Origin of the sequence: Halocynthiibacter styelae, assembly GCF_016123485.1 — a bacterium.
In the GTDB taxonomy this organism is placed as follows: Bacteria; Pseudomonadota; Alphaproteobacteria; order Rhodobacterales; family Rhodobacteraceae; genus Halocynthiibacter; species Halocynthiibacter styelae.
Window position 1 is genome coordinate 1 of the sequence record NZ_JADCKQ010000017.1, and the last position, 55084, is coordinate 55084.

The window sequence follows — 55084 nt, forward strand, 5'->3', positions numbered from 1 at the left end:
CCCACTGGTCAGCGCGATACGCACCGCATCTTGGCGGAATTCGTCCGTCCGTTTCAGTCCCATAGTCAGTCTCCTTTGTTGCAGTAAATGCTATCAAAGGAGCGGCATCAAACCGCGACAGGTCCAGCATGCCTCAATAGTCAGGCACAGATCCGGCAGATCCGGTTTGTCCCACACGGCCCCCGTGCGAAACTCTGCGATGTCGGCCCCTCCGCAAAAAAGCGGCAGGGCCGAGCGCAGAACGATAGCCTGGATTTGGTCATCGGCATCCAACTCTTGAATGGCTGCCGATAGCGCCTTTCGCATTTTTAGGCCAAGGGCATTCACGGGCGGGGCGTTCAGCTCGATACAAGCGACGCCACCAATGCGTTCAATGGAAATCATGGTTGGAATCCTCAGTTAAGCTGTTGGGCAAGATCCTGTTCAATCTCAGCCCAATCATCAAAGTGGATCACGTTGCAGCGTGAATTTATGTTCTCAAGCCAGACAAAGACCGAAATAAATGGTTTTTCATAGACACGGGTGGCATGAGGTTCGCCCGCCGCATTCCAAATCAGCGAACCGGCCGGATAATCCTGCCAGTCTTGGGTCCCGAATCGCCAACCTGTTTTGTCCGATAGATTTAGATACAGCTCGGGTGCGTCATGGTTATGGTCCCGGTAAAGGGTGCGCGCGCCAAGCATGAAGATGCCTAAGTTAAAGTCCGGATGGTGATACCCACATGCATCAGGTCCGATGAGCAAACTGTGCAGGTTGCACTTTTTGTACCCGTCTCCCAGATCAGCGCCGGGGGGATAATATTGGGCATTGTCTTCGCGCCAGACCAGATCATCTTTGGCAGCCGTCAGGCAATTTGCAATTTCATGCAATTCGGATGCGGAAATCCCTGAAATGGCATCTGTTAGTGTCTTATCATGACGGGTTCCTTGGGGAGGCGTATCAATGAGTTGCTCGCCCGTCAGGTCCATGGTTGCCAGCTTTTCCAATGTCAGATCAACGCCGCGTACATCTTCGCGGTGCGCCTCTAAAAATTGGATGATCGATTGGATAAGTGCTTGAATGCGGGAATTTTTAACTGTCATGATAATTTGTCCGAACGTGTTGAAATGTCCTGTCGTATGAGCTTTTTGTCGAGCTTGCCGACGCTGGTTTTGGGAAGTTGGGCAACAAATATGATGTCGTCTGGAACCGCCCATTTTGACAGTTCACCTACTTCGACGCGCGACTGGATTTTGTCTTTGACGCTCCTGCGTACGAGATCCGGGTCGGTCTCTTTTACGATTTGAGCAACCAACACCGGTCTTTCACCCCACTTTGGATGCGGAAGCCCTATCGCGGCGACGTCCTCAATACCTGCGCAAGATGATGCGATGTTTTCCAGAGCCAATGAGGATATCCATTCACCTCCGGTTTTGATCACATCCTTGAGACGATCTGTGATCTGTAGCGACCCGTTTTCGCGGATGAATCCAACATCGCCTGTGTGCAGATATCCACCTGCCCAAAGATCTTCAGAAGCTTGTTCGTCCCCCAGATAGCCCTGCGTCAACCAAGGCGCTCGGGCCACAACTTCGCCGGTTGTTTCACCGTCATGCGGGACGTCCTGCATATCCGGCGTCACAACCCGAAGGTCGACAAGCGGACCGGGAAAACCGGTTTGGGCCTGGACTTTGGGATCATCACTGGTCAGGTCTGCCACAGTCAAAAACGGACAGGTTTCGGACATCCCATAGGCGGCATGCAAGGATATCCCCTCCGTCGCCGCGCGATCCTGCAGACCGCGCGGCAAGGCCGCTCCACCAATGATGACTTTCCATTGGCGCAGATCTGTTTTTACGCACAGAGGATCATCGAGCACCATTGACAATATGGTTGGAACGCAATGGGAAAATGTGACGCCTTCGGAGGCAATCAACTGCAAAATTGTGTCAGGCGTGTAGCGCCCCGGATAAACCTGACGTAGCCCCAGCATCGTTGCCGCATATGGAAACCCCCATCCATGAACATGGAACAGGGGCGTCAGGGGCATGTAAACGTCGCCGCGATGAAACCCGGCATTCCCTGAGAATGAGCCAAACCCAGAGGTCAGACCCAGTGTATGAAGCACCAGTTGACGGTGTGTGTAACTTACGCCCTTGGGATTGCCCGTGGTTCCGGTTGTATAGAACAGTGTTGCGGTTTGGTTTTCGTCAAAATCCGGGAAGTCAAAGCTGGTTGAGGCGCCCCCAATCCAATTTTCATATTCCTCACCATCTCCCATCGGAACAATGGTGATGTCGCGGTCAAAGCCTGACCTGATTTCATCAATTAGTGGCATGAAATCCTGATGCACCATAATCAGGTCCGGCTGGCCGTGATTGATCGTATAAAGGACCTGCGCAGGTGATAAACGGACGTTGATGGTGTGCAAGACGGCGCCCATCATTGGCACTGCAAAGAAGCACTCAAGATAACGGTGTGTGTCCCAATCCATAACTCCGACACGCATTCCCGCACTGACGCCACTGGCCGTTAGGGTGTTGGCAAGCTGTGCGATACGCTTGTTGAGTTGCGCATAACTCAGTCGTGTATCGGTTCCGCTAACAATTTCCTGGGTAGCAGATACCAGCTTTGATCGGGTCAAAAGCTGTTTGATCAATAGCGGGTAATCAGACCCTTTTGGTGTCGGTGATGTGGGAAGCATACAGGCGAAATCCTAACGTTCATTCGCCTACCAAATTGACATTGTTCGGTGGGTAGAAGAACTGAAAGAAATTTTCGGTCGTCAAGGATTTCTAACCAATCAAAGCGCGCTGAAAATTGCAATTTTTTCAGCCGAACGATATATGAGGCGGTGAAAAATCCTGACAGAGTTTCGCCCTACGTCAGCAAACCCCGCTAAGCGATGAACGTATTGGCCCAATGAAAAGGATCATTGCTATTGCCCCATATCCCCACATTGGTTTCGCTCCGCGCCTTTGAGGCCGTCGCGCGACACAAGAGCTTTCGCAAAGCCGCTGACGAGATATGTGTGACGCACGCGGCGGTCAGCCACCAGATTAAGGCGCTGGAGAAATCAATTGGTGTTCAACTCCTGGAACGCACAAGCCGTTCGGTTGAGCTGACCCCGGCAGGTGAACAGTACTATCCGCCGATCCGCGAACATATACGTGGAATAATCAAGGCTACACAGCGGCTTCAGGCACCAGAAGAACCAGACGTTTTGCTCGTTCAGTCATATGCCAGTTTCAATACGATGTGGTTGCAGCCCAGGCTGGCGGATTTCCTCCAAGACAATCCGAACACACGTGTCCGCATTATCTCAACCTTTGAAGACGGGGACTATGATATGCACCGGTTTGATGTTGGCGTGTTCAATGCGCCACCATTTGACAAGAGGTTTGACTACAGCCCTCTGTTTGAAACTGACATTTACCCAGTTTGTGCACCCGAAGCTTTGTCCTCATCAAGCACTGGACTATCGCTGGAAGAGTTAAAGAACTTCCTGTTGTTGAGTGTCCCGAGCACATGGAACGAACCAGATGACTGGGACCGCTGGCTGGATGCGGCAGGTCTCAGTCGTGAATCCATGAAATTTGGATCGATCTTTGACAATTATCCGTTGGTTCGAGAGGCCGTTCTGAACAATCATGGGATCAGTGTTGCGCGGGCGCCTTTTTGCGCGCGCGACCTTGAAAGAGGGCGTTTGATAAAGCCGTTCGATTTATCAGTGCCGGAGCCGGGGCAGTGGTATCTTGCGACCCCAAAAGAAAGAGCGCGGAACCCAAAGCACGAGACCTTCGTCGACTGGTTGTTCGAACAAATTGAAGCCGACCCAACCATGCGGTTCTTCCGCGGTTGATTGGATCGGTGCAACGTTAACGAATGTCGCCTGAGCGCGAAGCGTTTGCATGGGCCGGAACGAGAGCCTTGACCAGTTCCTTCATGTCCAGAAAACCGACAGGGACGCCTTCAGCACACACACGATAGTTCTTTTGTGTGTCACCTCCCGATAGTTCGATAACGCTTTCGAGAGTCGCATTTTGATCGACTTCACCTGCGATGTGATCGCCATCTTCGCCAGGATGCATGATGGAACGAACACGTAATACTCTTGCCCGGTTGATGTCTCCGACAAAGTCCTCGATGTAGGGATCAGCTGGATTAAGCAGGATCTCTTGCGGCTCGCCCTGCTGCACCACGGCACCATCTTTCAGGATGACAAGATGATCCGCCAGCTTCAACGCTTCGTCGAGATCATGGGTGATGAACACGATGGTCTTGTGGAGCTCCGTCTGCAGTTCGAGCAGCAGGTTCTGCATGTCTGTACGAATAAGAGGATCAAGCGCCGAAAAAGCTTCGTCCATGAGCATAATGTCAGAATTGGATGCCAGCGCCCGTGCAATCCCCACACGTTGCTGCATCCCACCTGATAGCTGATGGGGATAGTGTCCTTCAAAACCCGCCAGCCCGACACGATCCAGCCATTTTACCGCTTCTGCTTCACGCTCGGAGGTGCTTTCGCCGCGCACCTCAAGCGCCATGGCAGCGTTTTGCAGAACCGTTCTGTGGGGGAACAGCGCAAATTTCTGAAAGACCATCGACATTTTGGTTTGGCGAAACCGCAACAACTCAGCCGCGGACAAGGTCAGGATATTCTGGCCGTCGATTTCGATTTCACCCGCCGTAGGTTCGATCAACCTGTTCACGTGCCGGATCAGGGTCGATTTTCCTGAACCAGACAGCCCCATCACCACTGTTATTTCTCCGGCTTTCATATCCACGTTGATGTTCTGCAATCCAAGAACATGACCATGCTTTTGAAGCAGCTCAGCCTTTCCCATTCCTGCCAGAACATGCGGCAAAACCGTCTGAGGTCTTGCGCCGAATATCTTATAAAGACCACGGATGCTAAGTTGTGTTTTGCGCGTCATATTTAGATCTCTCACCCGTTTTCATGTGTGACGTTGATACGGGCAAGCGCCGCTTTGGTTGTGCGGTCAAGAACGACCGCAAGCAGGACAATCCCAAGACCGGCAATCAGGCCCACGCCCAATTCCAGATTGCGAATACCGCGCAAAACAAGAACCCCAAGGCCTGGTGCGGAAACGAGAGAGGCAATAACAACCATCGCAAGGCTCATCATGATGGTTTGGTTTACACCCGCCATAATATTGGGCAGAGCCAGCGGAATTTCGACACCCAAAAGCTTTTGTCGTGCATTCATCCCATAGGCATTTGCGGCCTCGATGACGTCCTTATCAACAAGGCGAATGCCCAAATCGGTCAATCGAATGACCGGAACAATGGCGTAAACAATGATCGCAATGCCGTAGAGTTTGCTTTCGGTCACCGAAAACAGGAAAATCAGAGGAATGAGATACACAAAGCTGGGCAAGGTCTGAAGCAGGTCAAGCAACGGAAGCATGACTCGCTGAAGGGTGTTTGACTTTGCCATAAGAATGCCGATCGGAACCCCCAGAATGACACATAGCCCGGTACAAACGAAGATGATCGACAATGTCTGAATGGCAGCATCCAAGTGGTCTATGACCCCCAGAAACAGAAAGGCGCAAGCAACAAAAATTGTGACACCGACCGAGCGCGAGACGTACCAAGTCAACCAAAAAAGTGCCGGGAGCAAGACCCACCAGGGAACCGCAAGAAAGGCCCAAAGAGCACCATCCAAGGCCCAAGATAATGGCTGTGTCACCGGATCCAAAACGACTTTCATCGCATCTTTTGCCGAAAGGAATACGTCCTCCAAACCTGATGTCATGTCACGGGTCTGCGGAATTGCGGAACAGGATTCATGAAGATTGTCGAGGGATGGAAAGGGAATGCCGCTGTTTGCCTCGGCGTTTGCATCGCCTCTGCTTTTTGCCAGCAGTTGCGCCATGCTCATCGGGCCATCGTTGCCCTCGCCACACCACGTAGTGAGGCCAAGCACGTCGAAGATCTTATCATAGAACGCCATCGGTCCCGCTTTCTTTTATCAGGCTGGGGCATCAGGGGCGCCGCAAAGACGCCCCTGACATTAGGTCATTGCAACAGTGGAGACAGTTTCTCGCGTGCAGCATCGTTCAGCCATGCGCCCCAGACATCATTGTAGGTCGTCAGGAAATGTACAGCACCTTCCTCGTAAGAGGCTTGGTTGTCTTCAACCCAAGCCAAAGTTTCTCCCATCTGCGCATTGGTGAACGACAGATTGGTCATCAGATCCGAAATTTCTGTATTTTCGGCCATGAAATCCTTGGAAAGGACTGTGGTTACAACGCTTTGCGGGTAGTTACTCAATGCAGGTGTTTCACATTCCGCCGTAATGTTGCAGGTGTGTTTTTCTGGATCATGTGGGCCCAATTCCACCAGTGTCATCGGGTATTTTCCAAGAATGGAAGACGGCGCCCAGTAGAACCCAAACCAGGGTTCCTTATCTTCAAAGGCAGTGGCGATTGAGGCAGCAAGCGTTTCACCCGACCCATGAACAAAATTGTCCAAACCCGCATCGATAAGCCCACTTGCCTTCAGTAGGTTGGTATTCGCGTTGATAGAGACCCAACCTTCGGGGCTGTTGTGAAATCGGTTCCCAACCAGCTCTGGATTTGCAACGATACCTTCGATAGTTGCCAGTTCAGGATGTTCCTCAACCAGATAATTGGGAACAAAGAACCCTTCGACCCCACCATCTGAAAGAACTTCGTTGACCGGAATGATCTTGCCGGAATCGACCAGCCCCTGATATGCAGGCGCTCCGTTGGTCCAAATCTCGGTCAAAATATCTGGCTTTCCAGTTTCAGCCACCGACGCCAGCGCAGGGATGCTACTTAGCGGGATAGTGGTGACGTCACACCCGTATCCTTCCTCCATCAAAAATTTCGACACGGCTGTCACGATTTGGGCCGATCCCCAGTCGCCTTGCATAATGGACACTTCACCGCATTCATTTGCTTGGGCCGCCGAGGCGGTGATTGCCGCTGCAAACACACACCCAAGACCCGCTGATACTTTGAACATTTCTTTCCTCCCTGTAATCGACGAAACGTGGACGGGGAAACGATCCAAGCCAAAATTCGCCTTGATTATAGCGATGATTAGTATCGACAAGCATGGGAGTGAAGAACTGAAAAGATTTTTGGATCATGTACAAATGATTACCAGTCGGGCGTAGAGGACAGAGGCGAGTTTTGTGATTTTTGTTCCCACAAAGGCTTCCCAAATGTGAATTCTCAGCTGGAAGTACCGATGAATATTCGCCTCAATCCAACAATGGCAGGAGGTATCATAGTACACGAGGAGGTCCGGTTTGTGATTAACGCGAGCCTTCCACCGTACTGCAACACAAGCTAATTGGGACTCAAACGGCCCTCTAATGCAACGCAGCATCTTGTGCTATGATGGACATTCGAAGGTCTGCATAGCCTCATCCATCCAAGAAGTTCGCACTTGCGGCGAACTTCCGCTTTCCACCCAACTTCAAAACGATGTTGAGCTTCCGAACAGTTTTGGCGAGTTGTCAGTTCTGGTGGTCACCATCATCTTCCACAAGAAGGCTCTTCTTATCATCGAGGGGATCAAGAACTTGGTCGAGCTTCTCGAAAGGCGCGGTCTCATGAAACCGTTCCACAAGTTTGGGATCATCAACGGAATCCCGGCCGCGCGTCCAAACCAGCCAGGTGAAGTAGGCCACTGTCACTGCTGTCATCAAAATGCAAACGATCAAGAAGGCGGTTTCAAACAAAGTCACTTTGATTTCTCAGCAACAGGCGTGACCAATAAGTCGTCGAGCCCTTTTACAAGATCCGATAGAGCGACAAGTAACCCACGAGTTGCCTTCCCATCTTGAAAGGCGCCGACAGTTTTAATGCCCTTTTCGTCTAATTTCTTAACCAACGATCGGGATGTGGTGTCGAGCTGTTTGGCCAGAGATGACACTTGGACGTGTGTTGCTTGAAATGCAGCAAGTGCTTCAGGGGTGATAATTCTCGACAGACCTCGGGAATGGCTACCGAGGTCATGCTCTATCAAACCAGCGTCACACCAATGTGCAATACATTGCTCTTTCCAGCCTGTGATCGGGGCAACTTCTTGGACCGTCTACCCTCTAATTCAATGATTTCACCAACGCATTGCACGTTCTCGAAGGTCATAGGGGCAACCTCTCGAGCGAAATATGACGATTTTCTTGAGCAGATATAAGGGTTTTCACCCCAAGGCGGCTTTCATGAAGTTCGGCATGTAAGACGCCTTGCGCTATCGCAGCAAGGATGAGATTTTGTGGAATCTGTTGGTTCGTGGTCAGCTCACCAATGGTTGCAGCCATCCCAGCTGCAGAAGCAACCATTCGCTGTTCAGCGCTGGAAAATTGGCAACTCTGATAGGGATGCAACAATCTGATGTTCTGACAAAAAACCTCTGGGAAGAAGGTTTCGTCGACCAGGACAAGCCGCAATCCATAGTTTTTCAAGATTGAGGGATATTCCAGCGCGTCAGGTGATCTTTCAATCAGCCGAGAATGCTTGGTCTCGATGAATACTATTCCTGTTTCGAGGGTGACCTCAAAATCTGGTGTGTAAGGGCGCGATTTGTACTCCAACCCCTCGAAAGAACGGTGAAGGTGAGCTTTGGTTGCGAAAACTCGTCCGGTACCCATTTCGATCGTCATGGGTTGAGGCCGAAAAGTCATCACTCTCGGATCAAGGGACAGAGATATTGCCATGCTGGTTTCAAGGCGAGTTTCCAGTTTGATGATGCCTGGGCTCTTTTTCAGCGAAATATTGTGGGCCTTTTTCATTTGTCCACGTTTGTGAATAGTCCGCGCCACTGGGTCGGCTTGCTTGTCCACTCGCATATTTTTCCCTTTCCTGATTCGGTTAGTAATACTAACATCAACATCAGAGATTTCGAAAATTTCGAAACAAACCGGTTTGAGAGCCCAAAATGACTGTGCAACAACCCCTCAAAGACATTGCCTCTGAAACGAACTGGATCACGTTCGCCAAGAAGCTTCGCACCGCTGTGAAAATTCGGGAGGATTACGGCTTCAAAGATCTCGATGACATTCTCGACAGGGTTGCAGAGCTTCGTGGTCAGGACCGTGCCAGCCTAAGAAATCCGGTCTACGCTGAAAAATGGCTCGAGAAGAACGCACCTGATGTCCATGCAGCAGAACCGGAACACATCGCCATGACATCCGTTCTTAAACTGATCCTACTTGAGCGTATGTCGGAAGTTGCAGTTTTAGAGTTCGCTCCAAAGGTATTTGATGGCACCGCAACCCGCTTAGAACTCAACCAAAAGATCGAACAAGCAAAGCGAAAAACTGATCAATCAGTGGGCGTTGGGCACGACCGGTGGCACAGAAAACGGGAGTATGAGGATTCTATCAAACGGTATCTTGAAAACAATACTGGAATCTTGGGCAAAGGTGGGAAGACCGTGCTGCGCCCTCGGAATAGATCGAAGCCAGTTCCCTGCGACTTTGAACTGCTGCGAAGCGGAATGCCAATTGCAGCAATAGAAATAAAAAGTCACCGGCAGAAAATCACGCGCAAGTTCCAAGTAGAGACTTTGGCTGTGGCATCCCTTTTGCTCCGAGAGTTTCCAGAGACCTACATAATTGCACCGACAAGCTGGGAACGCTCAATGCCATCGTTGATAGATTTGCGCGAACAGCTCAGCTTGCAGAACGTCAAGTTCGCAATCTTTGACGCAGAAATTGCCAATGATCATCCTGAGAAGGCCCTACAAATACGATAGAGGCACCGAACTGCATGGCCCGAGACTTATTTTGAAAACCTCGCACATCCGAGCGGACAACATGCACGGTGAGAACGATGGACAAAGATGAACTCAACGAGATTGCCAAAATGTTGGGAGAGCCTGGCCCCAACGAAGAGCTATTCTTTGCGCGACGTCGCGCGCTTGGCCTTGGAGCTGGTCTCGATGAAAACGGCGAGATAGTTAGTGTAGGAGGGCCGGTCTTTATCGATTTTGAGGCATCCTCCTTGAGCCAAGATAGCTGGCCAATTGAAGTCGGGGTGGCATGGCTTAACGAGACGAAAGTTGTCATTGAAAGCAAGCTCATTCAGCCAAGGCCAGATTGGTTGGAAAGTGACTGGAACGCGGAAAGTCAGAACGTTCACGGCATTCAGAGATCTGAGCTTGATGATGCATCACCGCCGGACGACGTGGCCAAATGGCTGTTGGAAACAGTTGGAGGCAGGCCATTGTTTTCAGACGCGCCTAAATTCGATCAGCGCTGGCTGAATCGTCTACTCAACCAACCTAGCCCAGAGATCTCTGACTTCGAAGGAGCGGTACCAGAAGGAATTTCTAAACCTTCAAACGCAATAGATTTAGAGCGAGGCATAAAGGAAATGCTATCGCAGGAACATCAAGAGCGATTTGACGTCATCGTTCTTGATGTCGAAGCACCCAATAAAACTAAGAAATCAGGCGAACAGCAGCCGTAGTGAATTCCCGCTTTCCGCCCAAACGGCAGAATGGACGGTCAGGAATTTTCATCTATCTGACATTCGGTGCAATCTGCAGAAAACCGCTTCAGGCAGCTCGGTTCAAATGAATGAAACAAGCTGCCCGAGTGCAAATTTATACTCTAAGTGCAAAGTTATGCCCGAACCTACAGAAAATCAGAAGTCGAGGTTTTCCACGCTCAGCGCGTTGCTTTGAATAAAGTCGCGGCGGGGTTCAACCACATCCCCCATCAGCTTGGTAAAGATGTCATCAGCTTCTGCCAGATCATCAATTTTCACCTGCAGCAATGTACGTGCATCCGGGTCAAGCGTGGTTTCCCAAAGCTGATCCGGGTTCATTTCACCCAGGCCTTTATACCGCTGCAGGGACAGGCCCTTTTCGCCTTCCGCCAGGATCGCTTTCAACAGTTCTGTCGGGCCATGGACCTCGACCACTTTATCCTTGCGGATCAGCTTTGCAGGTTGGCCATAGGTTTCTTTCAGACTGTCCGTATAGCTGCCCAGCTTGCGGGCCTCGCCGGAACGCAGCACATGACCATCCAGCGTGCGCACTTCTTCCACACCGCGCAACAAACGCGCAAGACGAATGCCTTTGTCCTGTGTCGGGCGGCCTTGCCAACCGCGTTCATATTCCAGCGCAATCGCGTCCAGACGCGCGGCAATCGCATCCGCAACGCCTTGCAGATTCTGATCAACAGCACCGGGCACAAAGGCGGCGGCAATCGCGGCCTGTTCCAGGATGTGTTGCGGGTGATGGGTGGCGAAAGCCTGCAGAGTGCGACGCACCAGGCGGGCTTCTTCAACGACGCGCTTCAGATCTGCACCGGTGATTTCCTCGCCAGAGGCCAGACGCAGAACTGCGCCATCAATGCCCTGTTCAATCAGGTAATCATCAAGTGCAGCCTGATCCTTCAGGTAAACTTCTGACTTACCGCGAGCAACCTTATAAAGCGGTGGCTGCGCGATATAGAGATACCCACCTTCAATCAGTTCCGGCATCTGACGGAAGAAGAAGGTCAGCAGAAGCGTCCGGATGTGCGCACCGTCGACATCCGCATCGGTCATGATAACGATCTTGTGGTAGCGCAGCTTTTCGATGTTGAATTCATCGCGGCCAATACCAGTGCCAAGCGCCATCACCAGGTTACCGATTTCCTGGCTCGCCAGCATGCGATCAAAACGGGCGCGTTCCACGTTCAGGATCTTACCACGCAGGGGCAGGATCGCCTGAGTCATCCGGTCACGACCCGTCTGCGCAGAGCCACCCGCAGAGTCACCCTCCACCAGGAAGACTTCGGTTTTGGACGGATCTTTTTCAGAACAATCCTTCAGTTTCCCGGCCAGGAAGTTCACATCCATCGCCGTCTTACGGCGGGTCAGATCGCGGGCTTTGCGCGCGGCTTCGCGGGCATGAGCTGCTTCAACGATCTTGGAAACGATCATTTTGGCTTCGGTTGGGTTTTCTTCAAACCATTCTGTCAGCTTTTCGTTCATCAGACCTTCAACGGCCGGGCGAACTTCGGAACTGACAAGCTTGTCTTTGGTTTGGGACGAGAATTTCGGATCAGGTACTTTGACGGACAGCACACAGGTCAGACCTTCGCGCGCGTCATCGCCGGTAAAGTTGATCTTTTCCTTCTTCGCAATGCCAGAGGACTGCGCATAGGCGTTGATTGTCCGGGTCAAAGCACCCCGGAAACCGGCCATATGCGTGCCGCCATCGCGCTGCGGGATGTTGTTGGTAAACGGCAGCACATTTTCATGATAGCTGTCGTTCCACCACATCGCGACTTCAACGCCGATGTCATCTTTTTCACCGCGCACAAAGATCGGTTCTGGCATCATTGGTGTCTTGGAACGGTCGAGATATTTCACGAATTCCTTAACACCGCCGTCATAAAACAGCTCACTTTTCAGGGGCTCTGCAGGGCGTTCATCCTGTACAAGGATGCGCACGCCAGAATTCAGGAACGCCAGTTCGCGCAGGCGTTTTTCCAGTGTCTCAAAGGAATATTCGAGGTTTGAGAAGGTATCGGTCGAAGCAAGGAAGCGCACTTCGGTGCCCTTTTTGCCATTTGCATCGCCAACAACACGCAAGTGTTCCACGGTTTCGCCGTGAGAAAACTTTGCGTAATGTTCTTTGCCGTCGCGCCAGACACGTAGTTCCAGCCAGACAGACAGAGCGTTCACAACGGACACACCCACGCCGTGCAGACCGCCGGATACCTTGTAGGAATTGCTGTCGAACTTACCGCCGGCGTGCAGCTGGGTCATGATAACTTCGGCTGCGGACACGCCTTCTTCTTCGTGCATGCCAACGGGAATACCGCGCCCGTTGTCATAAACAGATACGCTGGAATCCGCGTGAATTGTTACGCTGACGTGGTCCGCATGATTGGCAAGTGCTTCGTCAATGCCGTTGTCCACAACTTCATACACCATATGGTGCAGACCAGAGCCATCATCTGTGTCCCCGATATACATGCCAGGGCGCTTGCGAACCGCCTCTAAGCCCTTGAGAACCTTAATAGAATCTGCGCCATATTCTTCTGGCTGCTGATTGTCGTCAGACATACTGCACTTCCTCGTAATTTAGCGATTTTTATAGCCGATTTCATCAAGGGTGTCACGCGGATCGCAACAGATTTATGTCAGGTGAAAGGGATCACCAGACCAACCCCGATCAGAAGCCAGCCCGCGATGATATTCATGCGCCTGATTGCCCCTGGCGTGGTCACCAGACGACGCATCCGATCGACAAAAAGCGCAAAGAACGTGTTACCCACCAGCGGCACCAGCATAGAGACCAGACAGATCGCAACGATGTCTGGTGTGGTGATTTGTGTCAGATCAAAAAAGCCTGGCAGAATGCCCATATAAAACAGGATCGCCTTGGGGTTTGCCATAATCACAATGACACCTGCAACAAACCCCGCCCAGACACCAGGAGCCGTCAGGCGGCTGTTCTGGTCGATTTCACGGTCAGCATTCCGGATCAACATCACGCCCATCCAGACAAAAAACGCCACTGCAACCCAGCGCAGGATCAGCATAAAGCCGGAAATTTCCTGTACCAGCCAACTGACACCAAGCACCGCCAGAAAAGGCCAGATCGCATCGCCGATGACAACACCAAAGGCCAGCGGCCAGGCCGACCGGAACCCACCCGACATGCCCCGCGCAATGATCGCAACCCAGACAGGGCCAGGCGTCAGAAAAAGCACGCCCACCGCACAGGCATAGAGAAACAGTTCCCAGACGGTCAGAGTCATCTGAACGCCTCCTGCGTCCATTTCATATGCAGGTGGTCAGCCTGCTGCCACAGGGCATCGCAGGATTTGTCACTGCGGGTTGCGGCCAGCCAATCACGCGCCAACGCTTCTTCCTCTGCAACAAGTGTCACCAGGCTTTCAGCGACGGATGTAACAAAGGCCTTTTCACGCGCCTGTTTTTTCTGTTCTGTCAGTTCTGCAAGATCCTTTTGCACCCGTTCCGTGAGATCACACCCGGCAACCAGGACATCCATATTCATCGGCGCAACAGCCTTATCATGCAGGCGCATCCAACGCAAAGCCAGCGTCGGTCGCAAAATATAGAAATAGCGCTTCAGCCTGACTTCACCATCCGGCCCATACAAACGACTTTGCTGACGCTCCATCAAGGAAAGGTAGTGCCAGGTGACAGACCGGCGATCGAGGGCGACACGACAAAAATCCGTCAGATCCTGAACCGCCTCAGGCACAGCAGAATAAACAATCGGCGACTGCAACCATTCCGGCACAACGGCATTTGATCCCATAATCAACTGAAGCGTTTTGGAAAGTTCCCAACCTGAAATATCAAGCTCGTCATCTATAGGACGCTCAACCACATCGCGCTTCTTTTGCAGGGACAAGTGCCAGTCCAGCGGCCGCGCGTAAACAAAGCGCACGTCATAATCACTGTCCGGGCTGTGGAACCCCCAGGCGCGCGACCCGGATTCAATCGCGAACAAGACCCGGATATTTTCCTCAGCCTCGATATCTTTCATCCGGGCTTTAATCAGTTCCTGCATCTGCGGGGAAACAACATCAGGTAATATCGACATAACTCGTTCCATTCTCATCCCCAACACAAAGCCGCATGGCATCCGGTGTAAGGCTGTCAAAAAGTTCCGCACCGGTCCCGGTCATGAAGGCCTGGGCGCCAAGGGCGGTGATTTCGTGATAAAGGGCGGCCCGGCGGGCAGCGTCAAGATGTGCAGCGACTTCATCCAGCAGAAGAATGGGAGGCGCGCCAAAAGATTGGGCAAGTGCGCGACCATTGGCAAGGATAAGCGAGATCAGCAGGGCTTTCTGCTCACCGGTTGAGCATTCTTTGGCGGCCACGCCTTTTGCGGAAAAGATCGCAGACAGATCCGCACGATGCGGACCCACAAGGGTACGTCCGGCGGCAAGATCGCGCGGGCGAGAGGTAACGAAAACCTCTGCCAGCGCATCAACGCCCTCGGCCTGCTCCGCTCCTTCCGGCATGATGATGGCAAGTTCAGACCGCGGAAATTCCGTTTCTGCCCCCGCCTGCGCCAGGGCAATAGCTGCAATTGTATCTGCGCGCGCGGATTGGATCGCAGCCCCGGCCTCAGCCATCTGAACCTCAAGTGCACGATACCAGTGCGGATCACGGATCTGATCTTTCAGCAGGCGATTGCGTTCGCGCATGGCTTTTTCATAGGTCAGCGTGTTCTGTGCGTGCGCCGGATCAAAACTAAGCACCATTCGATCCAGAAACCGCCGCCGTCCATCTGCACCCTCAAGCCAGAGGCGATCCATTGAAGGCACCAGCCAGAGAACACGGGCGATTTTACCAAGCGCCACCTGTGAGGCCGCCTTGCCATCAATACGCACATTGCGCCCCTGCCCGCCCTCAAGCCAGGTTTCGATTTCGTGGACTTGTGAAAGGCTTTGCAATTCAGCCGCAATCTTCCAGCCAAGGCTTTCCGGTTTGCGGATCATATCATCGCTTGCCGCCCGGCGCAGGCCGCGACCGGGGGAAAGCATGGAAATCGCTTCGATGATATTGGTTTTCCCCGCACCATTGGGCCCATAGATCGCAACAGGCCCGGGCGCGCAGTCAATATTCAGTGCTTTGTGAGAGCGGAAATGCGAAAGCCTGAGCTTCCGCAGGGCAAGCCCCGACACAAATCACATCACACGCGCATAGGCATCACGACATAGATCGCAGAGGTGTCATTGCCTTCGCGCATCAAGGTCGGGTCACCAGCAGAGTTGAACAGGAACACCGCGTTTTCACGATCCACCTGGTTGGCAATTTCCAGCAGGTATTTCGCGTTAAAGCCAATTTCCAGGCGCTCGTCGCCATAAGCGACGGCCAGTTCTTCTTCCGCTGCGCCGCTGTCCGGCGCATTGACGGAAAGAACCAGGCGGTCTTCATCCAGCGCCAGTTTCACGGCCCGGGAACGTTCAGAAGACACAGTTGCCACTCGATCCACGGCCTTCGCGAAATCAGAAGCATCCACTTCCATCTTTCGGGTGTTGCCCTGTGGAATCACGCGGGTGTAATCCGGGAAGGTGCCGTCGATGACTTTGGATGTCAGGGTGATATCCGGGGTTGCGAAACGCACTTTGGTTTCAGACACGGACACAGCGATCTGCATATCATCATCATCCAGAAGTTTGCGCAGCTCACCCACGGTTTTGCGGGGCACAATCACACCAGGCATTTCCAGTGCATCTGCAGGCATTTCTGCATCAATACGCGCCAGACGGTGGCCATCGGTCGCAACACAACGCAAAACCTTGCCTTCTTCACCATCCGCGATGTGCATGTAGACACCGTTCAGGTAATAGCGGGTTTCCTCAGTGGAAATTGCGAATTTTGCTTTGTCGAACAGACGGCGCAAATCCGGTGCTTTGGCACTGAAGTTTGCAGAATACTCAGATGTTGCCATCACAGGAAAATCTTCGCGCGGCAGAGTTGCCAGAGAGAAATTCGAACGCCCCGCCTCAACCGTGATACGGCCCGCTGCAGGATCTTCAGTCAGGGTCACAAGCGCACCATCAGGAAGTTTGCGCACGATTTCATGCAGCGTGACCGCGGAAACTGTAGTCGCACCCGCACGTTCGACCTGGGCGACGGTTTTATCAACCACCTCGATATCAAGGTCAGTCGCGCGAAAACTGGCAATGTCGCCTTCGGCTTCGATCAGAACATTTGCAAGGATCGGAATAGTATTGCGGCGCTCAACAACTGATTGGGCCTGCGACACGGCTTTCAGAAGGGCTGCGCGCTCGATGCTGAGTTTCATTCCGGTGCTCCTTGTTAATCGGGTCAACCCGCCGGGACGCTGACTGTAGCGCATCCCCGCGACCCGTTAAATCGTTTTTTCGGAATGTCCAATGGAAAGGCCGGGGCGTCAAGACCCCGGCCCTTAATCCGTTGCAATTCTGTGGCAAAAATCAGGCTTCGAGCGCCCGACGCAACAGTTCCAGATCATCTTCGATCTGAGAATCCGAAATTCGCAGCTCTTCGATACGTTTTACACCATGCATAACCGTGGTGTGGTCGCGGCCACCAAAGCGACGCCCGATGTCCGGCAGAGAACGGGAAGTCAGCTGCTTGGCCAGATACATTGCGACCTGACGTGGGCGGGCGATTGTGCGCACACGGCGCGGGCCGATCATCTCGGACAGGCGAATGTTGTAGTGTTCCGCGACTTTACGCTGAATTTCGTCAACTGTGATCTTACGATCCGAGGTGCGCAAAACATCAGCCAGGCAATCCTGTGCCAGTTCAAGTGTGACTTCCCGGCCAACAAGCGACCCGAAAGCAAACAGACGGGTCAATGCGCCTTCAAGAACACGAACATTAGTGGAAATCCGGTGCGCGAGGAATTCAAGAACACCATCCGCGATGTGCAGGGATGGATCTTTCAGCATGTGCTGTTCGGTCTTATGCTGCAGAATGCCCAGGCGCAGTTCATAATCTGTCGGATGCAGATCCACGACCAGGCCGCTTTGCAGACGAGAGCGAATGCGATCTTCCAGTTCCTTGATCTCACCCGGGGCACGATCTGCGGAAATGATGATCTGCTTGTTCTGATCAACCAGTGCGTTGAAGGTATGGAAGAATTCTTCCTGTGTAGAACCTTTTCCGGCGATGAACTGAACGTCATCCACCATCAAAATATCCACAGCACGGAAGATCTGCTTGAAATCCATCATCTTCTTGTCGCGCAGAGCCTGCACGAACTTATACATGAACTGTTCTGCAGACAGGTACACAACATTCAGATCAGGGCGTTGCGTCCGCAGTTGATTTGCAATCGCGTGCATCAGGTGCGTTTTACCAAGACCAACACCGCCATAAAGGAACAGCGGATTGAAGGCCACTTCGCCACCTTCGGCAACACGGCGTGCCGCTGCATGGGCCAATTCGTTCGGCTTACCAACGACAAAACTGTCAAACGTAAATCGCGCATCAAGAGGCGCACCAGGAACCGTACCCGTAGAACGGGCAACTGCAGCCTTTTTACGCGGAGCAGAAGACACAGGTACTTCGGATATCTGTTCTGCCTTTGGCGCTGTCGCGCGCTTCGGTGAACGTGCAGCATTCACCGAAAATTCCAGACGGCTTACGGCCTGCCCGCTGCTTTTCAGCAGCTGAACAATGTCATCGCCAAAATTGCGAGACACCCAGTTCCCCATAAAATTCGTCGGCACACGGAAGACAGCCACACCATTGTCCAGACCGGAGAGCTCAAGCGGCTCAATCCAGTTGACATAGTTGTTCTTTCCAACGGTAGCTTCGAGGTCTTCTCTGATATCGACCCAGGATTGGTTTATCATTATTTTTATACCCGCTTCGTCAACGTCCAAATTTATGACTGACGCCACGCCAGTCCTCTCAACTTCCAGCCGTTAAGCTGGCCCCTCTGTCCCTCTGCGTTCAGATCACCTTCAAACCCTTCGGCTACATTGATGCATTGCACCGGCTTCCCACAGCCAGACAACAGATCAGCCACCGCTCGCGCGGCATGAAGTGAACGCACCCCGGATCGGCACAGGAAAAGCAGCTTGTCCGGGATTTCCCCGTTCAGTGCTTCCAGAACCTGTTCCCCGAAGTGCGGGTTTGCAGACATTGAAGGAAAACTGGCCCATTCGACGAAAATTGTCTCCTGGTTCAGATCCCTTAGATCAGGAACGCCAACGAACCCCCATTCGGCGCGTGTCCTGACATCAATAAACTTGCAGCTGGTTTCGTTTTTCAAAAGCTCCCAGGCATCCTGTGGAGAAATGTTAAGAATATCAGAAACCACCCGTGGGTTCATTGCTTGTCCCCTTAGGTAACGTGAATCGCAGGAGCAAGTTAGCAAGCTGTCAGCAGCCCACGCAACAGAACTTCACGCTTGACTCTCACTTTGCTGAAACGAATCCGAAGGGAGGAAAATTTCCTTATAAAACGAGGTATTTTTCTGCGTTTGCGATGCGGCAAATGCAAAAAAGGCGCACCCGGACGGATGCGCCTTTTAATAGAATCAGCAATCTTTTGCAGATCAGCCCAGAGCTTTTACACGAGCAGACAGACGAGAGATTTTGCGTGATGCAGTGTTCTTGTGAACAACGCCTTTTGTAACGCCGCGCATCAGTTCTGGCTGTGCGTCTTTCAGAGCCGCAGCAGCTGCAGTCTGGTCACCGGAAGCAATCGCTTCTTCAACTTTACGCAGATATGTACGGATGCGGGAACGACGTGCTTTGTTAACGGTAAAGCGGGTTTCGTTCTGACGGGCGCGTTTTTTTGCCTGAGGCGTATTAGCCATGTGTTCGGTTCCTTTTTGCCGGACAAGGCCGGACATTGAATTCTGTTCTGCGCTACAGGTCCGACCGGGTTTAAGAACCGATGATTCTGGCCAGAGCGGGCCTCACGCGCATGTATAGCGGCGGTAACTAAGGTATTTTCACAGAAATGAAAACCCCAAAATGCCTGAAAACCTGCCCCGGATTATAAACCAGGGCAGGTCCTTGATTATTTATCGCGGAATTGGGCCTGACGCTTATCAAGAAACGCCCCCATACCCTCTTTCTGATCCTCAGATGCAAAGAGAGAATGGAATGCGCGGCGTTCAAACAGCAGACCCTCAGACAGCGTGGTTTCCCAGGCGCGGTTCACTGTTTCCTTAACGACCATAGAGGTCAGCATGGATTTCTCAGCAATCTTCTGCGCGGCGCTCATGGCTTCTTCCATCAGCTTTTTCGCAGGCACTACGCGGGATACCAGCCCAGAGCGTTCTGCTTCTTCGGCATCCATAAAGCGGCCGGTCAGGTGCATATCCATAGATTTGGATTTACCAACATAACGTGACAGGCGTTGTGTCCCGCCAATACCCGCAACAACACCAAGGTTGATTTCCGGCTGGCCGAATTTCGCGGTGTCAGACGCAATGATGAAATCACACATCATCGCAAGTTCACACCCACCGCCCAGCGCATAGCCGGACACAGCCGCGATAATCGGTTTACGGGATTTCACCAGCTGATCGGTCTCGGGACCAAAAAGATCGTTCATATAAACATCAACGAAGCTCTTCTCAGACATCTCTTTGATATCCGCACCCGCAGCAAAAGCTTTGTCGGAACCGGTGATAATGACACAGCGCACTTTGTCATTTTCTTCTGCGGCTTTCACCGCATCCGCCAGTTCTGCCAGCAAGGTGCTGTTCAGGGCGTTCAGCGCATCCGGGCGGTTCAGCCGGATGGTTTTGACGTGGTCTTCGATCTCGACGATCAGCGTCTCATAGGCCATGGTTTTCTCATCTGTTGCCTCTGGTCAGGATGCAGCCTTACCAAAGCCTGCCCCCGGATCAAGCTATCTTTGGCATTGCGCACAGAAGAAAGTTGAGCGTCCGGATTGCGTGATTCGGCTGATTTCACCGCCGCAACCGGGCGTTTGGCACGCCTCTCCTTCGCGGCCATAAACCTTAAAAGAGTGTTGAAAATAACCAAGTTCCCCATCTGCCTGCCGGTAGTCCTTCAGGGATGATCCCCCGGCCTCAATCGCCTCTGACAGAACCTCTCTGATCGCGGGTACCAGGGTCGAAATTTCCGCTGCGTCAATTCCCCCAACCGGCCTTGTCGGCACGATGCCGACCCGGTTCAACACTTCACAAACGTAAATATTGCCGAGTCCCGCGACGATTTTCTGATCAAGCAGCGCCAATTTCACCGGCGTTTTGCGCCCGCTGAATTTCTCTTTCAGCAGATCTTCATGAAAGTCATTGCCCAAAGGTTCCGGCCCCAGGCCGGCCAGCATCTTATGTTCCTGAACCCTATCAGTCGTGGCGAGGTCCATCGCCCCGAAGCGTCGCGCATCATTAAAGGTCACCCGCCCGCCGCCAGACATGTGCAACACCACATGGTCATGCTTCTGCTGTTCCTGGTGATCATGAAAGAAATCACCAATCTTCACACCAGACACCTGCATGCGTCCGGACATGCCCAGATGAATGATCAGAGTTTCAGCCGTATCCAGATCTGCCAAAATATACTTCGATCGCCGCCGCAGGGCATTCACCCGCGCCCCTGTCAGTCGCGCGGTCATGTTTTCGGGAAACTTCCAGCGCAGCCCATCCCGACGCACCTCAGCCTGTTCAATCACTTCACCTTCCATCGCGGGCAACAGCCCCCGGCGCACGGTTTCCACTTCGGGTAATTCAGGCATATCTGCTCCTGTGTAAAAGCAGCGCATTGTATGCGCGGGTCATGCCTTATATGAGGGTGTGAACAGATGGACGACAAGCCCGGGACTGCACGCATGACTGACAAAACCACACATTTCGGATTTCAGACCGTAAACGAGACCGAAAAGGCCGGGATGGTGCATGGGGTGTTTACCAATGTCGCCTCGAAATACGATGTCATGAATGATGCGATGTCCATGGGCATTCACCGGGTCTGGAAAGATGCGATGATGGACTGGCTTGCGCCGCGCCCGGGGCAACGCCTGCTGGATGTTGCGGGCGGCACCGGTGATATTTCATTTCGCTTCCTGAAACGCGCCGGTTCTGGCCATGCGACTGTCTGCGATATGACCGAAAGCATGTTGGTTGAAGGCAGTCAGCGCGCAGAAGCAGGCACCATGGCGGACAGTCTTGACTGGGTTGTGGGCGATGCGATGGCTTTGCCTTTTGAAAGCAACACCTTTGACGTTTACACGATTTCATTTGGCATCCGGAACGTCACCCGCATTCCTGACGCCCTGCGCGAAGCTTACCGTGTGCTGCGCCCGGGCGGTCGCCTGATGGTTTTGGAATTCAGCCAGATCCCAAATGATATGATGCAGAAAGCCTATGATCTGTATTCCTTCAATGTCATCCCGAAGATGGGCCAAATGATTGCCGGGGATGCAGACAGCTATCAGTATCTTGTCGAATCCATCCGCAAGTTCCCGCAACAGGACGTCTTTGCCGATATGATCCGTGAGGCCGGATTTGATCAGGTGAAATACCGCAATCTGTCCATGGGCATCGCAGCCCTGCATTCCGGCTGGAAGATTTAAATGCGTGGTCCCCATAATATCTGGCGCCTGATCCGCACCGGCGCCACGCTTGAACGTACTGGCGCGATGAAAGTTGTGCTGGATGCGATGGACGCACCGGCGCCTTTGCGCATTGTTGCCCGCGCCTTTGCCTGGCCTGTGCAATGGCTGGGCGTCAAAGGTGATCCGGACATGCCACCAGTCACACGTGCCCTGACAGCGCTTGGTCCGGCTTACATCAAATTTGGTCAGGTTCTGTCGACCCGCCCGGATGTGGTCGGCGATGAACTGGCCACGCAATTGCGCGTTCTTCAGGACCAGCTGCCTGCATTTTCGTCTGAAGTCGCCCGGAAATGCATCGAAGATGAACTTGGCCGTCCGGTGGATGAGATGTTCTCGGAGCTCAGCGAACCCGTCGCGGCGGCATCCATTGCCCAGGTGCACAAAGCCCGGCTGCGTGAGACTGGCGAAGAGGTTGCAGTGAAAGTTCTGCGACCAGATGTTGAACGCGCCTTCCGCAAAGATATTGATGCGTTTTACTTTGCGGCATCCGTTGTTGAATTTCTGTCTCCGGCCTCACGCCGCCTGCACCCCCATGATGTGATCGCCCATTTTGAAGGCGTGGTGCTGGGTGAACTGGATCTGCGCCTTGAAAGCGCCTCTGCGTCAGAATTTTCCGCCAATACGATGAACGACGCCGGTTTTCAGGTGCCAGGCATTCGCTGGCATCTGTCTGGCCGTCGGGTGATGACCCTCGACTGGGCAGAAGGTTCTGGCATGGGCGACAACGACGCCCTGGACGCGGCCGGTCATAACCGTCCGGAGCTGGCCGCGCGCGTGCTGCAACTTTTCCTGTCTCATGCACTGCGTGATGGCTTCTTTCATGCGGATATGCACCAGGGCAACCTGAAGGTCGCAGCAAACGGGAATATCATTGCCTATGATTTCGGGATCATGGGGCAGATTGATGAATATACCCGCCGGGTTTATGCGGAAATTCTTTATGGGTTCATCAAGCGTGACTACAGGCGCGTTGCAGAAGTCCATTTTGAAGCCGGCTACGTGCCTGCCCATCAGGATGTCGATGAATTTGCCCGTGCGCTGCGCGCTGTTGGCGAACCCATTTTCGGCGTCGACGCCAGCGGTATCTCTATGGGGTCTCTGCTTAGCTATCTGTTTGAGGTCACTGAACGTTTCGGCATGGAAACCCGGACAGAGCTGATCCTTCTGCAACGCACCATGGTTGTCGTAGAAGGGGTTGCGCGTTCCCTGGATCCGCAGATGAACATCTGGGACGTCGCGAAACCAATTGTCGAAAGTTACATCAAAGACAGCATTGGGCCGCGGGCCGTAATTGGTGATCTGGTCCGCACTGTAAAGGTTTTAGGGCGCTTCGGCCCGCGCCTGCCGCAAATCGCAGAGGCTGCGTTAATCCAATACAGCCAATCCCCACCACCTGCGCCGGGGCCATCACCACTGCGCTGGATCGCATGGCTTTCTGGCGGCGCCCTGCTGCTGGCCGTCGGCTATGCAGCAGGAATGTATCTGGGTTAGCCAGGACTGCGGAGCGCCGAAACCGCGTCAATGCTCACCAGCGCTCCGCCCTTCAGCACGGCAACCGATTGCCCGTCAACACCGCGCACCTCAACCACTTCTGCGTATACTTCGGCAGGGGTTTCAATCAGGCTTTCTCCATTCAGAAAACTTTCAACCGAAAAGTTGTAAACCCCATTCGGCAAGGGTGTGCCATCGGTCCCAACACCGGCCCAGTCAAAGCTTTCCGTCGATTTTGGGATCTGTTCGCGATGCACGACATTGCCCTCTTCATCCCGGACAACCAATTCTACATTGTCGGCTCCGACGGCGGGATTGGGAGACACTTCAATAGGCGTTCCGTCGAACAGCACTGGCGCTGCAGCCCTTGCTTCCATTCCGATCCATCCCGCCATTTGTGATAGCCCCATAGATCCGAATTGTGTGCCAAGCGCCGTCAGAAGATCATTGGTCAGCACCTGCTGTTCCACACTGGAAAATGTTGCCAACTGAACCGCGTAATCTTCAGATTCAATCGGGTTCAATGGGTCCTGATTCTGAATTTGCGCCGTAAGCATCTTCAGAAATGTATCAAAGTCCGAACTGATTGCAGCATTCGAATTTGTCTGATTTTGGGACTGACCCGGCACATTATTGCCGGACGCCTGAGTAACCTGCATTTCACTATTCCTTTACAGTCTGAGATCAAGACCAGTTCTTGCCCCGGTCATCGCATTAATTCTGACAGGTGATTGTTTCTCGGTGTCAGCGACCGGCAACGCGTCACTCTGGTTGTCAGGGGTTTCACCACGCGCATCACTGAAGCCATCCTGCTGACCACCTGGATCCTGTTCCACAAATTCCAGGTTCACCCCCGAAAGTCCGACATCCTGAAAATCCTGCAGAAGAATATCAATATTCCTGCGGATCAACGCCAGAGTTTCACCACGTTCCGCAGTAACCGTTACAGTCAGTGCACCGTCCTGAAGGAGAAAGTTCATCCTGACCCGACCAAGTTCCTCTGGTGACAGCATCAGTTCAACCGGCCCGTCCGAATGGCGTACAGCCACTTCCATCAACTGCTGAGAGATCCGCGCAAATTGTGCCGTGCCATCTTGCTGAGGCAGGGTCGTGATGTTGGCGGGTGTCGTACCCCGAGAGGTTCCCACCTGTTCACCACCGGCAACCGCCATTTCATCAATCGCTGTGGTCATCTCAACAGATGCGAATTCGGGTTCCAGAACCAGGGCAGGCACCACAGGCTGACCCGTAATAACTGATTCTCGTTGGGGAACGGGGCCAGTCCGGGTGTTGGCAAACCTCTCTGTCCCCTCCACAACAAGCGACCATAATTTACCGGCGTCATTCGATGTTCCTGACCGTTTTTCAACTGGCCTTTTCTCCGACGCATCCGCAGCCATAGACGTGTGCAAACTTACACGTTCCGAAGCTGTCGTGCCCGGGTTTCCATTCGCAGCAATAGAAACAGATTCGGTCTTCTGTGCGGCCTGCCCTGAATCCAGTTCACGGACCGCCGGGCTGGAATGTGCTGTGGTGGTTTGTGTCAGACCTTCAGCACCACCTGTATCAGTTCTCACTATAGCCGACCTGACAGCAGTGTGTGCATCCGGGCCTTCGCGCGTTTCTCCTGCAACCTGCCTGGTGGTCAGAGGTATTGCGACCTCAGGTAACGAGTGCCGGACAGGAGGGGGATCCTTCAACGTATTTCTGCCCGACCATATAGCCGCGCTATGAGTTTCATGCGCACGGCCAGGCACTCCATTTTGCGCCGCATCTTCAACAGGCTGCCTGCGAATACCGGCTAATTGCATTGCCTCACTGAATGGCACACGTGGATCAGACGTTGTCTGTTGCGTGTCTCGGCCCTCATCGCCCCATCCAGGCGGGGACGTGGGCAATGCATCTGTTTTGCCCTCAGATCTGTTACCTTCTGGTATAACCGTCTGGGCCTTCTGCGCTGACATCGCTTCCGCGGGTATCAAGCTCTGCTTACCACGTTCTGTTCCAGGTGGCATCGCAGGCCCTCCTGGCACTTCCGGCACGTCAGACGAGAGCTGCGTTGTAACGCCGCCTCGGGGTTCCGCTTCCCGCAGATCAACAGTGACCGGCATCACCTCGACTTCAGACTGCAAACTGCTTCCAACCCGATCACTTTCCTGATCTGTCAACTTCTGCCCGCCCCCATTGACCGGTAAAGAAATCCGACTCTCCGACATTGCAATGGGTACTTTGTCTTCAGAAGGCAAAACCTGCATCAATGCAGTCTCAGGCACGTCTTCCGCACGAGTATCCAGGTCTTCACCAAGAAAGACGCCTTCAAATTCACCCGTCCCTTCGCTTTCTGCCTCAGCCTCAGCCTGCGAAACCGGAACAGCTGGATTACCTGTCGCAGCTTTCTGCGGCACGATCTTCAAAATTGTATCTGCGTTTATTGCATTCTGCATGGATCACCCGGATTGCTTCCGTTGCAGATTTATGCCCCGACAGGAGTTACCAGTTTCTTTACCAAACAGAGGTAAAACAGAAAAACTATCTTCAATTGGAAAGAAATTCTGATGACCGAAGTGAACATTTCACCACCCTCTAACCCATTGCAATCGCGTAGCTCTCCCCAGCCAACACCTGAGAATGATCCGCTTTGGGACGTTGCGCAGAAACTGGAAGCAAGCTTTCTTTCTGAAATGCTGAAGGCTGCCGGGCTGGGCGAAACCCGCGAAAGCTTTGGCGGCGGGATTGGCGAAGATCAGTTCAGTTCTTTTCTGCGCGATGCTCAGGCCAGTGAGATGGTCAGGCAAGGCGGGATCGGCCTTGCACAAAGCTTGTTTGAAGCCCTGAAGGAACAATAATATGTCGAAAAACTTGCATACAGCCTTGGAAAACACACGTGCCTCTCTGATCGCGGGCAACCTCAGCGACCTGCCATCTCTCGTGATACAGACAGAAGAACTGATCCAGAGATTGCCCGTTCAGAAAAATGATATGACAACCTTACGTGAACTGCGAAAGCAAGCGCGCCGGAACCTGCACTTGCTTGATGCTGCGCGCAGAGGTTTCAGAGACGCCAGGGAAAGGCGCGTACAAATCGAAGAAGTTGCGCAGGGGCTGAAAACCTACAACAGATCGGGAAGCTTTCGCCCGCGGACACAACCCGGCCGACTTGAACACAAGTCATAGAAAGTTTGGGCTGCTGCCGGACAACACACAACTGAGTGATCTGATCTGCCCTGCATTGAATGGGTAAAATGGGGCCGAAACGCAAACGGCGCGAGATATTCCCGCGCCGTCTGTTGTCTTATTTTCTTAGCGGCTTAACTGCGCACGATATGCACAGAAACCGTGGCATGGCGTGCAACGCGGGCAGCGTTGGGGCCAAGCAGATAGTCTTTGAAATCCGGCTTATGCGCCCCGATCACGATCAGCTCACTGCCGGCCGCGACGGAGGTTTTCAGAATTTCTTCATAGGCTGTACCAACGGCCACCAGGTGACGCACCTTGGCGTTTGCCTCCACCCCCAGCACATCCGTGCAAAGGGTGTTCAGCGCCGCTTTGGCTTCTTCCATGGCCTGGTCGGTATGGGTCTTGTCAAAGAAAGACCCTACCACGCTCATGCCGAAATCCGGAATGACGGTGATCACATCAAGTGTCGCGCCTTCCATTGCGGCAAGCTTTGCAGCCTTTTGCAGAACCACTGTATCCACAGCCGGCAAGCTGACGTCTACAGCACAGAGTACGGAACCACTCATGCCATTTCTCCTTCTTTGCGGGAACGTGCAAGCTGCAGCATCCCGATGAGGCCCAGGAAAATCAACGCAGGGATAAACACCAGTTCTTTTGGTGATTGTTCTGCAGTTGCTTTGGCGGATGCTACGGTCACAACTTCATCACCGTAGAAATCAAAACCACCCAGTTTGGTCGAGAACGTTGTTTGCGGGAAAGGTTCTTCCAGCTGCACAGCGTCGCCTTCAACCATGGTTGACAGGCCAAAGGCTGCAAGACGTTCTTCACCGGTTGGTTCGTCACCCACTGGCAGAACCAGGGTTACGTCCTTGCTTTCGAGGGTATCGAAATCAGGGCCGCGTACAACGATGCGAACTTCGTCACCCGGGTTTGCTTCCCCAAGAGCCTGCGCCAGATTTGCCGGTTCAACCGCGTTAAACGGGGGCTGAATGCGGTTCATCACATAGTCAGGACGGAAGAGAACAAATGCGATCGCCACAAGTGCAATGCTTTCGTAGATCTTCGATTTGGTCAGCCACCAGCCCATTGTGCCCGCAGTGAACACAAGGATCGCTATGGTCGAGACAATGGCAACGAGTATCCCCTGCGTCCAGGTCACATCAATCAACAACAGATCGGTGTTGAAGATGAACACAAACGGCAGAGCCACGGTGCGCAGTGAATAGAAGAACGCAACGAAACCGGTCTTGATCGCATCACCACCAGACACAGCCGCCGCCGCAAAGCTGGCAAGCCCCACAGGTGGCGTCACATCCGCCATGATCCCGAAGTAGAACACAAACAAGTGTACCGCGATCAATGGAACGATCAGGTCGTTTTGCGCGCCAAGTTCCACAACCACACCCGCCATGAGAGAGCTCACAACAATGTAGTTCGCAGTGGTCGGCAGGCCCATACCCAGGATCAAGGACAGGATGCCAACCAGCACCAGCATGGCAACCAGGTTACCACCGGACAGGAACTCAACCAAATCCGCCATCACCTGACCAATACCTGTCAGGGTCACGGTGCCCACGATCACGCCAGCCGTTGCTGTTGCCAGCGCGATACCGATCATGTTGCGGGCGCCGTCAATCAGACCCTGCATCAGGTCAACCAGGCCATCCTTGAACGCAATTGCGAACTGGTTCTGACCGCGGAACATTTCCTTCAGAGGACGCTGGGTGACCAGGATCACCAGCAGCAGCGCAGTCGCCCAAAACGCCGACAGGCCAGGGGAGCTTTGCTTGATCATCAGGAAGTAGACCAGCACCAGAATTGGCAGAAGGTAATACAGACCCGCTTTGTAGATTTCACCAATGATCGGAAGTTTAACTTCTTTTGCATTGGGGTCATCCGGTTCCAGATCCGGCACAGAAGCCGCAAGCTTCAGAAGCAGAACATAGATCCCCAGAACAACTGCCGTCAGGACAACACCTGCCGCAGATGGAACAAGGCTTGTCACCGCATCCACCGGATATTGCGTGCCGTAACACAGGCCTGCGAACACGATGAAAAAGCTGAACATACCAACGATGGTACGGGCCATTGTGATTTCGCGCTCTGCTGTCAGGGTTGGCATGTTTTTCTTAACCGCCTCAAGGTGCACAATGTACACAAGCGCGATGTAGGAAATAGCCGCTGGCAGGAAGGCGTGGGTGATCACCTGGATATACGGTGTTGATGTGTATTCCACCATCAGGAAGGCCGCAGCCCCCATAACAGGTGGCATGATCTGACCGTTCACAGAGGATGCAACTTCAACCGCACCGGCTTTCTCGGAAGAGAACCCAACACGTTTCATCAGAGGAATGGTAAACGTACCTGTTGTCACAACGTTGGCGATGGAGGAGCCGGAAATCAGACCGGTCGCCGCAGAACCCACAACAGCCGCTTTCGCCGGACCACCACGCAAGTGACCAAGGGCGCCAAAAGCCATCTTGATAAAGTAGTTGCCCGCCCCCGCCTTATCCAGCAATGCGCCGAACAAAACAAAGAGGAACACGAATTTGGTAGAAACACCCAACGCAATACCGAACACACCTTCAGAGGTGATCCACATATGCGACATGGCTTTCTTCAGGGATGCGCCTTTCCATTGGATCACTTCAGGCACCCAGTCAGCGGAACCGAAGAAGACATACATCAGAAAGATAGAGGCAAGCGTTGCCATAGCCGGGCCAAGTGCGCGCCATGCGCCCATGAACAGGATGATCAGGCCGCTAAGCGCGAACCATTTGTCCATATTGTCCGCGAGGCCACCGGCATCCACGATCTTCTGGTAGAAGAAGTAGCCGTAAAGCGCGATCAGACCACCGGCAACTGCCAGGATCCAGTCGTAAAACGGAATGTAGTCACGCGGGCTTTTCTTGGTCAGCGGATAGGCCAGGAACACCAGGAACAGCGCAAAGCTGAGGTGAAACAGGCGAGAGTTGTTAATGATAGAACCAGGCAGAATGTAAGGTGCCCATGGTGACGCCAGCAGGATCTGGAACAGGGACCAGACAATAGCGACAACCGCCATCATCGTGCCCACAGCGCCTGCCGGGCTACGCGCGCCAGCGTCAGAAGAGGCAACCAGTTCCTGGAGCTCTTCCTCGCTTAATGCGCCGGAATTCTCGGTGTTTTGTGACATATGTCCCTCCCGGACATGCCGCGATGTCAGATGCGGCCGGAGATTGTAATTGGGGTACACCACCTGAGCGCCCGTCTTATATGCGGACTGTCATCGTCAGGTGTAGAAAAGGGGCGGCACAAGAAACGCCGCCCCCCAATACTCAGATCAGGTGCAATCGATTACTCGATCCAGCCCTGCTCACGGTAGTATTTCGCAGCGCCATCATGCAGAGGAGCGGACAGACCAGCGGTCGCCATTTCTTCTGGTGTCAGGTTTGCAAATGCAGGGTGCAGGCCTTTGAAGTCATCAAAGTTTTCGAAGATGGAAGATACGAGCGCGTATACAACGTCTTCAGAAACATTGGTGGAAGATACAAAGGTTGCGCCAACACCAAAGGTGCCTACGTCAGCATCGTTACCACGGTACATGCCACCAGGAACGGTTGCTGTACGGTAGTAAGCGTTGTCGTTGATCAGACCATCAACAGCTTCGCCGGAAACTTCAACAATCACGGAATCACATGCTGTGGTTGCTTCCTGAATGGTGCCGGAAGGGTGGCCAACAGTGAATACCATTGCGTCGATCTGGTTGTCGCAAAGCGCTGCGGACTGCTCAGCAGGCTTCAGCTCAGTTGCCAGAGCGAAATCGTCAGTGGTCATGCCGGAAGCTTCCATCAGAACTTCCATGGTGCCACGTGCGCCGGAACCTGGGTTACCGATGTTTACGCGCTTGCCAGCAAGGTCAGCGAAAGTTGAGATGCCGGAATCAGCACGTGCAACAACTGTGAAGGGCTCTGGGTGTACAGAGAATACTGCACGCAGCTCTTCGAATGCACCAGCTTCTTCAAACTTGGAAGTGCCGTGGAATGCGTGGTGCTGCCAGTCAGACTGTGCAACGCCGAATTCCAGCTCGCCTTCGCGGATGGTGTTGATGTTGTAAACAGAACCACCAGTGGATTCTACGGAACAACGTACACCGTGGTCACGACGGCCTTTGTTTACCAGACGGCAGATTGCGCCACCGGTTGGGTAATAAACGCCAGTAACACCGCCGGTGCCGATTGTGATGAACTGCTGGTCCTGGGCCATAGCGCCACCGGTTGCCAGTGTCGCAGCGGTCGCCAGACCGAACATAAATTTCATCGATGTCATATGATAACTCCCTATACATATTAATAGCTGTAGGAAGGGTCTTTGCCCCCTGAAGCTTTGCATAAGGTGTCCGACAGTCACGGGATTGTCATGCAAAAACTAATGTTTTTTTTGTTTTGTCCAATAGGCATCGATATCGCTTCGTAATTCTTCATACGATGCGATGCGTTTTTCCGCCTCTTCCCCGCCGCGTTTCACAAGCAGCGCCAGGATATTTTCAATCACAGCCATTGCCCCGGCATAACAACCAAAGAAATGTGTGGTCACGATAGATACAACCAGGACTTCGTCCGGCACCAAATCCGACGCGATCACATCGGAATCCGAAATAACGATCAGTTTTAAACCTCTGGATTGTGCGAACTGACACGCCCGGATCGTTTCATTCGAATAGGGCGTGAATGTAACAACAATCAGAAGATCGTTTTCATCCGCATAATTCAGTTCGTCTATTGAACTGTTCATATGCCTTGGAATTAACTGCAATGAAGGCAGGGCCATACGTCCAACATAGTGAAAGTAGTAGGCCAGTCCGTAACTTGCACGTACCCCTGTCAGGTACACATTGCGCGCATTGAACATCATGTCGACCACACGCTTAAGTTTATCCGGGGAAAGGTTATGAAGAGACCGCTGAATGATATTCAAAGAATTCAACGTCGCCTCTGCCTGGACCGGTCCGGTATCTTCATAAGCCGCAACCGCTTCGATCCACTCCAGATCATCTGAAAGTTCAGAACCGGAAACCAGCGCTGTACGGAACGGGGCGCGTAGATCTTCAAAACCTTCAAGACCAAGATGTTGCGCCATACGCACGAGCGTATAGGTACTGACGCCCGCCTTACGTGCGGTCACCCGGATCGGATCAAGCCCGAAGTCCGCCTGATTGTCGACGATATACTTCGCCACAACCTGCAATCGGGGGGAATAACCTTCAAAATCGGTCTTAAGCGTTGAAAGTATTTTGGTTTTTACGGTCGGATCCATGTTTTTCGCCCATTGATTCGCCTGAAAAAGCATAACATTTGTTATTTTGGCCGTCGATTGACTAATTCTGTGATTTCACCAGTTTCATAGGAGCGCAACAGAAAACGCACGAAAAGGAATCACCGGATGTCCCGGATATTTTCAGTGACCGTCGCCCCGAACGGGGCAAGACGCGGAAAAACAGATCACCCTGCCTTGCCAATTGCCAATGCAGAGATTGCCCAGACAGCGGCCTCATGCCATGCGGCAGGGGCACAGGCAATCCATCTGCATGTGCGTGATGACAACGGTCAGCATTCCCTGGATGCCGGGCGATATCGCGAAGCAATGGCAGCGGTACAGACTGCGGCCCCGGGCATGGCTATCCAGATCACCACAGAATCTGCCGGGATCTACGATGTGGCCGCGCAATATGACTGCCTGGCGGCACTGACCCCGGCGGCGGCCAGTGTGTCCGTTCGGGAAATGGCGCGTGACGAGGCAACCGCTGCCAGGCTATATGCGCTGGCGGCAGAGGCGGGAACCGATCTGCAGCACATCCTTTACAATGCCGGCGATATTGAACAGCTGGCGGTCTGGATGAACAAAGGCATCGTGCCAGCCGAGATGCGCAGCGCCATATTTGTGCTGGGGCAATATAACCCTGCCATCCATGCGCAACCGTCTGATCTGCAAATCTTCCTGCGGGCGGGGCATGATCTGTACCTTGACTGGACGATCTGTGCTTTTGGCCCAAATGAACTTGCCTGCGCCCGCGCAGCACTTGCGGCGGGCGGAAATGTCCGGGTAGGATTTGAAAACAATCTGCTGCGGCCTGATGGTACGCCTGCCCGCGACAATGCTGAACTTGTTGCCCTAACTGTTAACGAAGGCCTTGATCTGGGCCTGACACCTTCCACACAACTCCCGAAAGCCTGTTAAATGTCTCACGTATTTCCCCGCCACACCAAAATTTCCCCGCCTATGGCCGCAAGCGGTGACGGCTGTTATCTGATCGACACCAACGGCAAGCGTTACTTTGACGGATCTGGCGGCGCGGCGGTGTCTTGCCTTGGGCATTCCGACACGGATGTCACCGAAGCTGTGAAAGCGCAATTGGACCAGCTGGCCTTTGCGCACACCAGCTTTTTCACCTCCCAACCCGCCGAAGATCTGGCGGATCTGTTGGTGGAACACGCGCCCGAAGGCATTGAACGCGTCTATTTCGTGTCCGGCGGGTCCGAGGCAACTGAATCAGCGATCAAACTGGCGCGTCAGTATTTCGTGGAAAAAGGCCAACCCCAGCGCCGCCACCTGATCGCCCGTAAGCAAAGCTATCACGGCAACACAATCGGTGCGCTGTCCGCTGGCGGCAACGCATGGCGTCGTGAACAATTCGCGCCACTGCTGCTGGACATCAGCCACATCGCGCCGTGTTACGAATATGTGCTGAAGGCCGAAGGCGAAAGCGCCTATGATTACGGTCAACGCGCCGCGCAGGAACTGGAAGATGAAATTCTGCGTCTGGGTGAAGACAGCGTCATGGCGTTTATGGCGGAACCTGTGGTTGGTGCGACGTCCGGTGCGGTGCCGGCTGTGGAAGGCTATTACAAACGCATCCGCGAAATCTGTGACAAATACGGTGTGCTTCTGATCCTGGACGAAGTCATGTGTGGCATGGGCCGCACCGGGCATCTATACGCCTGTGAAGCCGACAACGTGCGCCCGGACATCCTGTGCATCGCCAAGGGTCTTGGTGCCGGGTATCAGCCGATTGGCGCGATGCTGTGTTCTGGTGAAATCTACAAAGCGATTGAAGACGGCACCGGGTTCTTCCAGCACGGCCACACCTACCTTGCGCATCCTTGTGCGACGGCGGCGGGTCTGGCGGTTGTGAAGGCGATCCTGGGTCGTGGCCTTCTGGATCGTGTGAAAGATATGGGCGAGAAACTGCAGGCGGCGCTTGTGGCTGAATTTGGTCAGCACCCACATGTGGGTGACATCCGTGGTCGTGGGTTGTTCCGCGGGATCGAGATCGTGAAAGACCGCGAAACCAAAGAACCGTTCGATCCGGCACTTGGCCTGGCTGGGAAGCTGAAGAAAGCGTGCTTTGCAGAAGGCCTGGCCTGTTACCCAATGGCAGGCACACGCGACGGCAAAACCGGCGACCACATCCTGCTTGCCCCACCCTACATCATGACCGAGGAACAGATCCCCGACATCATCGAGCCCCTGAAACGGGCGATGGCGCAGATCATTCCATCCTGAGAAACAAAAAGAGCCGCGAACATCTCGCGGCTCTTTTTCGGTATTGGGTGTGGTTCAACGCACCAGTAGAAGCGGCACCTGGCAGGTGCGGATCATCTCAGTCGTGGTAGAGCCGATGATCAGGCGGCGAATGCGGGAATGGCCGTAGGCGCCCATGACCAGCATATCAGCCCCATCAGGGTTATCATCCTGGCCGGCGACGTGAATACGTGCAGCGATGACTTCGGTTGCGGTGCCTTCTGTGATCTCGTGAGAGACGTCAAAACCAGCGGCTTTCAACGTCGCGGCGGCCCCTTCGATCGCGTGCTTTGAACCATCAATACCCGCGCTGATCACCCGAGCTTCGAGACCGGCAAAGGTTTTCGCCTGGGCCAGATGGTTCACAGCTTTCATCGCGGTTTTGCCGCCGTCAAAGGCCAAAAGGAAGCTTTTGGGTTCCGTGAAGGCACGCGACGCAACCAGAACCGGAATGGCGCTGGTGCGGACAACGCGTTCCAGGTTGGACCCCAGATGACCCGAAGCAAAATCAGCGTTTTCACCGCGTTTGCCGACCACCACAAGGCTTGCGGATTTTTCGGCTTCCAGCAGTTCTTCCAACAGATCGCCATGGCGCAGACGGGTTGTGACATCAGTCACGCCCGCCGCTTTGATGCGGGTTTCCGCGTCTTCCAAAATCGCGCGGCCACGTTCATTGGCCAGTTTCGCTTGTTGTGCATCCAGATCCGCCAGCTGATCCATCAGCTTTGATCGTGCACCCAAACCGATGTTGCCAGACAGGTTGCTGTCGGCGTCCAGCTTGCGGGTGATGATGTGCAGAACTTCAACGCTGTGGCCTTCGCGCGCGGCAATCCAGGCGGCGTAATCACAGGTGCTTTCAGAATAGGCAGACCCATCTACCAATGCGATAATCTTGCTCATATCACGGCTCCCTTAATGGCCCATGAGGCGTTCAAGCGCGCCCGGTTTATCATGTTCAGACAGACGGCCCATCAGGGTTTCGCTGGCTGCGTTCATGCCGATAATCTCAACCTCGGCCCCGTCACGGCGGAATTTCAGAACCACCATATCAATTGCTGAGATAGATGAAATATCCCAGATATGCGCGGTGCTGACGTCAATTGTCACACGGTCCAGAACTTCGCCGAAATCAAACGCGTCGGCAAGATCAGGCGCGGTTGCGAAGAACAGCTGGCCCTCAACAAGGTAGTCACGTTGGCGACCATCCTCAGACAGTTTCGACGTCACACGGAAGACCGCAGCGATTTTCCAGGCAAAGAAGATGCCCGACAGAAGCACACCCGTCAGAACGCCAAGCGCAAGGTTATGCGTGTAAACCGTGACCACCACAGTCGCCAACATCACGATGGATGAAGCACGCGGGTGTTCACGCAGATCGGTGATGGAGGACCAGGAAAACGTCCCGATCGACACCATGATCATGATCGCAACAAGCGCAGGCATCGGGATAACCGCAACCCAAGCACCCAGAACCACGATCAGAAACAGCAGGAAAACACCGGCTGCGAAACAGGACAAACGCCCGCGCCCGCCAGATTTCACGTTGATCATGGATTGGCCGATCATCGCACAACCCGCCATGCCACCGATGAAACCGGTTGCAGTGTTGGCGATGCCTTGACCGATACATTCCTGGTTTTTGTCAGATTTCGTGTCGGTCAGATCGTCAACCAGCTTCGCTGTCATCAAGCTTTCCAGCAGGCCAACAACCGCAATCGCAGCCGCAACGGGGAAGATGATTTGCAAGGTCTCCAAGTTCAACGGAATTTGCGGGATCAGGAAGACCGGCAAAGTATCCGGCAGCGCGCCCATGTCACCCACGGTGCGCACATCAAGGCCCAGCCACAGATACAACGCCGTCAAAACAACGATGGTCACAAGTGGGGAAGGAATGGCGTTGGTGATATAAGGAAACAGGTAAATAATCGCGAGACCACCGGCAACCATCATATAGGTCGTCATATTGACGCCTTCGGTGCCGAAATCAAGTTCGGGCAATTGCGCCATGAAAATCAGGATCGCCAGCGCGTTCACAAAGCCCGTCATCACAGAGTTGGACACAAAGCGCATGACATTGCCAAGCTTCAAAAGCCCCGCAAGAATTTGCAGCAAGCCGGCCAGAACCGTGGTCGCGAGAAGATATTCAAGCCCGTGGGTTTTCACGAGCGTAATCATCAAAACCGCGGTCGCCGCGGTGGCGGCGGAAATCATGCCCGGACGCCCACCAACAATCGCAGTGATCACAGCGATGGAGAAACTGGCGTAAAGGCCAACCTTGGGGTCAACACCCGCGATAATTGAGAAAGCGATGGCTTCCGGAATCAGCGCCAGCGCCACAACAAGCCCCGCCAGCAGGTCGGCGCGGATATTGCCGAGCCAGTCTTGTTTCAGGCTGCTCATAAAATCAGTTTGCACAGGTCACACTCCGGTCAGTTCGCGTTTGTCACGCGCATACTTCAGGAGGCGGCAAATAGCCAGCCTTGCGCCCGTTTTTCCCTGTGTCGCTTTGCAAGTGCGGCTTAACTGCGCCGTTCTTTCAAAAGCGCTTCAATCGATTCCAGCCGTGACATAACTTCGTCACGATAATTGTCGGTACGTTCCACATCTTCTTCGTGGTGCGCATCCTGCATGGAATTCACGATCAGACCGACCAGAAGGTTCACAACCGCAAACGTGGTGAGCAGGATGAACGGCACGAAGAAAACCCACGCATAAGGGAATGTCTCCATCACGGGGCGCACGATCCCCATAGACCAGCTTTCCAGCGTCATAATCTGGAACAGCGTATAGGCAGACAGGCCCAAAGTGCCGAACCACTCTGGGAAATCGCCTCCAAATAAGCGCGTGGCGATCACAGCGCCGATATAAAAGATAAGCGCCATAAGAAGGAAAACCGATGCCATACCGGGCAAAGCGGAAATAAACCCTTCAACCACCCGCCGCAAACGTGGCGCGGCGGAAATCACACGCAGCACCCTGAGAATACGCAATGCACGCAGAACCTTAAACTGGTTCCCGCCGGGAACCAGCGCCAGGGCAACAATCGTAAAATCAAACAGGTTCCAGCCATTGCGGAAAAACGACAGGCGCTGGACGAATAATTTCAGGGCAATTTCGACAATGAAGACCCCAAGGCACAGAAGATCAAGAAACTGAACCAAACCGCCGATACGCGACATGACCTGCGGGTATGTTTCCAGACCTAAAAGCACGGCGTTCATCAGAATGATTGCGATGATAAAATTCTGAAAACGGGTACTTTCAACAAATTTACGAATTTGGTTCTGCATATCCGGGCCTGTTTCTTGCGTTAAGCCCTACTTACGACACTGAACCGGGCAATCAACCCCCAGGGCAATATGGTTTCTGTGAATAAGCAGTATTCCTCCCTTGTCCAGACCCGGAACAAACCCCAGAATAGAGACATGACAAAACATCTTCTCAGCATTGGCCACGGCCTGTCCGCCCGCACCCTGACCCCGTCCCTGATTGCAGAGGGCTGGACTGTCACCGGCACAACCCGCAGCCCGGAAAAGGCGGCGCGTGTGGTTGAAAGCGGCGCGACACCGATGATCTGGCCCGGCGAAGATCTGGCCGGTGCAATTGCAAAAGCTGACGCTGTGTTGATTTCCAGCGGTCCATCTGCTGACGGCTGCCCGGTGCTGAATGCCGCAACCGATGCCCTGAAAGAAAATGCATCACGTCTGGAATGGGTCGGGTATCTGTCGACGACAGGCGTCTATGGCGACTTTCAGGGTGGCTGGGTAGATGAAGATACACCTGCCGATCCCGCAACCCGACGCGGGAAGTGGCGCAAGGAAGCAGAAGACAACTGGCTTGCCTTGACTGAAAGCCACGGGCTGCCCGTGCATATCTTCCGTCTTGCGGGCATTTACGGACCGGGGCGCGGTGCCATTGCCAAAGTTCTGAACGGCACCGCCCGGCGGATCATTAAGAAAGATCAGGTATTTTCCCGCACCCATGTAGATGACATCGCCCAGGTTCTGATGGCTTCCATGGTGAAACCGAACCCGGGGCGCATCTATAATGTCTGCGATCATGATCCGGCCCCACCCCAGGATGTTCTGGCAGAAGCCGCCCGCCTTCTGGGCCGTGACCTTCCGCCAGAAGAAGATTTTGAAACCGCCGACATGACACCCATGGCGCGGACATTTTACGCGACCAGCAAACGTGTCCGGAATGATCGCATCATCAATGAACTGGGCGTGAAGCTGAAATATCCCGACTATAAAAGTTGCCTGAAGGCGTTGGTTTCCTAATATTCAGGGCAAAAACCCGCCGCACCAAAACACCTCAAAGCTGAAATTCGCTGATAATCCTTCATTTATCACGAAGCGTTACACCTTTGGTCAAATGGACGTTACCTGCTGCAACATCGGGTATCCGCCCGAAACAGGCGTCATTAAAGTGGCATCAGTTTTGATCACCTGAAGGTAACACCATCCATGAACGATATTTTCGGCACAGAGGTTTCTCTTGAAACCACCGCGGCTTGCGACGCCTGGAATGAAATGCAGCTGGCCTTTCTGGCGCATTCCGCCGCGACCCCGGGCCATCTGGCGAATGTTCTGGAACGTGAACCGGGTTTTGCCGCGGCACATGCAGTAAAGGGTTTGTTTTACCTGATGCTGGGCAAACGTGAACTTTTCTCTGTGGCGACAGAGGCCATGCAGGCGATCAACGCCCTGCCAGCACCGCGTCTTGCACGTGAACGCCATATGGTGCGCGCACTGGAGCTTTGGCTGGAAGGGCATATTTTTCAGGCCCGTGATGAAATCGAAAAAATCCTGAAAGTGCTTCCCACTGATGCGCTGGCAATGAAGGTTTCCCATGCGATTTCCTTCATCATGGGTGATCATAAAATGATGCGGCAATCTCTGGAAAACGTGCTGCCGGCCTATGATCCGACACATAAAGCCAGTGGTTACCTGAAAGGGTGCTACGCTTTTGCCCTGGAAGAAACCGGCGAATACGCCCGCGCCGAAGAAATCGGCCGCGAAGGCGTACTTCAGGCTCCGGATGATGCATGGGGCCTGCATGCGGTGGCACACGCCTATGATATGACCGCGCAAACCGCGAAAGGTCTGGACTGGTTGACCGGACGCGAGGCATCCTGGGCACATTGCAACAACTTCCGCTATCACGTCTGGTGGCATAAGGCGCTGATGTTGCTGGAAAGTGGCCAGGTTGATCAGGTGTTTGACCTCTATGATCGTGAAATTCGCGCCGACAAAACCGATGATTACCGTGATATTTCCAACGGCACGGCGCTACTGCAACGGCTGGAACTGTATGGCCATGATGTGGGTAATCGCTGGGAAGAAATGGCGGACTTCTCTGAAAATCGCACCGAAGACGGCTGCCTGATCTTTGCCGATCTGCACTATATGCTGGCCCTGATGGGCGGGAACCGCAAAGACGCGATCCGCAAAATTATGGCCCGGATGCAACGCGATGCCGCGCGCAACGGATCTGACGCAGATCGTGTGATGGCAAACCCCGGCCTGGCTGCAATGAGTGGCCTTGAAGCGTTTTCCGAAGCTGATTTCAGCGGCGCTTTTGCGCAACTGTCCACCGCCCGTAAAACCATGCAACTTGCCGGGGGCAGCCATGCCCAGCGCGATGTGTTTGACCGGATCACCATTGATGCCGGCATTCGCAGCGGCGCCTTTGATGCAGCCGAAGCCTTCCTGAAAGATCGTCAGATGCAGCGGGGTGGGGCGGAAGATAATTTCGCGAGCGTCCGTTTTCAGATGATATCCGACGCACGTGGCGATGCACAAAAGCAGCCCGCCGAATAAAATAAACAGTACCAAACGACAGAAGACTGAACACTGAATGAGCGCCCAAACCGCCCCTGTTTCCCACGCCCCTACACAGCGTGACCCGAGGCTCGATTTTTATCGTGGCCTTGCGATGTTTATCATCCTGATTGCCCATATCCCCGGCAATAAATGGACCCTCTGGATCCCCGCCCGCTTTGGTTTTTCTGACGCGACCGAGATCTTTGTTTTCTGCTCCGGCATGGCGTCTGCCATTGCCTTTGGCCGCAGTTTCGCAAACCGGGGCTGGCTTCTGGGTACAGCGCGGGTGCTGTTTCGCTGCTGGCAGGTCTACTGGGCGCATATCTGCCTGTTCCTGGTCATCGCCATGCAGATGGCGGTGCTGGACAACACCGGCTGGTTTGAGAAAAGCTATATTGGTTCTCTGAACCTCTGGCCGTTTTTCAACAATCCGCAGGTACAACTGCCCGCGCTGATGAGCCTGACCTATGTGCCGAATTATTTCGACGTTCTTCCTATGTATATCGGCATTCTCCTGATGATGCCGATTGTTGTGGCCCTGCGCAATTTGCACCTGTTCGCCGCGATTGCCTTTGTTCTGGGCATCTGGGGGCTGGCAAATTTCGATGTGATCCAGTTCCCGGCAGAACCATGGAGCGACCGCGAATGGTTCTTTAACCCCTTTGGCTGGCAGCTGATCTTTTTCACCGGCTTTGCCTGGATGGCAGGCTGGATCCCCGCGCCACCACGCGCTCTCTGGCTGGCCGGCCTGTCCCTGCTGGTCGTTCTTGCCACCGTGCCTTTCGCCTATTTCCGTCTGCTAAGCGCCTATCCGGAACTGCGCGAGATTTCCAACGCAATTGCCTTCTGGCGCGAGAAAACAGATTTCGGCCTGTTCCGTTACATCCACTTCCTTGCGCTGGCCTATCTTGGCTGGTGGGTTGCCGGTGAAGGCGGTCATCGCCTGATGGCTACAGGTCAGAACATCTTCGCCCGCACCTGGCGCAAAGTCCTGGGTGTCATCCTGAAGGTCGGGCAGCAATCCCTGGCAGTTTTTGTTTTCTCTATGATGCTGGCGCGCCTTTTGGGTTTTGCCTTGGATCAGACGGATAAATCCGCGCTGGATCAATTCCTGGCCAATACCATCGGTTTTGCCCTGATCATCGGTGTGGCTTACCTGGCGGGCTGGTTCAAATCACAACCCTGGCGGAGAAAAGCATAATGCAGCGTCGCAGTTTCCTGGCAGCCCTTGCCACTTTCGCCGCCCTGCCCCGTGCAGGGTTTGCTGAAACCGATGCAACGCCTTTTTCTGTGGATGCACTTTATGACATGGCACGGGATCTGGCGCAGGCGGCTTATGAACCCATGCCCGAGGTGCCTCAGGCCTGGAAAGATCTGACCTATGACGACTACCGCAAAATGTGGTTTCGCGGGGCAGATGCAATCTGGCGCGGCACAGACAGCCCGTTTCAGATAGAGCTGTTTCATCCCGGCCTGTACTTCCCCCGCCCCGTGAAGGTTTCACTGGTCGAAGATGGTCAGGCGCAGGAACTGAAGTTCGATTTTTCCCTGTTCGACAAATCCGACGATCTGCCCGATCTGCCGATTGATGACACGCTTGGCTATTCCGGCTTTCGCCTGACAACCGAATTCCGTCGCCCCGGCAATTTCGAAGAATTCTTTGTCATGCAGGGCGCAAGCTATTTCCGCGCCATTGCCCGGGGGCAGAATTACGGTCAATCCGCCCGAGGTCTGGCGATTGGCACGGCTTCTGATCAGGGCGAGGAATTCCCGGATTTCACCCATTTCTGGATTGAACGTGCCCCAGCCGGACGTCAGGAAATCACCATTCATGCGCTGCTGAACTCGCCCTCTGTCGCGGGGATCTACAGCTTTGACATTCTCCCTGGCTCGCCCACCATCATGGATATGCGCGCCCAGATTTATCCCCGGGCGGAACTGACACGCTTTGGCCTTGGCCCGCTGACCAGCATGTTCCTGTTTGATGAAACCAACCGGTCGATGTTTGATGATTTCCGCCCGGCGGTGCATGACACTGATGGTCTTCTGATGCGCAACGGCAACGGTGAAACCCTGTGGCGGCCGCTGGCGAACCCGAAATCCTTGCAGGTGTCTTCGTTTGTCGACAGCGATCCAAAAGGGTTTGGCCTGATGCAACGTGCCCGCGATCTGGCGGATTTTGCTGATCTGGAAGCGCACTACCACATTCGCCCCGGCCTTTGGGTTGAACCGGGTGAAGACTGGGGGGAAGGTGCTGTAACCCTTGTGGAAATCCCGGCTGATCGTGAAATCTACGACAATATCGTCGCCTATTGGCAACCGCGCGAGGCCCTGACACCGGGCAGCATGCACCGGTTCACCTATCGCCTGAGCTGGGGCGAAGATCCCACATTGCAAAACCCCGTTGCGCGCGTCCTGAACACCCGGATGGGTGAACGGTTTGGCGGCGGGCGAATTGTGACGATTGATTTTGAAGACAGTGCCGATCTGCCCGAAGACCTGTCCGCCCTTACCCTGCACGTCAGCACAAGCGCCGGCGAAACAACCCCGGCGATCATCCAGCGCAATCCACAGACTGGCGGCGTGCGCATGGCGTTTACGTTCCACGCAGGCGAAGCGACATCCGCAGAACTGCGCGCGCAAATCATTCTCGACGGACGCTCCATCAGTGAGGTATGGCTATACAGATGGACGGCATAAAGCAGAACCATAATCCGGGCCTCATGCCCGCGCCTGCGCCGCTGAAAATGCCGGTGCAAAACCTGCGCGCGCATTTTGGTGATGCGGATGCGCCAGGCTGGCGACGTACGCGTGCGCGGCTGTGGAAATATGCGACCTTTCCACCAGCGATCCTCACGACCACGCTTTTACTTTCCGCTTTCACGGATTGGCTGGCCACTGGCGGGCTTGGCTGGCTCGAATATCTTCTGATCACGCTTGTGGGGATCACATTTTTCTGGATCTCCCTGTCCGTTTCTACGGCAACCCTTGGGCTTCTGGGCCTCTGGTTGCGCAAAAAACGTGGCGTCATCCACGCCCCTGTAACGCCTCTGAATGTCGCGCTTTTGGTGCCTGTTTATAACGAAAATCCCAGTGATGTCTTCGGCAATGCCGCCGCGATGCTGACGGAGTTGAAGACACAGGATGCAGCCCATGCGTTCAGCCTGTTTGTCCTGTCCGACACCCGGGACGAGGCGATTGCCGAAGAAGAACTGCGTGCCTTTGCGCAACTGCGTGCCAGTCTGTCCCTCGAGTGTGAGATTTACTATCGCCGGCGCGAAACCAATGCAGATCGCAAAACGGGCAATCTGGCGGATTGGGTTGAAGGCTGGGGCGATGACTATGATGCAATGTTGGTGCTGGACGCTGACAGTCTGATGTCAGGCGAAGCGATCATTGCACTGGCGGACGAGTTGTCTCGTGATCCTTCTGCTGGCCTGATTCAATCTGCGCCGGAACTGATTGGCGCAGAAACCCTGTTTGCACGCCTGCAACAGTTTTCCGGCACGACCTATGGCGGGCCGCTGGCGACCGGGCTTGCCATGTGGTCGAACCGTGAAAGCAATTACTGGGGTCATAACGCGATCATCCGCACCCGTGCATTTGCCAGCTGTGCCGGCCTTCCGCGTCTGCGCGGGCTGCTGGGAAAAGACCGCCTGATCATGTCCCATGACTATGTCGAAGCCGGGCTTTTGCGTCGGGCAGGTTGGGCTGTGCGTTTTCTTCCCGCGATCAAAGGCAGCTTTGAAGAAACCCCGCCAACGCTTGTGGATTACGCCCTGCGCGACCGGCGCTGGTGCCAAGGCAACCTGCAACATCTGCGCATTCTGGGCGCACGTGGCCTGCATCCGGTTTCCCGTTTTCACATGCTGCACGGCGCGATCAGCTATCTGCTGTCGCCCGCCTGGTTCCTGCTTTTGCTGATCTGGGCTTTACTGGCGAATGGCGAGGGCAAAAACGTGATTACCTATTTCAGCGCTGCCAATCCGAACATGCCGATCTGGCCCTACATGAGTACGGTTAATTCCATCCTGATCCTACTGTTTATGTATGCGATGTTGCTTGCCCCCAAGGTCATAGGCGCGCTGACGGTCTGGTTTCAGCCACAAGTGCGCGCGGATTATGGCGGACAACGCCAGTTCGCGATTTCCTTTGTGGCAGAGGTGATCTGTTCCGTACTTTATGCGCCGATCATGATGGTGCAGCAAACGGTGGCGGTTCTGCGCACAGCCGTGGGCCTGCGGGAACAATGGACACCACAGCGCCGCGAAGCAGGATCTTACCCCCTGATGACACTGATGAAATTCCACCTGTTGGAAACGCTTTGCGGGACAGCCTTGATGGCCGGGATTATTGGCGGGCTTGTGTCGCTTTGGCTGTTGCCGATCGCGATCAGCTTGTGTTTTGCGGTGCCCTTGTCGGCGCTGTCAGGTCTGAATTTCAGCGCCCGCAACTGGCCACATCTGGGCACACCGATTGAATTCGCAGCACCACAGATCATTACGCTGGCAAAACATCGCCGGGCCGAATTGCGCAAAGCGCTGAACAAAGTACCCGAAGCGGCAGAGTGATCTCATGGCAGGTTTTCGAACCAGTCGAGAACCATATCCCCCCAACCTTCCGGCACCGTGTGACCACCAGGAAACAGCGCCAGTTCAAGCGCCGTATCTGATGCACATTCATCCCAACGGCGACGCATAAAAATGCCGTCGTCCTGCATATCAGTCGCATGGGGCTGCGCGCATCCGTTCGCCAGGCGCCAGGTTTCAAAAGCCGAAAACACATTGCCCTGAATGAAACCGGACCCGACTTCGCGCCCTTCAATCGGCACAACTGTGTCACGCCAGCCGTGGGTATGGAACAGGTTCACTGGCTGGCTGCAATTTTCCGGTTCCGGCCGCCAGAAACTGCCCGCCACAGGGGCAAAGGCGGCGTAATCACCGGGCGTGTTACAGGCAACATAGCTGGTCATAGACCCGCCCAGGCTGAACCCGGCAAGCAACACGCGATCCATATCCAGATCATGGCGGGCGGCTGCGTCTTCCAGAACTTCGTCAAAAAACGCGGCTTCATTGCGGCCCCGGTCAAAATCCGGATGGAAATTCCACGACGTCGTGCGTTGCCCGCGCAAACCATTGGGACTGATCAGCGCGTACCCCCGATCACGCACCGCCTGCCCCACCACCTGATTGTTCTGTGACGCCATACCGTGACTGCCGTAACCATGCAGGAAGATCACCACCGGCACCGGGCCATATGCATCATCCGGCAGGGAAATATGATAGGTGCCATTTCTGGTTTCACAGACATCATCCGCCCCACCACAGGCTTGTGCCATCGTCGCGGCACAGATCATCAGGGCAGAAAGCCCGCTTAGTTTCAGCATGTCTTATCCCTGATAGGTTTCGGTCGGAAGGCCGCGCGACAACCAACCTGGCCCCGAAGATGATCCCAGCATGCCTTCCGGCACATCAATAATGTTGGTGAACCCGGCGTCCAGCAAGCGTTGGCTCATACGGTTGGAACGCACACCACGCGCACAAATCAACGCGACAGGTGCATCGCGCTGATAGTCCACAAGGCCTTCCAGCTGCGCGATGAAATCCTCATCCCGCATATCGATGCCCCAGGCCCCTTCCCCGATACCCGTTGCGCGCCATTCATCCGGGCGGCGGATATCAACAAGGGTGATCTCACCGCGCCCGGCAAGTGCATGGGCCTCAACCGGCGAAATCGCCTGCCCCTCAAAAGGCAGACGATTCATATACCAGATGCCACCGGCTCCGGCCGCTGCAAGTGTTGTTATGACAAGCTTGCGACGCGAGAGAACGGCTTGAGGCATGGTATTTCCTTAGTTCTGAACTGGTGCCTCAGAATTCCACTGTGGAATGGTGGATGTAGAGGCAGCGTCACCTTCAATACCAGGCCAATTGCCTTCTGCCAATGACAGGTTGCCGGGAATGTCTTCCTCAAAGAAACCAACCACAACCGGCGTGATGTTCACATAAAGCTTGTCGTCAACAATACGCCAGAGGTTCGGGTTGCCCGGCACTTTGCCGCCACGGGACACGCCATAAGCGCAATGCCCGTCATATTGCGGCGCGAAAGCTGCCGGATTTTCAAGGAAACGTGCGCGGTTTTCTTCAGATGAAAACGCCCAGGTTGCATCGTTATATTCCGCTGTGATCGACGCATCACCTGGTGTACCTGCCGGCTGCGCAGAACCCACGGGGCTTTGTTCCAGATCGAAATAGGCGACCACATCATAACCAGATACAGCGTAACCGGTTTCATCAACATATTGATCACCCGCGAAAGCCATTGTCGCAGAAATGGCCAGAGCGGCGGCAGAGAGAAGCAGATTTTTCATTTCGGAAATCCTTTGGTTGCACCTTTGTATCTAGTGCTACAGCAATTTCGATTTGGTAAAAGCCCGCCTCACGGGGTTGTTATGAAACGTCAAAACAAAGAAGGCACCCCGAAGGATGCCCTCTGTCTGCCGGAATGTGAGGAAAAGGTTACAAAATTCCCGGCAGATTTAGCCCATGTTCACGCGCATGGTCTTTTGCGATGTCATATCCCGCATCCGCGTGGCGCATCACACCCGTCGCCGGATCATTCCAGAGAACACGCCCCAAACGACGCGCGGCATCATCCGTACCATCGGCACAAATCACGACACCCGAATGCTGGGAAAAGCCCATACCAACGCCGCCGCCATGATGCAGACTGACCCAGGTTGCGCCAGAAGCCGTATTCAGAAGCGCATTGAGAAGCGGCCAGTCAGATACAGCATCAGACCCATCCATCATCGATTCCGTTTCACGGTTCGGGCTGGCAACAGACCCGCTGTCCAGATGATCGCGACCAATAACAACCGGGGCGGACAGCTCGCCATTACGGACCATTTCGTTAAACGCCAGGCCCGCCTTGTGACGGTCCCCAAGACCGATCCAGCAGATCCGCGCTGGCAGGCCCTGGAATGCAATACGTTCAGACGCCATATCAAGCCAGCGATGCAGATCATGATTGTCCGGGAACAGTTCTTTCATCTTGGCATCTGTCTTGCGGATATCTTCCGGATCACCAGACAGTGCACACCAGCGGAACGGACCAATGCCTTTGCAGAACAATGGCCGGATATAAGCAGGCACAAATCCCGGGAAATCAAAGGCGTTTTCTAACCCTTCTTCCAGCGCCATCTGACGAATATTGTTGCCGTAATCCACGGTTGGAATGCCCATCGCGTGGAAATCACACATCGCCTTCACTTGCACCTTCATGGATGCACGAGCGGCTCTATCCACTCCTTTAGGGTCTGATTCTCGCTTACCTTTCCACTGCGCCATAGTCCAATTTTGCGGCAAATATCCATTCACCGGATCATGGGCTGACGTCTGGTCGGTGACGATATCCGGGCGCATGCCACCGGCATTTGCACGTTCCACAAGTTCCGCAAAAACGTCAGCCGCATTGCCCAACAGGCCCACTGATTTTGCTTCCCCCGCTTTGGTCCAGGCGTCAATCATCGCAAGGGCTTCATCCAGGGTTTCGGCCTTTTCATCGAGGTATTTCGTGCGCAGGCGGAAATCGATGCTGTCGGGGTTACATTCCACCGCCAGACAACAGGCCCCCGCAAATACTGCCGCTAAGGGCTGCGCACCGCCCATGCCACCAAGACCACCGGTCAGGATCCATTTGCCCGTCAGATCGCCATCAAAATGCTGACGCCCCGCTTCGGCAAAGGTTTCATACGTGCCCTGCACAATGCCTTGCGTGCCGATGTAAATCCAGGACCCGGCGGTCATCTGACCATACATCATCAGCCCTTTTTTATCGAGCTCGTTGAAGTGATCCCAATTCGCCCAATGCGGCACAAGGTTAGAGTTCGCGATCAACACACGCGGCGCATCCTTATGGGTCTGAAACACGCCAACAGGTTTGCCGGATTGCACCATCAGGGTCTGGTCTTCATCCAGGGTTTTCAGAGTGTCCACGATCAGGTCGAAATCCTTCCAGGTCCGCGCCGCACGCCCGATCCCGCCATAAACCACCAGTTCATGTGGGTTTTCGGCTACGTCAGGATGCAGGTTGTTCATCAACATCCGCATCGGTGCTTCGGTCATCCAGGACTTCGCTGTGATCTCGGTGCCGGTAGGCGGGAAAATATCGCGGGTGTTTTTGCGCGGATCGGACATAGCGGATCTCCTGTTAATTCTGGCGGGGTTGTATGTGGTTTTCGGTGCGATGGCCGGAGTCATTCGTCCAGATCAATGTCTCGCCATCGCGCCAGACCTGATAGCAGCTCCAGTAAGATGGCTCGCGTGAACCCCAGGCGGAACAATATTGATTGCCGCGCACGTCCCACCAGCCGTGGGATGGGCCGCGTGCATCGTCGTAACGCGTGTCGCCATTCAGGTCGAAATTCTGCCAGGTCTGGTTGCCGGTCACAACAATGGTCGGCAGCAGTTCCTGAATTTCAGGGCCGGTCAAACGGGTTTCTTCGGCAATGGCCGGGGTGGTCAGAAGTGCGGCGGCAAAGGCGAGGTATTTCATGCGGGGCTCCAGTTCTTCAAGTCAGTCAAGATGGCGCGCAAATGTTTGCGCAAATGATCTGCCTTTGCTGTATCCCAGGCCCAGGGCGCCTGTTCTTCACAATAGGTTGATTGCGCAAGCTCCATCTGGATTGCGTGAAAGCCTTCATGGGGCCGACCATAATTGCGTGTCGTCCAGCCACCTTTAAACCGGCCATTTAAAACAGATGTGTAACCTTCCGCACTGGCGCAGCGATCCACCACCAGCGCTTCAATCGCGGGATCACAGGTTTCCCCACTGTTCGTGCCGGTGTTGAAATCCGGCAGGGTGCCGTCAAACAGAAACGGAATGCCGGAGCGGATCGAGTGGCAGTCATAGAGCAACGCAAAACCGTGCAGCCCGCGCACACGGTCCAGCTCCGCCGCAAGGGCCACGTGATAAGGTTTATGGAACCTCTCGCGGCGGCTTGCGATTTCGGCCGCACCCGGTTCCATCCCAATCTTGTAGATCCCCTGGCCATCAAAATCTGTCAGCGGACATAGAGTTGTGGTGTTTTGCACCGGATAGAGACTATTTCCACCCGGATCACGGTTCACATCAATCACATATCGATGCACAGGCGTGCGCACAGATGTGACACCGTCCACCAGCCCATCATATAGCCTGTGAATATGCCAATCCGTATCCGCCAGCGCGCGCCCCGTTTCGTTAAACGTCGCCAGAACATCCGCGGGCACATCGGTGCCGGTATGGGGCAAGCCCAGAACCAGCGGGCTGTCTCCGCGCGTAACCTCAATCACAAGGACACCTCCACGCCGGCGGCCTGCGCAATCACGCCGTCGCGCACCATTTTAGATGCGGTTTCAATATCCGGGGCAAGGTAACGATCCTCGTTCAGCGTAGCGACCTGCACCCGCAATGTCGCGATCACAGCTTTCAGCGCAGCCGATGTTTGCAAAGGCGCACGGGCCTCAACGCCCTGGGCGGCGCACAGCAACTCGACCCCAAGGATCACCGACAGGTTGTCATTCATCCGTTTCAACCGCAGCGCCCCATGTGCCGCCATGGACACGTGATCTTCCTGATTGGCGCTGGTTGGCGTTGAATCGGTCACACAGGGATTGGCGAGATGTTTGTTCTCGCTCATCAGCGCGGCGGTCGTAACTTCAGCAATCATAAAGCCGGAATTCAGGCCGGGATCAGGGGTCAGGAACGGCGGCAGGTCATAGGACAATGTCGGATCCACCATCAGCGCGACGCGACGCTGGGCAATGGCGCCAATCTCGGCAATTGCCAAAGCCAGCTGATCCGCTGCAAAGCCCACATATTCCGCATGGAAATTCCCGCCAGATACGATACGTCCCTCATCCACCAGAACCAGCGGATTGTCGGTGACAGCATTTGCTTCCACCTCTAGCGTGCGGGCGGCCATGCGGATCACGTCCAGCGCCGCGCCAACGACCTGAGGCTGACAGCGGATGCAATACGGATCCTGCACGCGGGTATCGTCGTCGCGGTGGCTTTCACGGATCTCAGAGCCGTCCATAATCGCCCGCATTCCGGCGGCAACATCGATTTGACCCGCATGGCCCCGCAGGCTGTGAATATCTGCGACAAGCGGTGCGGTGGACCCCATAATCGCATCAGTCGTCAGAGCCGCAATCGCCATAGATGCTTTCGCCATACGACAGGCATCAAACAATCCGGCCAACGCACAGGCGGTGGAAAACTGCGTGCCATTGATCAGGCCCAAGCCTTCTTTCGCACCGAGAATAACAGGCTCTAATCCAGCATTTTCCAACGCTTCTGCCGCATTCATCCGCGTACCTTGCCAGGTCGCCTCCCCCGCGCCAATCATCGCGGCGGCCATATGGGCAAGCGGGGCGAGATCGCCGGACGCACCAACAGACCCTTGCGACGGCACAACCGGGATCACGCCGTGGGCCAGCATGTTTTCGATTTGCGCGATAATATCCCAACGCACACCAGAGGCACCACGCCCAAGGGACAGCAGTTTCAGCACCATCATCAGACGTGTTTTGTCTTCGGACAGGGCCTCGCCCACGCCACAGCAATGGCTGAGGATCAGATTGCGCTGCAAAGTGGCCGTGTCTTCCGGGGCGATTTTCTTGCTGGCGAGTTTGCCAAAACCTGTGTTGATGCCGTAAACGGCGGCCTCGCCAGCGGCGGCCTCTGCCACCATGTCGGCGGCGGCCTGAACCGGCGCGCGCGCGCTGTCATCCAAACGCACAGCCGGCATATTGCGATAGATATCTTCAAGCACAGAAAGTGTTGCGGTGCCGGGTGTCAGGGTGATCATAACGCCCCTCCTGAAATACGTTTGTGTAGCGGGTTAAAGCCGATGCGATAGGCCAGTTCAGCCGGATGTTTCACGTCCCAGATCGCCAGGTCAGCGCGCATGCCGGGGGCGATTTGCCCTTGATTTGTCATGCCCAACGCCTGTGCCGCATTGCGTGTGACGCCTGCCAGGGCTTCCTCCGGGGTCATGCGAAACAGAGTGCAGCCCATGTTCATGGTCAGCAATAATGACGTCATCGGGGATGAACCAGGGTTGCAATCCGTCGCCAGCGCCATGGGCACGCCATGTTTGCGAAAGCTGTCAATCGGCGGCATTTGTGTTTCACGCAGGGTGTAAAAAGCGCCAGGAAGGATCACCGCAACAGTGCCGGATTTCGCAAGCGCGGCGGCATCGTCATCTGTGGCGTATTCCACGTGGTCGGCAGACAAAGCGCCAAATTCCGCAGCCAGTTGTGTGCCGCCAATGTTGGACAGTTGTTCCGCATGCAGTTTCACCGGCAAGCCCAGCGCTTTTGCGGCTTCGAACACGCGGCGGATTTGGGTGGCATCAAATGCAATGCCTTCGCAGAACCCGTCAACCACATCGACCAGATCTTCTGCATGGGCTGCCTGAAGCGCGGGAATACAAACGTCATCGATATAGGCATCCGCCCGTCCCGCATATTCCGCAGGCACCGCATGCGCCCCAAGGAATGAGGTTTTCACCCGCACATCACGAAGTTCCGCCAATCGGCGCGCCGCGCGTAGCATGTTCAGTTCTGTCTCGCGATCCAGGCCATAGCCCGATTTAATTTCAACCGTTGTGACCCCTTCGGCAATCAACGCATCAAGACGTGGCAAGGCCTCGGCCACCAATGTTTCAAGATCCGCGTCGCGCGTGGCTTTTACAGTGGAAACGATCCCACCACCGGCGCGCGCGACTTCCTCATAACTTGCCCCTTCAAGGCGCATCTCAAATTCGCGGGCGCGGTCACCGCCAAACACGATATGCGTGTGGCAATCAATCAAACCCGGCGTGATCAGGCGGCCATCCAGCGAATGAACCTGTGCATCGGCATATTCCCTGGGCAGATCCGCTTTTGATCCACTCCAAAGGATCGCATCCCTCTCCACCACAATCGCACCATCCGGGATCAGACCATAACTGTCCTGGCCCTCTTGCATCGTTGCGATCCGGGTGTTCGTCAGAATGTATTGGCGACTGTCAGACATCGTAGCCTCATATTAGTCTTGCGGGATGGAACTTACGAGTTTAAAGCTATTATGTCTAGACATAAGGATAATAAATGCAGGTAATTTTCGCCAGACGCGCCCGCACTGTGAACGGTTGGGAAGAAAATCTCCGCGTGACCCTGAAAGGGGGGCGGATCGAAAACCTGCAAAGCAACACCATTCCACAGGCGAATGATCTGCAGGTTGATGTGCTTCTGCCCGCGCTCGCCAACCTGCACTCTCACAGCTTTCAGCGCGCCATGGCCGGAATGACAGAGGTGCGCGCAGCGGGAAAGGACAGCTTCTGGACCTGGCGCGAACTGATGTATCGCTTCGCCCGCAATATCACGCCGGAACAGTATCAGGCGATTGCAGCCCTGGTCTTTATGGAAATGCAGGAAGCAGGCTACGCCTCTGTCGGGGAATTCCATTACGTGCACCATCAAAAAGATGGCACCCCATATGACGCCCGTTCAGAGCTAAGCCAGCGCGTCTTTGCGGCGGCGTCACAAACCGGCATTGGCCTGACACATCTGCCAGTGCTTTACAGCTACGGCGGCGCGGGGAAGGTTGCGCTGAGCGACGGCCAGGCGCGGTTTGGCAATTCGGTAGAAGCCTTTGCGCAACTGGTTGAGGACGCCCGAAGCATCGCAACGAACACCCTGCCCAATGACTCCAGGGTCGGAATCGCGCCGCATTCCCTGCGGGCGACATCCCCCGATGACCTGGCAGACGTTCTGAAAATCGCGGGCGACGCCCCCATTCACATCCATATTTCCGAACAACCGAAAGAAGTCGAAGATATTCAGGCATGGCTTGGCGCGCGCCCGGTGGAATGGCTTTTGCAGAACGCCACGGTTGATCAGCAATGGTGCCTGATCCACGCAACCCACATGACAACTGATGAAACCCGCAACATGGCGCGTTCTGGCGCAGTGGCCGGGCTGTGCCCGATCACCGAAGCAAATCTTGGCGACGGCCCCTTTAACGGGATGGAATATATGCTGCATGGCGGTGCGTTTGGGGTCGGATCAGACTCTAACGTGCGCATTTCCCTGCCGGAAGAACTGCGCACGCTGGAATATTCCCAACGCCTGCGCGATCTGGGCCGCAATGTTATCATCCCAGACGCCGGATCCGTCGGAGAATTCCTTTACACCGGCGCAACACGCGGTGGTGCCCAGGCGCTTGGCCGGGATGCCGGACGGATTGAGAAAGGCGCCACTGCAGACATGGTCGCCATGAACAGTGACACAGCCGCCTTATGCGCCCTCCGGGATGATCAGCTTCTGGACGGGCTGTGTTTCGCGGCCGGGGATGATCTGGTAACAGAACTCTGGTCTGCCGGGCGGCACATGGTGAAAGACGGACGACATGTGGCACGTGACACAATTGTGCAGGAATACAAAACCGCGGTGAAGTCTTTGCTGGCCAGCGCCTGAGATGCTACATCGGTGACAGAGTTAGTGAGGCCAGGCGTGACACAGAAGAAAAGCAGCTTTCAGGATATCCGCGATACCGTAATGGCGCGGATACAGTCTCGCCACTGGCCGCCGGGCAGTCTGCTGCCCACCGAAGTTGAGCTTGCCGAAGAATTTGGCTGCGCCCGGGCAACCGTGAACCGTGCTTTGCGGGAACTGGCAGATCAGGGCGTCGTGGACCGCAAACGCAAAAGCGGAACGCGGGTGAATGCCGCCCCGGTAAAGCAGGCGGTGTTTGAAATTGCGGTCGTGCGGCAAAGCGTTGAAGAAATGAATGCTGCGTATCGTTACTCTCTGGTGAAGCGGACGGTCATAACTGCCCCTGCATGGCTGCGCGCGCGGATTGGCGTTAAAGACGAAGCACAAGTGCTGCATCTGAACTGCATGCACTATGCTGACAATCGCCCCTTTCAGTTCGAAGAACGCTGGATCAACATCGCTGCCGTGCCGGATGTGATCGACGTAGACCTGAGTGAAACCGGGCCAAATGAATGGTTGCTTTCGCAGGTGCCTTTTTCCAACGCCGAACTGACATCAACCGCTATCGCGGCAGGTGAAACTCTGTCTGAATTTCTGGATGTGCCTCAGGGCGCGCCACTGTTTCAGATGGAACGCACAACCTGGTTTCAGGGAACACCAGTCACCTTTGTCCGCATGACATTCCACCAGGGCTATCAGATGCGCACCCGATACTAAGCAGACAACAAAAAACCCCGCGTGCCAGGCAGACGGGGTTTCGGAAAATCACATGTTCAGGCTTATTTTGTCAGCGCAGCGCCAAACATGATCAGTGCGAACAGTGGCACCAGAATGCCCTGATCGGAAGAAACAGTCTGCTCTTCGATGGTCTCAACTGGCATGATTACAGATTCTTCGGGCTGAACCGGGTCCAGGCCACCAGCGAAAGCGGCGGAAGTGGTCAGGGTGAATACTGCGGAAAGTGCGATTTTTTTCATTGCGTGCCTCATAGGTATTGTTTTTCTAGGGTTGTGCTACTGCCGCTCGAAGCCCAGAGTCCAACCACCATACCAGGATCCTCAGGCAAACAAGGCGATTGTTGCAGTTTGGCCACAAAGCTACATCCAAACACAAAAAATCCCAACCTTACATGATTGTAAAGCTAGGACAATTTGAATTTAGAGCCGTGCTATCAGCCCAGAATTTCGGACATTTCGACAACACGGTCTTTCTCAACAGAAAGATTCGCTGCATCGGCCGCGACATACCGGGTCATGAAGAAATCATGCAGGGGCGCGTGGAATATCTGGATCGTGTCACCCCCGGGGATGCCACCAATACCGGCACCCGCACCGATCTGGCCCTGCGTTACACCGCAACCCCATCTGATGCGCTCAGCTGGTATGTCTATGGCCAGGGCAGCGTGGACCGCACAGGCGGCCTGGCCCGCAATGAACGCTTT

At 54.5% G+C, this 55084-nt stretch carries 51 protein-coding genes; 15 read left to right on the top strand and 36 right to left on the bottom strand.

Annotated elements, in window-relative coordinates:
* Window positions 1-93: 93 nt before the first annotated feature.
* The 3 genes from H1D41_RS16600 to H1D41_RS16610 are packed head-to-tail and all read right to left on the bottom strand — an operon-like array spanning window position 94 to window position 2638.
* The gene (locus tag H1D41_RS16600; RefSeq protein WP_228849974.1) at window positions 94-384 is read right to left on the bottom strand and encodes an enoyl-CoA hydratase/isomerase family protein; all 291 of its coding nucleotides are present in this window, start codon (window positions 382-384) and stop codon (window positions 94-96) included.
* A gap of 11 nt (window positions 385-395) precedes the next feature.
* A complete protein-coding gene (locus H1D41_RS16605; RefSeq protein WP_228849975.1) occupies window positions 396-1082 on the bottom strand; it encodes a dimethylsulfonioproprionate lyase family protein in 687 nt (228 codons plus the stop codon).
* The gene (locus H1D41_RS16610; protein ID WP_228849976.1) at window positions 1079-2638 is read right to left on the bottom strand and encodes a fatty acid--CoA ligase; all 1560 of its coding nucleotides are present in this window, start codon (window positions 2636-2638) and stop codon (window positions 1079-1081) included. Before H1D41_RS16610 ends, H1D41_RS16605 begins: the two co-directional genes overlap by 4 nt.
* A 282-nt stretch (window positions 2639-2920) precedes the next feature.
* Here H1D41_RS16610 and H1D41_RS16615 point away from each other — a divergent pair, with 282 nt between their 5' ends.
* Window positions 2921-3841, top strand: coding sequence for a LysR substrate-binding domain-containing protein (locus H1D41_RS16615; RefSeq protein ID WP_228849977.1), 921 nt, complete (start codon window positions 2921-2923; stop codon window positions 3839-3841).
* Between the two features lie 16 nt (window positions 3842-3857).
* Here H1D41_RS16615 and H1D41_RS16620 read toward each other — a convergent pair whose 3' ends face one another.
* The 5 genes from H1D41_RS16620 to H1D41_RS16640 form a co-directional block, all read right to left on the bottom strand.
* The gene (locus H1D41_RS16620; protein ID WP_228849978.1) at window positions 3858-4913 is read right to left on the bottom strand and encodes a quaternary amine ABC transporter ATP-binding protein; all 1056 of its coding nucleotides are present in this window, start codon (window positions 4911-4913) and stop codon (window positions 3858-3860) included.
* An 11-nt stretch (window positions 4914-4924) separates the two neighbouring features.
* The gene (locus tag H1D41_RS16625) at window positions 4925-5956 is read right to left on the bottom strand and encodes an ABC transporter permease (RefSeq protein ID WP_228849979.1); all 1032 of its coding nucleotides are present in this window, start codon (window positions 5954-5956) and stop codon (window positions 4925-4927) included.
* 65 nt (window positions 5957-6021) lie between these two features.
* Complete coding sequence (locus tag H1D41_RS16630; RefSeq protein WP_228849980.1) at window positions 6022-6993, bottom strand: glycine betaine ABC transporter substrate-binding protein; 972 nt, start codon at window positions 6991-6993, stop codon at window positions 6022-6024.
* Between the two features lie 499 nt (window positions 6994-7492).
* Window positions 7493-7723 (bottom strand): hypothetical protein, encoded by a 231-nt coding sequence (locus H1D41_RS16635; RefSeq protein ID WP_228849981.1) that lies wholly within the window; start codon window positions 7721-7723, stop codon window positions 7493-7495.
* Between the two features lie 399 nt (window positions 7724-8122).
* A complete protein-coding gene (locus H1D41_RS16640; RefSeq protein WP_228849982.1) occupies window positions 8123-8827 on the bottom strand; it encodes a hypothetical protein in 705 nt (234 codons plus the stop codon).
* An 89-nt stretch (window positions 8828-8916) separates the two neighbouring features.
* Here H1D41_RS16640 and H1D41_RS16645 point away from each other — a divergent pair, with 89 nt between their 5' ends.
* Window positions 8917-9735 (top strand): hypothetical protein, encoded by an 819-nt coding sequence (locus H1D41_RS16645; protein ID WP_228849983.1) that lies wholly within the window; start codon window positions 8917-8919, stop codon window positions 9733-9735.
* Window positions 9736-9812: 77 nt separating this feature from the next.
* Window positions 9813-10451, top strand: coding sequence for a 3'-5' exonuclease (locus H1D41_RS16650; protein ID WP_228849984.1), 639 nt, complete (start codon window positions 9813-9815; stop codon window positions 10449-10451).
* 177 nt (window positions 10452-10628) lie between these two features.
* On the opposite strand, the gene gyrB is transcribed toward H1D41_RS16650, so the two are convergent.
* From gyrB to mutM, 10 genes are all read right to left on the bottom strand, one after another.
* A complete protein-coding gene (gene gyrB / locus H1D41_RS16655; protein WP_228849985.1) occupies window positions 10629-13046 on the bottom strand; it encodes a DNA topoisomerase (ATP-hydrolyzing) subunit B in 2418 nt (805 codons plus the stop codon).
* Window positions 13047-13123: 77 nt separating this feature from the next.
* On the bottom strand, window positions 13124-13744 hold the full coding sequence (locus H1D41_RS16660; RefSeq protein ID WP_228849986.1) for a LysE family translocator: 621 nt from the start codon (window positions 13742-13744) through the stop codon (window positions 13124-13126).
* On the bottom strand, window positions 13741-14559 hold the full coding sequence (locus H1D41_RS16665; protein ID WP_228849987.1) for a nucleotidyltransferase domain-containing protein: 819 nt from the start codon (window positions 14557-14559) through the stop codon (window positions 13741-13743). Before H1D41_RS16665 ends, H1D41_RS16660 begins: the two co-directional genes overlap by 4 nt.
* Window positions 14543-15649 carry a DNA replication/repair protein RecF gene (gene recF / locus H1D41_RS16670; RefSeq protein ID WP_228849988.1) on the bottom strand — a complete coding sequence of 369 codons (1107 nt, stop codon included), beginning with the start codon at window positions 15647-15649 and terminating at the stop codon, window positions 14543-14545. Before recF ends, H1D41_RS16665 begins: the two co-directional genes overlap by 17 nt.
* A gap of 8 nt (window positions 15650-15657) precedes the next feature.
* Window positions 15658-16776, bottom strand: a complete 1119-nt coding sequence (gene dnaN, locus H1D41_RS16675; RefSeq protein ID WP_107496619.1) for a DNA polymerase III subunit beta — start codon at window positions 16774-16776, stop codon at window positions 15658-15660.
* A 151-nt stretch (window positions 16777-16927) separates the two neighbouring features.
* The gene (gene dnaA / locus H1D41_RS16680; protein ID WP_228849989.1) at window positions 16928-18316 is read right to left on the bottom strand and encodes a chromosomal replication initiator protein DnaA; all 1389 of its coding nucleotides are present in this window, start codon (window positions 18314-18316) and stop codon (window positions 16928-16930) included.
* A 32-nt stretch (window positions 18317-18348) separates the two neighbouring features.
* The gene (locus tag H1D41_RS16685; protein ID WP_228849990.1) at window positions 18349-18798 is read right to left on the bottom strand and encodes a rhodanese-like domain-containing protein; all 450 of its coding nucleotides are present in this window, start codon (window positions 18796-18798) and stop codon (window positions 18349-18351) included.
* Window positions 18799-19023: 225 nt separating this feature from the next.
* Window positions 19024-19287, bottom strand: a complete 264-nt coding sequence (rpsT, locus tag H1D41_RS16690; RefSeq protein WP_107496617.1) for a 30S ribosomal protein S20 — start codon at window positions 19285-19287, stop codon at window positions 19024-19026.
* A 206-nt stretch (window positions 19288-19493) separates the two neighbouring features.
* Window positions 19494-20270, bottom strand: coding sequence for an enoyl-CoA hydratase (locus tag H1D41_RS16695; protein ID WP_107496616.1), 777 nt, complete (start codon window positions 20268-20270; stop codon window positions 19494-19496).
* A gap of 63 nt (window positions 20271-20333) precedes the next feature.
* Window positions 20334-21185 (bottom strand): bifunctional DNA-formamidopyrimidine glycosylase/DNA-(apurinic or apyrimidinic site) lyase, encoded by an 852-nt coding sequence (mutM, locus tag H1D41_RS16700; RefSeq protein ID WP_228849991.1) that lies wholly within the window; start codon window positions 21183-21185, stop codon window positions 20334-20336.
* Between the two features lie 93 nt (window positions 21186-21278).
* Between mutM and ubiE the strand changes: the two genes are divergently transcribed.
* Window positions 21279-22022 carry a bifunctional demethylmenaquinone methyltransferase/2-methoxy-6-polyprenyl-1,4-benzoquinol methylase UbiE gene (gene ubiE / locus H1D41_RS16705; RefSeq protein ID WP_107496886.1) on the top strand — a complete coding sequence of 248 codons (744 nt, stop codon included), beginning with the start codon at window positions 21279-21281 and terminating at the stop codon, window positions 22020-22022.
* The gene (gene ubiB, locus H1D41_RS16710; RefSeq protein ID WP_228849992.1) at window positions 22023-23555 is read left to right on the top strand and encodes a 2-polyprenylphenol 6-hydroxylase; all 1533 of its coding nucleotides are present in this window, start codon (window positions 22023-22025) and stop codon (window positions 23553-23555) included.
* On the opposite strand, the gene H1D41_RS16715 is transcribed toward ubiB, so the two are convergent.
* Complete coding sequence (locus H1D41_RS16715; RefSeq protein WP_228849993.1) at window positions 23552-24214, bottom strand: flagellar hook capping FlgD N-terminal domain-containing protein; 663 nt, start codon at window positions 24212-24214, stop codon at window positions 23552-23554. The two genes, ubiB and H1D41_RS16715, sit on opposite strands and share 4 nt — an antisense overlap.
* A 12-nt stretch (window positions 24215-24226) precedes the next feature.
* Window positions 24227-25132, bottom strand: a complete 906-nt coding sequence (gene fliK, locus H1D41_RS18425) for a flagellar hook-length control protein FliK (protein WP_228849994.1) — start codon at window positions 25130-25132, stop codon at window positions 24227-24229.
* A 978-nt stretch (window positions 25133-26110) separates the two neighbouring features.
* Between fliK and H1D41_RS16725 the strand changes: the two genes are divergently transcribed.
* Window positions 26111-26401, top strand: a complete 291-nt coding sequence (locus tag H1D41_RS16725) for a rod-binding protein (protein ID WP_228849995.1) — start codon at window positions 26111-26113, stop codon at window positions 26399-26401.
* A gap of 462 nt (window positions 26402-26863) precedes the next feature.
* Here H1D41_RS16725 and H1D41_RS16730 read toward each other — a convergent pair whose 3' ends face one another.
* The 4 genes from H1D41_RS16730 to H1D41_RS16745 form a co-directional block, all read right to left on the bottom strand.
* Window positions 26864-27298, bottom strand: a complete 435-nt coding sequence (locus H1D41_RS16730) for a universal stress protein (protein WP_228849996.1) — start codon at window positions 27296-27298, stop codon at window positions 26864-26866.
* Complete coding sequence (locus H1D41_RS16735) at window positions 27295-29907, bottom strand: TRAP transporter permease (RefSeq protein WP_228849997.1); 2613 nt, start codon at window positions 29905-29907, stop codon at window positions 27295-27297. Before H1D41_RS16735 ends, H1D41_RS16730 begins: the two co-directional genes overlap by 4 nt.
* Before the next feature lie 161 nt (window positions 29908-30068).
* Window positions 30069-31040 carry a TAXI family TRAP transporter solute-binding subunit gene (locus H1D41_RS16740; RefSeq protein ID WP_394355421.1) on the bottom strand — a complete coding sequence of 324 codons (972 nt, stop codon included), beginning with the start codon at window positions 31038-31040 and terminating at the stop codon, window positions 30069-30071.
* Between the two features lie 99 nt (window positions 31041-31139).
* Window positions 31140-32027 (bottom strand): MurR/RpiR family transcriptional regulator, encoded by an 888-nt coding sequence (locus H1D41_RS16745; protein ID WP_107496884.1) that lies wholly within the window; start codon window positions 32025-32027, stop codon window positions 31140-31142.
* A 126-nt stretch (window positions 32028-32153) separates the two neighbouring features.
* Between H1D41_RS16745 and H1D41_RS16750 the strand changes: the two genes are divergently transcribed.
* Window positions 32154-32948, top strand: coding sequence for a BKACE family enzyme (locus H1D41_RS16750; protein ID WP_228849998.1), 795 nt, complete (start codon window positions 32154-32156; stop codon window positions 32946-32948).
* A complete protein-coding gene (locus tag H1D41_RS16755) occupies window positions 32949-34274 on the top strand; it encodes an aspartate aminotransferase family protein (RefSeq protein WP_228849999.1) in 1326 nt (441 codons plus the stop codon).
* A gap of 54 nt (window positions 34275-34328) precedes the next feature.
* On the opposite strand, the gene H1D41_RS16760 is transcribed toward H1D41_RS16755, so the two are convergent.
* From H1D41_RS16760 to H1D41_RS16770, 3 genes are all read right to left on the bottom strand, one after another.
* The gene (locus tag H1D41_RS16760; protein ID WP_228850000.1) at window positions 34329-35192 is read right to left on the bottom strand and encodes a universal stress protein; all 864 of its coding nucleotides are present in this window, start codon (window positions 35190-35192) and stop codon (window positions 34329-34331) included.
* A gap of 12 nt (window positions 35193-35204) precedes the next feature.
* A complete protein-coding gene (locus H1D41_RS16765; RefSeq protein ID WP_228850019.1) occupies window positions 35205-36692 on the bottom strand; it encodes a SulP family inorganic anion transporter in 1488 nt (495 codons plus the stop codon).
* A gap of 119 nt (window positions 36693-36811) precedes the next feature.
* Window positions 36812-37582 carry an ion transporter gene (locus H1D41_RS16770; RefSeq protein WP_228850001.1) on the bottom strand — a complete coding sequence of 257 codons (771 nt, stop codon included), beginning with the start codon at window positions 37580-37582 and terminating at the stop codon, window positions 36812-36814.
* A 135-nt stretch (window positions 37583-37717) separates the two neighbouring features.
* On the opposite strand from H1D41_RS16770, the gene H1D41_RS16775 reads away from it, so the two are divergent.
* From H1D41_RS16775 to mdoH, 5 genes are all read left to right on the top strand, one after another.
* A complete protein-coding gene (locus tag H1D41_RS16775; RefSeq protein WP_228850002.1) occupies window positions 37718-38572 on the top strand; it encodes an SDR family oxidoreductase in 855 nt (284 codons plus the stop codon).
* Between the two features lie 186 nt (window positions 38573-38758).
* Entirely contained in the window at window positions 38759-40114 is a 1356-nt protein-coding gene (locus H1D41_RS16780; RefSeq protein WP_228850003.1) for a tetratricopeptide repeat protein, read from the top strand.
* Between the two features lie 37 nt (window positions 40115-40151).
* The gene (locus H1D41_RS16785) at window positions 40152-41318 is read left to right on the top strand and encodes an OpgC family protein (RefSeq protein ID WP_228850004.1); all 1167 of its coding nucleotides are present in this window, start codon (window positions 40152-40154) and stop codon (window positions 41316-41318) included.
* Window positions 41318-42817: a glucan biosynthesis protein gene (locus H1D41_RS16790; RefSeq protein WP_228850005.1), complete on the top strand. Its 1500-nt coding sequence runs from the start codon at window positions 41318-41320 to the stop codon at window positions 42815-42817. The genes H1D41_RS16785 and H1D41_RS16790 overlap by 1 nt, the downstream gene beginning before the upstream one ends.
* Complete coding sequence (gene mdoH, locus H1D41_RS16795; protein ID WP_228850006.1) at window positions 42805-44688, top strand: glucans biosynthesis glucosyltransferase MdoH; 1884 nt, start codon at window positions 42805-42807, stop codon at window positions 44686-44688. The genes H1D41_RS16790 and mdoH overlap by 13 nt, the downstream gene beginning before the upstream one ends.
* Before the next feature lie 2 nt (window positions 44689-44690).
* Here the strand turns inward: mdoH and H1D41_RS16800 are convergent, their stop codons facing one another.
* The 8 genes from H1D41_RS16800 to hutI all read right to left on the bottom strand — a co-directional run bounded on the left by H1D41_RS16800 (window position 44691) and on the right by hutI (window position 52183).
* A complete protein-coding gene (locus H1D41_RS16800; protein WP_228850007.1) occupies window positions 44691-45503 on the bottom strand; it encodes an alpha/beta hydrolase family esterase in 813 nt (270 codons plus the stop codon).
* A gap of 3 nt (window positions 45504-45506) precedes the next feature.
* The gene (locus H1D41_RS16805; RefSeq protein WP_228850008.1) at window positions 45507-45959 is read right to left on the bottom strand and encodes a rhodanese-like domain-containing protein; all 453 of its coding nucleotides are present in this window, start codon (window positions 45957-45959) and stop codon (window positions 45507-45509) included.
* A 9-nt stretch (window positions 45960-45968) separates the two neighbouring features.
* Window positions 45969-46487, bottom strand: coding sequence for a YHS domain-containing (seleno)protein (locus H1D41_RS16810; RefSeq protein WP_228850009.1), 519 nt, complete (start codon window positions 46485-46487; stop codon window positions 45969-45971).
* 148 nt (window positions 46488-46635) lie between these two features.
* On the bottom strand, window positions 46636-48315 hold the full coding sequence (gene hutU, locus H1D41_RS16815; protein WP_228850010.1) for a urocanate hydratase: 1680 nt from the start codon (window positions 48313-48315) through the stop codon (window positions 46636-46638).
* Between the two features lie 13 nt (window positions 48316-48328).
* Window positions 48329-48673: a hypothetical protein gene (locus tag H1D41_RS16820; RefSeq protein WP_228850011.1), complete on the bottom strand. Its 345-nt coding sequence runs from the start codon at window positions 48671-48673 to the stop codon at window positions 48329-48331.
* Window positions 48670-49452: an N-formylglutamate deformylase gene (gene hutG, locus H1D41_RS16825; RefSeq protein WP_228850012.1), complete on the bottom strand. Its 783-nt coding sequence runs from the start codon at window positions 49450-49452 to the stop codon at window positions 48670-48672. The genes H1D41_RS16820 and hutG overlap by 4 nt, the downstream gene beginning before the upstream one ends.
* On the bottom strand, window positions 49449-50972 hold the full coding sequence (gene hutH, locus H1D41_RS16830; protein WP_228850013.1) for a histidine ammonia-lyase: 1524 nt from the start codon (window positions 50970-50972) through the stop codon (window positions 49449-49451). The genes hutG and hutH overlap by 4 nt, the downstream gene beginning before the upstream one ends.
* Complete coding sequence (hutI, locus tag H1D41_RS16835; protein WP_228850014.1) at window positions 50969-52183, bottom strand: imidazolonepropionase; 1215 nt, start codon at window positions 52181-52183, stop codon at window positions 50969-50971. The genes hutH and hutI overlap by 4 nt, the downstream gene beginning before the upstream one ends.
* A 74-nt stretch (window positions 52184-52257) precedes the next feature.
* Between hutI and H1D41_RS16840 the strand changes: the two genes are divergently transcribed.
* Together H1D41_RS16840 and H1D41_RS16845 are read left to right on the top strand one after the other, a co-directional pair.
* Complete coding sequence (locus H1D41_RS16840) at window positions 52258-53625, top strand: formimidoylglutamate deiminase (RefSeq protein ID WP_228850015.1); 1368 nt, start codon at window positions 52258-52260, stop codon at window positions 53623-53625.
* A gap of 36 nt (window positions 53626-53661) precedes the next feature.
* Window positions 53662-54360, top strand: coding sequence for a GntR family transcriptional regulator (locus H1D41_RS16845; protein ID WP_228850016.1), 699 nt, complete (start codon window positions 53662-53664; stop codon window positions 54358-54360).
* A gap of 62 nt (window positions 54361-54422) precedes the next feature.
* On the opposite strand, the gene H1D41_RS16850 is transcribed toward H1D41_RS16845, so the two are convergent.
* Window positions 54423-54620, bottom strand: coding sequence for a hypothetical protein (locus tag H1D41_RS16850; RefSeq protein WP_228850017.1), 198 nt, complete (start codon window positions 54618-54620; stop codon window positions 54423-54425).
* Window positions 54621-55084 lie beyond the last annotated feature (464 nt).

What these genes read in the sequence shown, in the direction of transcription:
- H1D41_RS16600 (WP_228849974.1), bottom strand. Translation starts at nt 384, where the DNA reads ATGATTTCCATTGAACGCATTGGTGGCGTCGCTTGTATCGAGCTGAAC.
- H1D41_RS16605 (WP_228849975.1), bottom strand. Translation starts at nt 1,082, where the DNA reads ATGACAGTTAAAAATTCCCGCATTCAAGCACTTATCCAATCGATCATC.
- H1D41_RS16620 (WP_228849978.1), bottom strand. Translation starts at nt 4,913, where the DNA reads ATGACGCGCAAAACACAACTTAGCATCCGTGGTCTTTATAAGATATTC.
- H1D41_RS16625 (WP_228849979.1), bottom strand. Translation starts at nt 5,956, where the DNA reads ATGGCGTTCTATGATAAGATCTTCGACGTGCTTGGCCTCACTACGTGG.
- H1D41_RS16630 (WP_228849980.1), bottom strand. Translation starts at nt 6,993, where the DNA reads ATGTTCAAAGTATCAGCGGGTCTTGGGTGTGTGTTTGCAGCGGCAATC.
- H1D41_RS16640 (WP_228849982.1), bottom strand. Translation starts at nt 8,827, where the DNA reads ATGCGAGTGGACAAGCAAGCCGACCCAGTGGCGCGGACTATTCACAAA.
- H1D41_RS16645 (WP_228849983.1), top strand. Translation starts at nt 8,917, where the DNA reads ATGACTGTGCAACAACCCCTCAAAGACATTGCCTCTGAAACGAACTGG.
- H1D41_RS16650 (WP_228849984.1), top strand. Translation starts at nt 9,813, where the DNA reads ATGGACAAAGATGAACTCAACGAGATTGCCAAAATGTTGGGAGAGCCT.
- gyrB (WP_228849985.1), bottom strand. Translation starts at nt 13,046, where the DNA reads ATGTCTGACGACAATCAGCAGCCAGAAGAATATGGCGCAGATTCTATT.
- H1D41_RS16660 (WP_228849986.1), bottom strand. Translation starts at nt 13,744, where the DNA reads ATGACTCTGACCGTCTGGGAACTGTTTCTCTATGCCTGTGCGGTGGGC.
- H1D41_RS16665 (WP_228849987.1), bottom strand. Translation starts at nt 14,559, where the DNA reads ATGTCGATATTACCTGATGTTGTTTCCCCGCAGATGCAGGAACTGATT.
- dnaN (WP_107496619.1), bottom strand. Translation starts at nt 16,776, where the DNA reads ATGAAACTCAGCATCGAGCGCGCAGCCCTTCTGAAAGCCGTGTCGCAG.
- dnaA (WP_228849989.1), bottom strand. Translation starts at nt 18,316, where the DNA reads ATGATAAACCAATCCTGGGTCGATATCAGAGAAGACCTCGAAGCTACC.
- H1D41_RS16685 (WP_228849990.1), bottom strand. Translation starts at nt 18,798, where the DNA reads ATGAACCCACGGGTGGTTTCTGATATTCTTAACATTTCTCCACAGGAT.
- rpsT (WP_107496617.1), bottom strand. Translation starts at nt 19,287, where the DNA reads ATGGCTAATACGCCTCAGGCAAAAAAACGCGCCCGTCAGAACGAAACC.
- H1D41_RS16695 (WP_107496616.1), bottom strand. Translation starts at nt 20,270, where the DNA reads ATGGCCTATGAGACGCTGATCGTCGAGATCGAAGACCACGTCAAAACC.
- mutM (WP_228849991.1), bottom strand. Translation starts at nt 21,185, where the DNA reads ATGCCTGAATTACCCGAAGTGGAAACCGTGCGCCGGGGGCTGTTGCCC.
- ubiE (WP_107496886.1), top strand. Translation starts at nt 21,279, where the DNA reads ATGACTGACAAAACCACACATTTCGGATTTCAGACCGTAAACGAGACC.
- ubiB (WP_228849992.1), top strand. Translation starts at nt 22,023, where the DNA reads ATGCGTGGTCCCCATAATATCTGGCGCCTGATCCGCACCGGCGCCACG.
- H1D41_RS16715 (WP_228849993.1), bottom strand. Translation starts at nt 24,214, where the DNA reads ATGCAGGTTACTCAGGCGTCCGGCAATAATGTGCCGGGTCAGTCCCAA.
- H1D41_RS16725 (WP_228849995.1), top strand. Translation starts at nt 26,111, where the DNA reads ATGACCGAAGTGAACATTTCACCACCCTCTAACCCATTGCAATCGCGT.
- H1D41_RS16730 (WP_228849996.1), bottom strand. Translation starts at nt 27,298, where the DNA reads ATGAGTGGTTCCGTACTCTGTGCTGTAGACGTCAGCTTGCCGGCTGTG.
- H1D41_RS16735 (WP_228849997.1), bottom strand. Translation starts at nt 29,907, where the DNA reads ATGTCACAAAACACCGAGAATTCCGGCGCATTAAGCGAGGAAGAGCTC.
- H1D41_RS16740 (WP_394355421.1), bottom strand. Translation starts at nt 31,040, where the DNA reads ATGACATCGATGAAATTTATGTTCGGTCTGGCGACCGCTGCGACACTG.
- H1D41_RS16745 (WP_107496884.1), bottom strand. Translation starts at nt 32,027, where the DNA reads ATGGATCCGACCGTAAAAACCAAAATACTTTCAACGCTTAAGACCGAT.
- H1D41_RS16750 (WP_228849998.1), top strand. Translation starts at nt 32,154, where the DNA reads ATGTCCCGGATATTTTCAGTGACCGTCGCCCCGAACGGGGCAAGACGC.
- H1D41_RS16755 (WP_228849999.1), top strand. Translation starts at nt 32,949, where the DNA reads ATGTCTCACGTATTTCCCCGCCACACCAAAATTTCCCCGCCTATGGCC.
- H1D41_RS16760 (WP_228850000.1), bottom strand. Translation starts at nt 35,192, where the DNA reads ATGAGCAAGATTATCGCATTGGTAGATGGGTCTGCCTATTCTGAAAGC.
- H1D41_RS16765 (WP_228850019.1), bottom strand. Translation starts at nt 36,692, where the DNA reads ATGAGCAGCCTGAAACAAGACTGGCTCGGCAATATCCGCGCCGACCTG.
- H1D41_RS16770 (WP_228850001.1), bottom strand. Translation starts at nt 37,582, where the DNA reads ATGCAGAACCAAATTCGTAAATTTGTTGAAAGTACCCGTTTTCAGAAT.
- H1D41_RS16775 (WP_228850002.1), top strand. Translation starts at nt 37,718, where the DNA reads ATGACAAAACATCTTCTCAGCATTGGCCACGGCCTGTCCGCCCGCACC.
- H1D41_RS16780 (WP_228850003.1), top strand. Translation starts at nt 38,759, where the DNA reads ATGAACGATATTTTCGGCACAGAGGTTTCTCTTGAAACCACCGCGGCT.
- H1D41_RS16785 (WP_228850004.1), top strand. Translation starts at nt 40,152, where the DNA reads ATGAGCGCCCAAACCGCCCCTGTTTCCCACGCCCCTACACAGCGTGAC.
- H1D41_RS16790 (WP_228850005.1), top strand. Translation starts at nt 41,318, where the DNA reads ATGCAGCGTCGCAGTTTCCTGGCAGCCCTTGCCACTTTCGCCGCCCTG.
- mdoH (WP_228850006.1), top strand. Translation starts at nt 42,805, where the DNA reads ATGGACGGCATAAAGCAGAACCATAATCCGGGCCTCATGCCCGCGCCT.
- H1D41_RS16800 (WP_228850007.1), bottom strand. Translation starts at nt 45,503, where the DNA reads ATGCTGAAACTAAGCGGGCTTTCTGCCCTGATGATCTGTGCCGCGACG.
- H1D41_RS16805 (WP_228850008.1), bottom strand. Translation starts at nt 45,959, where the DNA reads ATGCCTCAAGCCGTTCTCTCGCGTCGCAAGCTTGTCATAACAACACTT.
- H1D41_RS16810 (WP_228850009.1), bottom strand. Translation starts at nt 46,487, where the DNA reads ATGAAAAATCTGCTTCTCTCTGCCGCCGCTCTGGCCATTTCTGCGACA.
- hutU (WP_228850010.1), bottom strand. Translation starts at nt 48,315, where the DNA reads ATGTCCGATCCGCGCAAAAACACCCGCGATATTTTCCCGCCTACCGGC.
- H1D41_RS16820 (WP_228850011.1), bottom strand. Translation starts at nt 48,673, where the DNA reads ATGAAATACCTCGCCTTTGCCGCCGCACTTCTGACCACCCCGGCCATT.
- hutH (WP_228850013.1), bottom strand. Translation starts at nt 50,972, where the DNA reads ATGATCACCCTGACACCCGGCACCGCAACACTTTCTGTGCTTGAAGAT.
- hutI (WP_228850014.1), bottom strand. Translation starts at nt 52,183, where the DNA reads ATGTCTGACAGTCGCCAATACATTCTGACGAACACCCGGATCGCAACG.
- H1D41_RS16840 (WP_228850015.1), top strand. Translation starts at nt 52,258, where the DNA reads ATGCAGGTAATTTTCGCCAGACGCGCCCGCACTGTGAACGGTTGGGAA.
- H1D41_RS16850 (WP_228850017.1), bottom strand. Translation starts at nt 54,620, where the DNA reads ATGAAAAAAATCGCACTTTCCGCAGTATTCACCCTGACCACTTCCGCC.